The organism is Tateyamaria sp. 7Alg 36 (genome assembly GCF_059882455.1).
The window spans coordinates 3,496,450-3,543,278 of sequence record NZ_CM187613.1 but is presented as its reverse complement, the minus strand read 5'-3'; the positions used below and the strand labels follow the sequence as shown (position 1 = coordinate 3,543,278).

At 58.6% G+C, this 46,829-nt stretch carries 44 protein-coding genes and 1 tRNA gene (1 of these 45 running past the window's edge); 21 read left to right on the top strand and 24 right to left on the bottom strand.

Going from position 1 to position 46,829, the window contains the following annotated elements:
* Nucleotides 1-629 precede the first annotated feature (629 nt).
* Together AC6GQJ_RS17235 and AC6GQJ_RS17230 are read right to left on the bottom strand one after the other, a co-directional pair.
* The gene (locus AC6GQJ_RS17235; protein WP_500770504.1) at nucleotides 630-3,053 is read right to left on the bottom strand and encodes an ATP-dependent helicase; all 2,424 of its coding nucleotides are present in this window, start codon (nucleotides 3,051-3,053) and stop codon (nucleotides 630-632) included.
* Between the two features lie 85 nt (nucleotides 3,054-3,138).
* Nucleotides 3,139-3,597, bottom strand: coding sequence for a hypothetical protein (locus AC6GQJ_RS17230; protein ID WP_500770502.1), 459 nt, complete (start codon nucleotides 3,595-3,597; stop codon nucleotides 3,139-3,141).
* A gap of 129 nt (nucleotides 3,598-3,726) precedes the next feature.
* Between AC6GQJ_RS17230 and AC6GQJ_RS17225 the strand changes: the two genes are divergently transcribed.
* On the top strand, nucleotides 3,727-4,866 hold the full coding sequence (locus AC6GQJ_RS17225; RefSeq protein ID WP_500770500.1) for an alpha-hydroxy acid oxidase: 1,140 nt from the start codon (nucleotides 3,727-3,729) through the stop codon (nucleotides 4,864-4,866).
* Here AC6GQJ_RS17225 and hisH read toward each other — a convergent pair.
* Both hisH and hisB read right to left on the bottom strand, forming a co-directional pair.
* Nucleotides 4,863-5,504 carry an imidazole glycerol phosphate synthase subunit HisH gene (gene hisH, locus AC6GQJ_RS17220; protein WP_500770498.1) on the bottom strand — a complete coding sequence of 214 codons (642 nt, stop codon included), beginning with the start codon at nucleotides 5,502-5,504 and terminating at the stop codon, nucleotides 4,863-4,865. The two genes, AC6GQJ_RS17225 and hisH, sit on opposite strands and share 4 nt — an antisense overlap.
* Entirely contained in the window at nucleotides 5,501-6,088 is a 588-nt protein-coding gene (gene hisB, locus AC6GQJ_RS17215) for an imidazoleglycerol-phosphate dehydratase HisB (protein ID WP_500770496.1), read from the bottom strand. The genes hisH and hisB overlap by 4 nt, the downstream gene beginning before the upstream one ends.
* 190 nt (nucleotides 6,089-6,278) lie before the next feature.
* Between hisB and AC6GQJ_RS17210 the strand changes: the two genes are divergently transcribed.
* The gene (locus AC6GQJ_RS17210) at nucleotides 6,279-7,271 is read left to right on the top strand and encodes an aldo/keto reductase (RefSeq protein ID WP_500770494.1); all 993 of its coding nucleotides are present in this window, start codon (nucleotides 6,279-6,281) and stop codon (nucleotides 7,269-7,271) included.
* Between the two features lie 24 nt (nucleotides 7,272-7,295).
* Here the strand turns inward: AC6GQJ_RS17210 and AC6GQJ_RS17205 are convergent, their stop codons facing one another.
* The 3 genes from AC6GQJ_RS17205 to AC6GQJ_RS17195 form a co-directional block, all read right to left on the bottom strand.
* The gene (locus tag AC6GQJ_RS17205) at nucleotides 7,296-9,578 is read right to left on the bottom strand and encodes a TRAP transporter permease (protein WP_500770492.1); all 2,283 of its coding nucleotides are present in this window, start codon (nucleotides 9,576-9,578) and stop codon (nucleotides 7,296-7,298) included.
* A gap of 136 nt (nucleotides 9,579-9,714) precedes the next feature.
* The gene (locus AC6GQJ_RS17200; protein WP_500770490.1) at nucleotides 9,715-10,710 is read right to left on the bottom strand and encodes a TAXI family TRAP transporter solute-binding subunit; all 996 of its coding nucleotides are present in this window, start codon (nucleotides 10,708-10,710) and stop codon (nucleotides 9,715-9,717) included.
* Between the two features lie 169 nt (nucleotides 10,711-10,879).
* Nucleotides 10,880-11,794 (bottom strand): LysR family transcriptional regulator, encoded by a 915-nt coding sequence (locus AC6GQJ_RS17195; protein WP_500770488.1) that lies wholly within the window; start codon nucleotides 11,792-11,794, stop codon nucleotides 10,880-10,882.
* A 141-nt stretch (nucleotides 11,795-11,935) separates the two neighbouring features.
* Here AC6GQJ_RS17195 and AC6GQJ_RS17190 point away from each other — a divergent pair, with 141 nt between their 5' ends.
* Complete coding sequence (locus AC6GQJ_RS17190; RefSeq protein WP_500770486.1) at nucleotides 11,936-13,015, top strand: tartrate dehydrogenase; 1,080 nt, start codon at nucleotides 11,936-11,938, stop codon at nucleotides 13,013-13,015.
* 65 nt (nucleotides 13,016-13,080) lie between these two features.
* Here the strand turns inward: AC6GQJ_RS17190 and AC6GQJ_RS17185 are convergent, their stop codons facing one another.
* Entirely contained in the window at nucleotides 13,081-13,929 is an 849-nt protein-coding gene (locus tag AC6GQJ_RS17185; RefSeq protein WP_500770484.1) for a LysR family transcriptional regulator, read from the bottom strand.
* A 337-nt stretch (nucleotides 13,930-14,266) separates the two neighbouring features.
* Between AC6GQJ_RS17185 and AC6GQJ_RS17180 the strand changes: the two genes are divergently transcribed.
* From AC6GQJ_RS17180 to AC6GQJ_RS17165, 4 genes are all read left to right on the top strand, one after another.
* Nucleotides 14,267-15,325, top strand: coding sequence for an efflux RND transporter periplasmic adaptor subunit (locus tag AC6GQJ_RS17180; RefSeq protein ID WP_500770482.1), 1,059 nt, complete (start codon nucleotides 14,267-14,269; stop codon nucleotides 15,323-15,325).
* A 12-nt stretch (nucleotides 15,326-15,337) separates the two neighbouring features.
* Nucleotides 15,338-18,379, top strand: coding sequence for an efflux RND transporter permease subunit (locus AC6GQJ_RS17175; RefSeq protein WP_500770480.1), 3,042 nt, complete (start codon nucleotides 15,338-15,340; stop codon nucleotides 18,377-18,379).
* A gap of 552 nt (nucleotides 18,380-18,931) precedes the next feature.
* Complete coding sequence (locus AC6GQJ_RS17170) at nucleotides 18,932-19,315, top strand: thermonuclease family protein (RefSeq protein ID WP_500770478.1); 384 nt, start codon at nucleotides 18,932-18,934, stop codon at nucleotides 19,313-19,315.
* A gap of 368 nt (nucleotides 19,316-19,683) precedes the next feature.
* On the top strand, nucleotides 19,684-20,304 hold the full coding sequence (locus tag AC6GQJ_RS17165) for an HNH endonuclease signature motif containing protein (protein WP_500770476.1): 621 nt from the start codon (nucleotides 19,684-19,686) through the stop codon (nucleotides 20,302-20,304).
* A 23-nt stretch (nucleotides 20,305-20,327) separates the two neighbouring features.
* Here AC6GQJ_RS17165 and AC6GQJ_RS17160 read toward each other — a convergent pair whose 3' ends face one another.
* The 3 genes from AC6GQJ_RS17160 to AC6GQJ_RS17150 all read right to left on the bottom strand — a co-directional run bounded on the left by AC6GQJ_RS17160 (nucleotide 20,328) and on the right by AC6GQJ_RS17150 (nucleotide 22,907).
* Entirely contained in the window at nucleotides 20,328-20,657 is a 330-nt protein-coding gene (locus AC6GQJ_RS17160) for a helix-turn-helix domain-containing protein (protein WP_500773970.1), read from the bottom strand.
* A 1,200-nt stretch (nucleotides 20,658-21,857) separates the two neighbouring features.
* Nucleotides 21,858-22,430 carry a tyrosine-type recombinase/integrase gene (locus tag AC6GQJ_RS17155; RefSeq protein ID WP_500770474.1) on the bottom strand — a complete coding sequence of 191 codons (573 nt, stop codon included), beginning with the start codon at nucleotides 22,428-22,430 and terminating at the stop codon, nucleotides 21,858-21,860.
* 135 nt (nucleotides 22,431-22,565) lie between these two features.
* Nucleotides 22,566-22,907 (bottom strand): DUF6626 family protein, encoded by a 342-nt coding sequence (locus AC6GQJ_RS17150; protein WP_500770472.1) that lies wholly within the window; start codon nucleotides 22,905-22,907, stop codon nucleotides 22,566-22,568.
* A gap of 434 nt (nucleotides 22,908-23,341) precedes the next feature.
* On the opposite strand from AC6GQJ_RS17150, the gene AC6GQJ_RS17145 reads away from it, so the two are divergent.
* Both AC6GQJ_RS17145 and AC6GQJ_RS17140 read left to right on the top strand, forming a co-directional pair.
* Nucleotides 23,342-24,403, top strand: coding sequence for a dsDNA nuclease domain-containing protein (locus tag AC6GQJ_RS17145; RefSeq protein WP_500770470.1), 1,062 nt, complete (start codon nucleotides 23,342-23,344; stop codon nucleotides 24,401-24,403).
* Nucleotides 24,404-24,450: 47 nt separating this feature from the next.
* Nucleotides 24,451-26,145, top strand: coding sequence for a hypothetical protein (locus AC6GQJ_RS17140; protein ID WP_500770468.1), 1,695 nt, complete (start codon nucleotides 24,451-24,453; stop codon nucleotides 26,143-26,145).
* A 73-nt stretch (nucleotides 26,146-26,218) separates the two neighbouring features.
* On the opposite strand, the gene AC6GQJ_RS17135 is transcribed toward AC6GQJ_RS17140, so the two are convergent.
* A complete protein-coding gene (locus tag AC6GQJ_RS17135; RefSeq protein ID WP_500770466.1) occupies nucleotides 26,219-26,899 on the bottom strand; it encodes an AAA family ATPase in 681 nt (226 codons plus the stop codon).
* A 12-nt stretch (nucleotides 26,900-26,911) separates the two neighbouring features.
* The gene (locus AC6GQJ_RS17130; protein ID WP_500770464.1) at nucleotides 26,912-27,718 is read right to left on the bottom strand and encodes a hypothetical protein; all 807 of its coding nucleotides are present in this window, start codon (nucleotides 27,716-27,718) and stop codon (nucleotides 26,912-26,914) included.
* Nucleotides 27,719-27,828: 110 nt separating this feature from the next.
* On the opposite strand from AC6GQJ_RS17130, the gene AC6GQJ_RS17125 reads away from it, so the two are divergent.
* The gene (locus AC6GQJ_RS17125; RefSeq protein WP_500770462.1) at nucleotides 27,829-28,593 is read left to right on the top strand and encodes a hypothetical protein; all 765 of its coding nucleotides are present in this window, start codon (nucleotides 27,829-27,831) and stop codon (nucleotides 28,591-28,593) included.
* Between the two features lie 2 nt (nucleotides 28,594-28,595).
* On the opposite strand, the gene AC6GQJ_RS17120 is transcribed toward AC6GQJ_RS17125, so the two are convergent.
* Nucleotides 28,596-29,195 carry a hypothetical protein gene (locus tag AC6GQJ_RS17120; protein ID WP_500770460.1) on the bottom strand — a complete coding sequence of 200 codons (600 nt, stop codon included), beginning with the start codon at nucleotides 29,193-29,195 and terminating at the stop codon, nucleotides 28,596-28,598.
* A gap of 99 nt (nucleotides 29,196-29,294) precedes the next feature.
* On the opposite strand from AC6GQJ_RS17120, the gene AC6GQJ_RS17115 reads away from it, so the two are divergent.
* Complete coding sequence (locus tag AC6GQJ_RS17115; RefSeq protein WP_500770458.1) at nucleotides 29,295-29,717, top strand: hypothetical protein; 423 nt, start codon at nucleotides 29,295-29,297, stop codon at nucleotides 29,715-29,717.
* A gap of 40 nt (nucleotides 29,718-29,757) precedes the next feature.
* Here AC6GQJ_RS17115 and AC6GQJ_RS17110 read toward each other — a convergent pair whose 3' ends face one another.
* The 3 genes from AC6GQJ_RS17110 to AC6GQJ_RS17100 all read right to left on the bottom strand — a co-directional run bounded on the left by AC6GQJ_RS17110 (nucleotide 29,758) and on the right by AC6GQJ_RS17100 (nucleotide 32,079).
* Nucleotides 29,758-30,408 carry a hypothetical protein gene (locus tag AC6GQJ_RS17110; RefSeq protein WP_500770456.1) on the bottom strand — a complete coding sequence of 217 codons (651 nt, stop codon included), beginning with the start codon at nucleotides 30,406-30,408 and terminating at the stop codon, nucleotides 29,758-29,760.
* Between the two features lie 6 nt (nucleotides 30,409-30,414).
* Nucleotides 30,415-31,830 (bottom strand): tyrosine-type recombinase/integrase, encoded by a 1,416-nt coding sequence (locus tag AC6GQJ_RS17105; RefSeq protein ID WP_500770454.1) that lies wholly within the window; start codon nucleotides 31,828-31,830, stop codon nucleotides 30,415-30,417.
* 175 nt (nucleotides 31,831-32,005) lie between these two features.
* Nucleotides 32,006-32,079, bottom strand: a tRNA-Cys gene (locus tag AC6GQJ_RS17100).
* A gap of 155 nt (nucleotides 32,080-32,234) precedes the next feature.
* Here AC6GQJ_RS17100 and AC6GQJ_RS17095 point away from each other — a divergent pair.
* The 3 genes from AC6GQJ_RS17095 to AC6GQJ_RS17085 all read left to right on the top strand — a co-directional run bounded on the left by AC6GQJ_RS17095 (nucleotide 32,235) and on the right by AC6GQJ_RS17085 (nucleotide 35,481).
* Nucleotides 32,235-32,888 carry a protein-L-isoaspartate O-methyltransferase family protein gene (locus AC6GQJ_RS17095; RefSeq protein ID WP_500770452.1) on the top strand — a complete coding sequence of 218 codons (654 nt, stop codon included), beginning with the start codon at nucleotides 32,235-32,237 and terminating at the stop codon, nucleotides 32,886-32,888.
* A 49-nt stretch (nucleotides 32,889-32,937) separates the two neighbouring features.
* Nucleotides 32,938-34,350: a TolC family outer membrane protein gene (locus AC6GQJ_RS17090; RefSeq protein WP_500770450.1), complete on the top strand. Its 1,413-nt coding sequence runs from the start codon at nucleotides 32,938-32,940 to the stop codon at nucleotides 34,348-34,350.
* Between the two features lie 75 nt (nucleotides 34,351-34,425).
* Nucleotides 34,426-35,481: a hypothetical protein gene (locus AC6GQJ_RS17085; RefSeq protein ID WP_500770448.1), complete on the top strand. Its 1,056-nt coding sequence runs from the start codon at nucleotides 34,426-34,428 to the stop codon at nucleotides 35,479-35,481.
* Between the two features lie 104 nt (nucleotides 35,482-35,585).
* On the opposite strand, the gene thyX is transcribed toward AC6GQJ_RS17085, so the two are convergent.
* Entirely contained in the window at nucleotides 35,586-36,500 is a 915-nt protein-coding gene (gene thyX, locus AC6GQJ_RS17080; RefSeq protein WP_500770446.1) for an FAD-dependent thymidylate synthase, read from the bottom strand.
* A 208-nt stretch (nucleotides 36,501-36,708) separates the two neighbouring features.
* Here thyX and AC6GQJ_RS17075 point away from each other — a divergent pair, with 208 nt between their 5' ends.
* The 5 genes from AC6GQJ_RS17075 to AC6GQJ_RS17055 all read left to right on the top strand — a co-directional run bounded on the left by AC6GQJ_RS17075 (nucleotide 36,709) and on the right by AC6GQJ_RS17055 (nucleotide 41,040).
* A complete protein-coding gene (locus AC6GQJ_RS17075; protein ID WP_500770444.1) occupies nucleotides 36,709-37,692 on the top strand; it encodes a hypothetical protein in 984 nt (327 codons plus the stop codon).
* Between the two features lie 4 nt (nucleotides 37,693-37,696).
* Nucleotides 37,697-39,079 (top strand): tetratricopeptide repeat protein, encoded by a 1,383-nt coding sequence (locus AC6GQJ_RS17070; protein WP_500770442.1) that lies wholly within the window; start codon nucleotides 37,697-37,699, stop codon nucleotides 39,077-39,079.
* A gap of 91 nt (nucleotides 39,080-39,170) precedes the next feature.
* On the top strand, nucleotides 39,171-39,599 hold the full coding sequence (locus tag AC6GQJ_RS17065) for a VOC family protein (RefSeq protein WP_500770440.1): 429 nt from the start codon (nucleotides 39,171-39,173) through the stop codon (nucleotides 39,597-39,599).
* Nucleotides 39,593-40,294 carry a DUF1194 domain-containing protein gene (locus tag AC6GQJ_RS17060; RefSeq protein WP_500770438.1) on the top strand — a complete coding sequence of 234 codons (702 nt, stop codon included), beginning with the start codon at nucleotides 39,593-39,595 and terminating at the stop codon, nucleotides 40,292-40,294. The genes AC6GQJ_RS17065 and AC6GQJ_RS17060 overlap by 7 nt, the downstream gene beginning before the upstream one ends.
* Entirely contained in the window at nucleotides 40,291-41,040 is a 750-nt protein-coding gene (locus tag AC6GQJ_RS17055; RefSeq protein WP_500770436.1) for a DUF1194 domain-containing protein, read from the top strand. The genes AC6GQJ_RS17060 and AC6GQJ_RS17055 overlap by 4 nt, the downstream gene beginning before the upstream one ends.
* A 9-nt stretch (nucleotides 41,041-41,049) precedes the next feature.
* On the opposite strand, the gene AC6GQJ_RS17050 is transcribed toward AC6GQJ_RS17055, so the two are convergent.
* From AC6GQJ_RS17050 to AC6GQJ_RS17040, 3 genes are all read right to left on the bottom strand, one after another.
* Nucleotides 41,050-41,571 carry a MarR family winged helix-turn-helix transcriptional regulator gene (locus AC6GQJ_RS17050; protein ID WP_500770434.1) on the bottom strand — a complete coding sequence of 174 codons (522 nt, stop codon included), beginning with the start codon at nucleotides 41,569-41,571 and terminating at the stop codon, nucleotides 41,050-41,052.
* Between the two features lie 61 nt (nucleotides 41,572-41,632).
* Nucleotides 41,633-41,917 (bottom strand): succinate dehydrogenase assembly factor 2, encoded by a 285-nt coding sequence (locus tag AC6GQJ_RS17045; protein ID WP_500770432.1) that lies wholly within the window; start codon nucleotides 41,915-41,917, stop codon nucleotides 41,633-41,635.
* Nucleotides 41,910-42,308: a helix-turn-helix domain-containing protein gene (locus AC6GQJ_RS17040; RefSeq protein ID WP_500770430.1), complete on the bottom strand. Its 399-nt coding sequence runs from the start codon at nucleotides 42,306-42,308 to the stop codon at nucleotides 41,910-41,912. Before AC6GQJ_RS17040 ends, AC6GQJ_RS17045 begins: the two co-directional genes overlap by 8 nt.
* Nucleotides 42,309-42,416: 108 nt before the next feature.
* Between AC6GQJ_RS17040 and AC6GQJ_RS17035 the strand changes: the two genes are divergently transcribed.
* Both AC6GQJ_RS17035 and AC6GQJ_RS17030 read left to right on the top strand, forming a co-directional pair.
* Nucleotides 42,417-43,619: a pyridoxal phosphate-dependent aminotransferase gene (locus AC6GQJ_RS17035; RefSeq protein WP_500770428.1), complete on the top strand. Its 1,203-nt coding sequence runs from the start codon at nucleotides 42,417-42,419 to the stop codon at nucleotides 43,617-43,619.
* 10 nt (nucleotides 43,620-43,629) lie between these two features.
* Entirely contained in the window at nucleotides 43,630-44,034 is a 405-nt protein-coding gene (locus AC6GQJ_RS17030; RefSeq protein WP_500770426.1) for a hypothetical protein, read from the top strand.
* 60 nt (nucleotides 44,035-44,094) lie between these two features.
* On the opposite strand, the gene AC6GQJ_RS17025 is transcribed toward AC6GQJ_RS17030, so the two are convergent.
* From AC6GQJ_RS17025 to AC6GQJ_RS17015, 3 genes are all read right to left on the bottom strand, one after another.
* Nucleotides 44,095-45,480, bottom strand: a complete 1,386-nt coding sequence (locus AC6GQJ_RS17025; protein ID WP_500770424.1) for an MATE family efflux transporter — start codon at nucleotides 45,478-45,480, stop codon at nucleotides 44,095-44,097.
* Between the two features lie 84 nt (nucleotides 45,481-45,564).
* Nucleotides 45,565-46,449 carry a nickel/cobalt transporter gene (locus tag AC6GQJ_RS17020; RefSeq protein ID WP_500770422.1) on the bottom strand — a complete coding sequence of 295 codons (885 nt, stop codon included), beginning with the start codon at nucleotides 46,447-46,449 and terminating at the stop codon, nucleotides 45,565-45,567.
* Nucleotides 46,437-46,829: the 3' portion of a DUF1007 family protein gene (locus AC6GQJ_RS17015; protein WP_500770420.1), read on the bottom strand. It continues 234 nt past the right edge of the window; only the last 393 of its 627 coding nucleotides appear in the window; the start codon falls outside the window, past its right edge; its stop codon occupies nucleotides 46,437-46,439. The genes AC6GQJ_RS17020 and AC6GQJ_RS17015 overlap by 13 nt, the downstream gene beginning before the upstream one ends.

Below are 46,829 nucleotides of genomic sequence, written 5' to 3'. Positions count from 1 at the left end.
TCCCAGGGGTCGCCGTACACAAATTCCGCACCGAATGGTGCAACGCGATACATCGCCACGGTCTTCCTCCTCCCTGACCTGTCGATGTTGTAAGCACGGCGGCCCCTACCTCCTCCCAGGGGTCGCCGTACACAAATTCCGCACCGAACGGTGCAACGCGATACATCGCCAAGGTCTTCCTCCTCCCTGACCTGTCGATGTTGTAAGCGCGGCGGCCCCTACCTCCTCCCAGGGGTCGCCGTACCCAAATTCCGCACCGAATGGTGCAGCGACATACATCGCCAAGGTCTTCCTCCTCCCTGACCTGTCGATGTTGTAAGCACGGCGGCCCCTACCTCCTCCCAGGGGTCGCCGTACCCAAATTCCGCACCGAATGGTGCAACGCGATACACCGGTTGGCGGGTCTTCCTCCTCCCTGACCTGACAAGCGGTGAAGCAGAAGCGGCGGCCCCTCCTCCCAGGGGTCGCCGTTTTCGATTCTTGGGGGTTTGAGGGGCGTAGGGCGAAGGTGCCGCGCGGATCACCCTCGTGATCGGGGGCCGTTGTTCTCTATGGATCGGCTGTGTGGCTGACCGCTTCTTTCAGAAGCTATCCTTGCCACCAGTTGCGATCACTTTCGTGATCGTAACTTAAAACGGAATGTCGTCGCTGCTTGAGATGAAACGGGACACGACCTTTTTCACGCCGGCCTTTTCAAAGTCGATTTCAAGCTTGTCGCCCTCGATCCCCACCACCGCGCCATAGCCGAACTTCTGGTGAAACACCCGTTCGCCCATGGTAAAGCTCGACACAGCCGTCAGGTCGATCACGCTGTTGCGGCTTTCGGCGGGTTGCGACACGGGGCGCGTGCCGGACCGTTCCTGCAAACGCCGCCAACCAGGCGAGTTGTAAACATTCGCGTCCGCCGCCGCCTTGTGCAGATTGGACTCCGTCGACGGTGCCGCCGCGCCGTATCCGCCCCCGTAAAGCCCCGGAGGGGTCAGGACATCCACGTGCTCTGCGGGCAATTCGTCAATGAACCGCGAGGGCAGCGATGACTGCCACTGCCCGAATACCCGACGGTTGGCCGCGAAAGAGATGGTACAGACCTCTTCGGCGCGCGTGATACCCACATAGGCAAGGCGGCGCTCCTCTTCGAGGCCCTTCAGCCCGCTTTCATCCATGCTGCGCTGCGACGGGAACAACCCGTCTTCCCACCCCGGCAGGAACACCATCGGGAACTCAAGCCCCTTGGCCGCGTGCAGGGTCATAATCGACACTTTGGCCCCTGCATCGTCCTGTTCGTTGTCCATGATCAGCGACACGTGTTCCAGAAACCCTTGCAGGTTCTCGAAACTTTCCAAGGCCTTGACCAGTTCCTTGAGGTTCTCTAGCCGCCCCGGCGCTTCGGGCGTTTTGTCGTTCTGCCAATGGGCGGTATAGCCGCTTTCGTCCAGAATCACCTCGGCCAGTTCCACATGGCTGATCGGGGGCGGGCCGTATTCGCTGCGCAAGGGCGCAAGGCCTTCGTCGATAACACTGTCATCCTGCACCACTTCGATCCGCGGGCCGCGCAGCTTGCTGTTCCAGCGCGCGATTCCGTCCACGAGCGTGCGCAATTCGGTGCCGCCCTTGCCCTTGATCAGACCCTGATCAACCGCAATCCGCGCCCCTTCGACCAGCGACACACCATTGCTGCGCGCCGCGATCTGGATCGTTTGTTGCGCCTTGTCGCCAAGGCCGCGCTTGGGCGTGTTCACGATCCGCTCGAAGGCCAGATCATCCTCGGGGCTGACCACCACGCGGAAATAGGCCATCGCGTCGCGAATCTCCAACCGCTCGTAAAAACGCGGCCCGCCAATCACGCGATAGGGCAGTCCGATGGTCAGGAACCGGTCCTCAAACGCGCGCATCTGGTGCGACGCACGGACCAGAATTGCCATGTTATCAAGGCTGACCGGATCCATGCCGCGGGTGCCACGCTGGGCCGACTCAATCTCGTCCCCGATCCAGCGGGCCTCTTCCTCTCCGTCCCAATGGCCGATCAGACGCACCTTTTCGCCGTCATCTTTGTCGGTCCACAGCGTCTTGCCCAGCCGGTCCTGATTGCCCGCAATCACGCCTGAAGCCGCGCCCAGAATATGCGGGGTGGAGCGGTAGTTCTGTTCCAGCCGGACAACATGCGCGCCCGGAAAGTCCTTTTCAAACCGCAGGATGTTGCCCACCTCGGCCCCGCGCCAGCCATAAATCGACTGGTCGTCATCGCCCACGCAGCAGATGTTCTTGTGGCTTTGGGCCAACAGGCGCAGCCACAGATACTGGGCGACGTTGGTATCCTGATACTCGTCCACGAGGATGTATTTGAACCAGCGCTGGTACTGCGCCAGTACGTCCGGATGGTCCTGAAAGATCGTAACCATGTGCAACAGCAGGTCGCCGAAATCACAGGCGTTCAACTCTTTCAGCCGCGCCTGATATTGCGCGTAAAGTTCCACACCCTTGTGGTTGTAGGCCCCGCCATCGCTGGCAGGCACCTTGTCCGGCGTCAGGGCGCGGTTTTTCCAGCCGTCAATGATCCCCGCCAACTGGCGCGCAGGCCAGCGTTTGTCGTCGATATTTGCGGCGCGGATCAACTGTTTGAGCAGCCGGATCTGGTCATCCGTGTCCAGAATGGTGAAGTTGCTTTTCAATCCCGCCAGTTCCGCATGCCGCCGCAGCAGCTTGACGCAGATCGAGTGGAACGTGCCAAGCCATGGGACCCCTTCGATCTGACCACCCAGCATCGCGCCGACGCGGTTTTTCATCTCGCGCGCGGCCTTGTTGGTAAAGGTCACGGCAAGGATCTCGTTCGGGCGCGCCCGCCCCGTGTTCAGCAGATGCACGATCCGCGCCGTCAGCGCACGCGTCTTGCCCGTACCGGCGCCCGCCAGCATCAGAACAGGCCCATCGGCCTTTTCCACTGCTTCGCGTTGCGCAGGGTTCAACCCGTCAAGATAGGGCTGGGGCCGCGCTGCCATGGCGCGCGCGGACAGGGATGCGCCCTCAAAGGCGTCAAATTCGTCAAAACTGCTCATGGGCGGGGTTATAGCGCGCGCCCAAGAAAAGAGAAAGCTGTTCCGGCTATGTTCTTTGCCGCTGTCGCGGGGTTTCGCGCGCCGCCTAGTGCACGCCAGCAAGGGCGGGCAGCGCCTCTGCCCCCTGTGCGGGCAACGACTCAGGAACAGGGCGCGCCCGCCACATCAGCGGCGCAGGGCCAAGCTGCGCGCGCAAGGATGCAACCCCCAGCTTGACCGCCATGGCACTTGGCACATCCGTGCCGACAACACAGTGCAGCGATGGAAAATGCGGCGACAGATCATCCTGATCGACGGTCACATCCGGCGTGCGCAGGATCGACACGACAAAGGGATTGCGTTCTTCGGCCATGCCAAGGATGTCGCCCAACGCATCCCCCACCGTCGCCTTGTCCACCACCAGCAGATCGACCCCCAGCCGCAGGATACAGGTTTCGGCCACGGCGACATTGCCGGTGCCGGTCACATGAACACCGGCCTCCATCAGCTTGATAAGGCTGTGATCCCTGCGCGATGTCATGGTGTCGACAATAAGTGCCTGCATGGAAAATCCCCTTTGCTGCGGCGCGATGCGTGCATCATCATTGGCCCATGGTCCCTTAAAAAATGATTTAAATCTCTGGCAAATCTGAAGGGGCTGGACAGTGCCCGCCGCCCTGCGTCACATGGCGCCATGACACGCGACACCTCATATCCCGCCCTTGCCGATCTGCGCCGACGCGCACAATCGCGCATCCCCAAATTTGTCTGGGAATACCTCGACAGCGGCACGGGGGTCGAGGCAACGCGCGCGCGCAACCGGATGGCGCTGGATCGGGTCGGGCTGATGCCGTCGATCCTGCATGGCGAATTTGCCCCCGATCTGTCGGTCAACCTGATGGGGGAGACCCTGCCCCTGCCCTTCGGCATTGCGCCTGTGGGCATGTCCGGCCTGATGTGGCCCGATGCGGAACGCCTGCTGGCACGGGCGGCGGCGCAGTTGGATATTCCCTATACGATCTCGACCGTCGCGACCCAAGCGCCCGAGGATGTGGCGGACGATCTGGGCGCGCATGGCTGGTTCCAGATGTACCCGCCCCGCGATGAAACCATCCGCCGCGACATGCTGGACCGCGCCCGCGCATCGGGGTTCAAGACACTGGTGCTGACGGTGGATGTGCCTGTCGCCTCGCGGCGGGAACGCCAGACACGGTCCGGCCTGACCAACCCGCCGCGCCTGACGCCGCGTTTGCTGGCGCAGGTCGCACGACGCCCCGCATGGGCGATGGGCATGGCCAAGCGCGGGATGCCGCATATGCGGATGCTTGACGCCTATACCACCCCTGCGGCGGAAAACCTGCCGGTCACCGCGCATGTGGGATATCTGCTGCGCACAGCACCGGACTGGGACTATGTGAAATGGCTGCGCGATGCGTGGGACGGTCCCTTTGTGGTCAAGGGCGTGCTGCGCGCCGATGATGCCGCCCAGCTTGAGACATTGGGCGTCGATGCGATCTGGGTGTCGAACCACGCAGGCCGCCAGTTCGACGCCGCCCCCGCCAGTATCGAGGTGCTGCCCGATATCCGCAGCGCCACCACCTGCCCGATCATCTTTGACAGTGGCGTGGAAGGTGGTCTCGATATCCTGCGCGCACTGGCCTCGGGTGCGGATTTCGTGATGCTCGGGCGGGCGTGGCACTATGCGCTCGGCGCGCTCGGGGCCGAAGGGCCTGCGCATCTTGCCCATATCCTAAAGGCTGATCTGATATCCTGCATGGGGCAGTTGGGGGCGCGCAACCTGCGCGACCTGCCCGAACCGTTCCGTCTGGATTAAGGTTTCCACGTCAGGAAGTTACGGATCATCCGCAAGCCGATATCCTGACTTTTCTCGGGGTGGAACTGCATGCCCAGCATCGTGCCTGTCCCGATCACCGCCGTGACATCGCCGCCATAATCCACATGAGCGAGACGTTGTGCGGGATCGGCCACCTCGAAATGGTAGGAGTGCACGAAATAGGTGTGATCGCCATCCTTCACCCCGTCAAAGACAGGGTGCGGCGCGTCCAGAACCAGATCGTTCCAGCCCATATGCGGCACTTTCAACGCAGCGTCTGCGGGCGTGATCGGCACGACTTCACCGCCGACCCAATCCAGCCCTTCGGTGTCGCTATATTCGCGGCCCCATGTGGCCATCAACTGCATCCCGACACAGATGCCAAGGAAGGGGCGACCGCGCGTCTCGACCGCCTCCACCAGCGCATCGTACAAACCGCCAGTCCCGCGCAGTGCTGCGGCGCAAGCCGGAAATGCCCCGTCACCGGGCAGCACGATGCGGTCGGCCCGCGCCACCACATCCGCGTCCGAGGTCACGACAACCGTGCCCTCGCCGATATCCTGCGCCATGCGCTGGAACGCCTTTTCCGCCGAGTGCAGGTTGCCGCTTTCGTAGTCAATCAGGGCCGTCAGGCTCATAGCGCGCCCTTGGTCGAGGGGATGGCATCAGCCATACGTTGATCCACTTCCAGCGCGATCCGCAGCGCACGCGCCACCGATTTGAACGCCGCCTCGGCAATGTGGTGGCTGTTCAGCCCGTGCAGCATGTCCACATGCAGGGTGATGCCGCCATGGGTCGAAAACGCCTGAAAGAACTCGCGCACCAGTTCAGTGTCGAAAGTGCCGATCTTGGAGGTTGGCAGATCGACGTTCCACACCAGATAGGGGCGACCCGACAGGTCCAGCGCCGTGCGGACCAGCGCGTCATCCATGGGCAACAGGCAAGAGCCGTAACGCTGGATGCCCTTCTTGTCGCCAAGCGCAGCCGTCAGCGCCTGTCCGATGGCAATGCCCACGTCTTCCACCGTGTGGTGGTCATCAATGTGCAGATCCCCCGTGCAACGCACGGTCAGGTCGATCAACGCGTGGCGTGCCAACTGGTCCAGCATGTGATCAAAGAACCCGACCCCCGTCTGGTTGTCATAGATTCCGGTGCCATCAAGGTTCAACTTAACGGAAATATCGGTCTCGGCCGTGGTTCGGGTCTGGGTGGCGCGGCGCATGGTGCATGCCTTTCGAATGGTCTGTGTGGCATCTCTATAGGGGGATGCGCCAGTATCGCCAAGGGCTTGCACCACCCCTGCTGCGTGATAGCGTCAGCGCGGGCATCCGCGTGTCCCCGCGCGGTTTTGTTTCCGGCGCGATTTCGCGCTACACCCGCACGCAACACCGCGCATATTAAAAGGATCCGCCATGAAACGCCGTACCCTGCTCCGCTCTGGCAAGAGTGTTTCCGAAATCGGTCTGGGCTGCATGAGCTTTGCCGGATTTTACGGCCCCTCAAGCGAGGCCCAAGCGCATGAGACACTGGCCTGCGCCCGCGATCTGGGCATCGATTTCCTTGATACGGCGAATGTCTACGGGCTGGGTCTGTCAGAAGAGATCATTGGGTCTTTCCTGAAGGGCGACGCGGGCGACTTTACCATCGCGACCAAGGCGGGCATCTGGCGCGACAAGGAACATGGCAATCGCGGTTTCAACAACAAGGCGGACTATCTGCGCAGCGAACTTGAAGGGTCACTGCGGCGTCTAGGGATCGACCATGTCGATCTGTTCTATGTCCACCGCCGCGACCCCGAGGTCGAGGTGGAAGACGTGATGCACACCCTTCTGGCCCTGAAGCAGGAAGGCAAGATCGGCGGCATCGGCTTTTCCGAAATCGCGCCCACCACACTCCGCCGCGCCGTGGCAGTTGGCCCCGTGGATGCGGTACAAAGTGAATATTCCCTGTGGACGCGCCAGCCCGACCTTGGCCTGCGCCGCGCGTGCGAAGAGTTGGACGTGGCGCTTGTGCCCTATGCGCCGCTGGGACGCGGGATTTTCGGCAATGTCGATCTGGACCCGAGCGGATTTGGCGAGATGGATTTCCGCGCCAAGAACCCGCGTTTTACCGCGCCGAATTTCGCGATGAACATGGCCTATGTCACCAAGTTCCGCGCCCTTGCCGCGGATTGTGGCACGACGCCCGCCGCGCTGGCGCTGGCATGGTGCCTAGCCCGTGGGCCACGGGTGATCCCGATCCCGGGAACGCGCACAGCCGAACACCTGACCCAATGTGCAGCCGCCAGTGCGTTCAAGATGACGGATGAGGTGATGGATGCGCTCGACACCATAATGCCCTCGGGCTGGGCGCATGGTGATCGCTATTCCCAAGGTCAGTGGAACGGGCCCGAGGGCTATTGCTAGCCGCTCGGGATCGTTTAACGCTGTTTAGTCGAGGCCTTTGACCGCAATCTGCGCGTCCGGTGCGGGCGCGATGACCTTTTGAACAAAGAACAGCGCGGCAAACATCGCGACCCCGATCAGGTCCGTGACCAACCCGCCCGATATCATGAACAACGCGGCCACAACGATGCCGATCCGCATGAACCATGCCGCGCGCGCGCCAAAGAACCAGCCTTGCACCCCAGCCGACAACAGGAACACGCCGAAGGTCGCAGTCACGGCCGCTTTCAGCACGATGAACCAGTCGCCCTCCATCAGGATGGCCGAGCTGTAGAAGAACATGAACGGCACAATGAACGCGGCGATCCCGATCTTGAAGCTGGCCATCGACGTCTCCATCGGGTTGGACCCCGAAATGCCCGCCGCCGCATAGCTGGCCAGCGCCACGGGCGGCGTGATGGCCGACAGGACGGCAAAGTAGAATACAAAGAAGTGTGCGGTCAGCGTGGGAATGCCCAATTGCACCAGACCGGGTGCGACGACTGAAGCCGCCACCGCATAAGCCGCCGTGGTCGGCATACCCATTCCCAGCAGGATCGCGATACACATGGCAAAGAACAGCGCCAACAACTGGCTGACCCCCGCCAGATCCAGCAGCAGCGCCGAGAACCGCGCGCCCACACCGGTCAGGGAAATCACCCCGACGATGATGCCCGCACAGGCACAGACTGCGATGATCTGGATCGACATGATACCGGCCAGCTCGAACGCCTTGAGGATCGACCGCAGCCCCATCCGGTGCGGTGTCAGCCACGACACAACCGCCGCCGCAACCGTGGCCAGCGTACCGGCACGGATCACGGAATAGCCCATGAACAGCGCCACGATCAGGATCACAATCGGGATGAACAGATAGACCTGCCGCACCAGCTTGTTGAACTTTGGCAACTCGTCCTCGCGCATGCCGCGCATGCCCAGCTTGGCCGCTTCGAAATCCACCATGAAGTAGATCGACACGAAATACAGAACCGCCGGAATGATCGCCGCGATGGCGATGTCGGTATAGGGAATGCCCGTGATCTCGGCCATGATAAAGGCCCCTGCCCCCATGATCGGCGGCATGATCTGCCCACCTGTGGAAGCTGCGGCCTCAATCGCGCCGGCTGTCTTGCGATGATAGCCGACCTTTTTCATCAGCGGGATGGTCAGCGATCCTGTCGCCACCACGTTGCCTGCCGAGGTGCCGTTGATCATGCCCATCAAACCGGACGCAAAGATCGCCACCTTGGCCGGACCGCCACGCGCACGCCCCGCGGCGGCGAAGGCGAAGTTCACGAAATAGTCGCCAACCTTGGACGCCTGCAGGAAGGCCGCAAAGATGATGAACAGAATGATATAGGTCGACGACACCGCCGTGGTTGGCCCCAAGATACCCGCGTCGGAATAGACATGGCCAAAGAAGCGCTGCCATGAATAGGCGTTGGTGACTGCCAGAATGCCCGGCATCAGGTGCGCGGTGAATGTGTACAGCAGGAAGACACCGGTGATGATCACGAGGGCAAGGCCCGCCACACGGCGCGTCAGCTCCATGATCATCGCGGCCCCTGCGGTGGCAGCAAATGCAACCCCGATGGGCACAAAGGCCGTTCCAACCGAATTGCGCGCCGCCGTGCCGTAGATCGCCACGAAATAGACCGCGACCACGATCGCACAGATCGCCAGCGCGATATCCCCCACGACAAAGGCGCTGCGGTTGCTACGTTCGACCCAGCCCAGAACGATGGCGCCAAAGGTCGCCACCAGCAGCGGAATGCCGAACCAGCGCACTTCGGAGGCGTAAATGTCTGTACCCGGGAAGGCCGCCCACGTGGTCAGCCCGCCCATTTCAGGCAACGTGCCCGAATTGATCAGCCCGACAAAGCCGATGGCCGTGATACCCGCCACACAGGCGCAAACTGCCAAGGCTGCACCGATGGCCGATAGCACCATCGACCGGCCCCGAGCCGCGTCCGTTTCGGAAAACGTGTGCGAGGCAAAGACCAGAAACCCGAGCGCCAGTGCGCCCGCGATGTGGATGATGCGGAAATTCCAAGTCTCAAGCGGGAATTGCGGCAGAAACCCGATGTCGATCCCCGTCATCGACGACAGCGACACACCGTTCAACGCGATCATGTGGAACGCCGCGTAGACGGTCGCAAAGGCCGCGATCAACATGGCAGAGGTGCCACTGAACATTCGGCGGTTCTGCTCTACCGGTTCTTCGTCGACGCCTTCGGCAAGAACAATATCGTCCGTCACGCTGTGTTGAGAATTGGATTGATCAGTCACGAAAGCATCCCCCGCTTATATCGCCACCCCGTCGCCTTTGCGGTTCACAGGTCTTATACAAGAATGCCTGCGCCCATGGTGAAAAGGCGCAGGCAGTTTGCGTGTTACAAGGCCGGTTGCGGCCCTTGCGCGGGTGTTATCCGCCGTGGATCATGCCTGCGTCAATGGAGGCACCGGCGTTATCGGTGAACCATTTTGCCGCACCGGGGTGCCATTTCATGACAGTGTTCTTGTCCCAGAACTCAGGCAGGGACGAACGCGCCGCACGGTGTGTTGCCACCATCCGCTCATTGTCGGACATAACCGCATCGACCACCGCGTAGACAAAGCTTTCTGGCAGGTCGCAGTTGGCAATGGCGAAGTTCCACATAGACACGGAACGCGCTGGCGCTTCGAGTGTGGTGTAGCTGTCGGCAGCGATTTCGAAGGCCGCGACAGGGAAGGCTTCGATGATCTGGGCCTGCTCTTCTTCGGTGAACTCGAGGATGTTGATCTCGGTCTGGACCTCAAGCTGGGACACCGCTGGCACCGGCACACCGGCAGCAAAGGCGATCACGTCCAGCAGACCATCCTGAAGCTGACCACCAAGGTCGGCCCAGCCGCCATTGCGGCGGTCAAATTCGACGCCCAGTTCTTCCATCATGCGGGGGAAGTAGGTGTCGGATGTGGAACCCGCGGGGCCGAAACCGATGGCTGCGCCTGCCGGAATGTCAGAGACCGAGTTGATGCCCGAGGATTTCAGAACCGTGATCGAGAACGGTGTCTGGTACATCGGGAACATCGCGCACGCGCCTGTCATTTGCAGACCGGGTGCGATCGGGTTGGTCCCGTTGATGGATTCCGCTGCAGGGCCCATCGTGGTCATGCCAAAGGCAAGGTCGTTGGAGTGCACAAGCGCCATGTTCTGCATCGGGCCGCCGGTCACTTCCGCGCCGCCGTTCACGCCCAGCACTTCGGACACGATCCCTGCCCAGCCGGAGCCGTAGCCGAAATATGTGCCGCCTTGCGAGCCGGTGCCGACGGTAAAGCTTTCGGGCCAGCCTGTGCGGTCTTCGTGGCCGTCCGCATAGACGGCTGTCGCGCTGATCGCAGCCGTGGCCGCCAGCGCAGTGATTTTTGTCAACAGTGTCATCAGGTTCAATCCTCCCAGAAACCTTTTTTCCGCAGCAAGCGGCAACTGGCCCTCTTCCTGAAAGGCCCGCCGCGCTGCGTCAGTACTTGAATGTGGGCGATGGACCTGTGTGTGTAAACCCGATTCCCGATGCGAAGTTATTTATACAATTAAGTTGCACAATCTATCATCACGCTGTTTGCGCAAGCATTTCGCGGCTGTCCTGCAAGACCTGCAGGAACACGTCGCGGGTCGCATGGCGCGTGTCGCGCATCCACACGGCGGACAGGCGCAACTCTTTTGACGCGCCATCGTCCGGCAATGCAAGCGGGGTGAACTTTACCCCGCGAATGCCCAGCCGCGACACCCATTTGGGCACAATCGCCAGCCCCACGCCCGTGCTGACCAGACTGACGATGGTCTGCTTTTCCTCGGCGATCTGCGCCACCCGCGCGCTTAACCCCGCCTCAAGAAACAGTTTCATGGTCAGGTCATGGCTGTGCGGGCGCGAGCGGCGGTCCGGCACGATCAGCGGTTCGTCCACCATATCCTGCACCCGCAGCACGGGTTTATCCGCAAGGGCGTGATCCTCGGGCATGGCCACCACAAGGCTTTCGCTGAACAGATGGCGGAATTCTAGCCGCGCATCGGGCACATCCGGCGGGCGCACGATGGCCACGTCCAGACTGCCCGTCAGAATACGCGGTAGCAGGCGGATGGTCTTTTGCTCTTTCATCTCGAAGGCCATATCGGGCAGCGCCTCTTTTAGCCGCGGCAAAAGCTGCGGCATCAGGCCCGCCGCCGCGCTGTCGATCACCCCGATGCGCAGTACCGCGCCCTGCTGTTGGGTGCGCTCGCGAAAGGTCGCCTCAAGCCGGTCGGCCCGCGCGACGATCTCGCGCGCGGCGATGACAAATTCCTGCCCCGCCTCGGTCAGGGCCACATTGCGCGTGGTGCGCACCAGCAACCGCCCGCCAAGATGTTCCTCAAGGTTTTTGATGTGCCGCCCCAAAGACGCCGGAAGCATCTTCATGTTCTGCGCCGCACGGCCAAAGTGCAGCGTGTCGGCCACGGCCAGAAGGCATCGCAATTGCCGCAGTTCCATCGCCGCTCCCATTATTCACCGATTATATATAATAATATTTGATTGCGCTGACCGGATCAAGACGCGGATAAGGGCGCGACCCGCCAGCCTGCACAGCGCCAGCGCCCTACCCCCTTTCAGACCCATAAGGCAGATTTCCAGATGACGACCTACAAGATTGCCGCGATCCCCGCCGACGGTATCGGCCCCGAAGTGATTGACGCGGGCAAAGAGGTGCTGACAGCCCTTGCCGACCACCTTGGCACCATGTCCTTTGACATCACGACCTTTGACTGGGGATCGGATTACTACAAACGCAACGGCGTGATGATGCCCGAGGATGGTCTGGCGCAGCTGAAACCCTTCGACGCGATCTATTTTGGCGCGGTCGGTGCGCCCGATGTGCCCGACCACATCACCTTGTGGGGGCTGCGCCTGCCGATCTGTCAGGGCTTTGATCAATATGCCAACGTGCGGCCTACGCGGATCATGCCGGGGGTCAAGGCACCGCTGCGCGATGTCGGTCCCGGTGATCTGGACTGGGTCATCGTGCGCGAAAACTCCGAAGGGGAATATTCCGGCAATGGCGGGCGCACCCACAAAGGCCTGCCCGAAGAAGTTGCAACCGAAGTGTCTATCTTTACCCGCGTCGGCGTCACCCGCATCATGCGCTATGCATTCTCGCTGGCGCAGTCGCGTCCGCGCAAGCTGCTGACCGTGGTCACCAAATCCAATGCGCAACGCTATGGTATGGTGCTGTGGGACGAAATCGCTGCCGAGGTGGCGCAGGAATTCCCCGATGTCACATGGGACCGGATGCTGGTCGATGCGATGACCGTGCGCATGACCCTCAACCCGCAAAGCATCGACACCATCGTCGCCACCAACCTGCACGCCGATATTCTATCCGATCTGGCGGGCGCGCTGGCAGGCAGCCTTGGCGTGGCGCCCACCGCAAACATTGACCCCGAACGACGTTTTCCGTCAATGTTCGAACCGATCCACGGCTCGGCCTTTGACATCGCGGGCAAAGGGATTGCGAACCCTGTGGCGACCTTCTGGACTGCCGCGCAAATGCTCGACCATTTGGGCGAGGCCAAGGCGAGCACGCATTTGATGAACGCCGTCGATCGCGTCTGCGCCGCCGGTATCTTGACCCCTGATGTGGGCGGCACCGCCACAACCAAGGACGTGACTGCCGCCGTGATCGAAGCGATCCGCGGGCGCAACGATCTGGGTTGATAGTGTAACAACCACCGGCCCTGCACGATGTGGCGGGGCTGGTGGTTACGCGCCCACCTTCGGCGTCAAATACACTTGAGGAAGGCCTGCACTTTTTCCGTTCTGTGCAGGTCCATATGCGTCACCACCCAGATCGAGGCGGCGCGTTCCTGCGTCGGGGGCAGGATCTCGACCAGCTCCGGTTTGTCCACCGCGTCATGTTCCGCCAGAAACCCGACGCCGATTCCTTCCAACACCGCACTATTCACCGCCTGCTGGTCACTGGTGAACAGCGCGAATTCGTCCGCCTCGACCGCGCGGCCAAGCCAGTTGTGATAAGGCAGACGCGTCACGCCTTCGCGCGCGCCGATGAACGTGCGCGAAGAAAAGCGGTCAGGCGTCACGGGGCCGCTATGGGCAATGAAGTCGCGGCTGGCATAAAGGCCAAAGCGCACCTCGCGGAACAGCTTGACCACGTAATCCGGCGTGTCCGGCTTGGTCCCTGCGCGAAAGGCGACATGCGCCTCGCCATATTCAAGGCGGGCAAGGCTGGCACCGGCGGCGAACTCGATCTCGATCTGCGGGTGGGCGCGGCGGAAACTGCGGATCGCGGGCATGACCAGCGGTGCCACACCCGCAAGGGCCGTCACCACCAGATCGCCCGATAGCTGCCCTGCCCGCCCGCGGCTGCGGCCTGACAGGTCGGTAAACATCTCGTCCGCGCGCCCGACGATTTCCAGCATCTCCTTGCCCGTATCGGTCAGCGTATAGCCCCGCGCGTGGCGCGAAAACAGCGGGGCCTGAAACTCGGCCTCTAGCGTGTCCACATGGCGGTTCACCGTGGCGCGGTGCACGCCAAGTGCCTCGGCCGCTGCACTCACCGTGCCAAGACGGGCAAGGACAAGGGCGGTTCTGAGTTCGGTCCAATGCTGCATATGCCTGCGGTAGCAGGTTCGACTTGTCGCATCAACGCGCATCTAATGCGCGTTTGGGCATCTGGTGCGCGATAGCCTTGCGTATCATCTGATCCTCAACGAGTCGTCCGCCCTGCGAACGGCATTCGAACCCATGTCCCTGTCGCTGTACTTGGCCCGTCGGTGCGGCGTTGGGAGGGCTGTTTTTTTAGGCAGCCAGATGCGCAGAGACAGGGCAATTGCCGGACTGTTTACCGGCGCGTTCGATCAAGGTTGATGACATATGATGCAAGCAGTACCAGACCGCAAACCAGACCTATTTCAGATATGCCGCAGTGGCGGCAAGGAAGTGAACACGATGTTGCGCACTGCGATACTCACGCTTTTCATGTCCGCCGTGGCGGGCGCCTCTTTGGCTCAGGACGCGGTGGATGCCGCCGCGGTGAAACCCGTCAAACTGACGACCGTTTCCTCTGAATCGCGCGGCATGTCCCGCCAGTTCTTTGGTCAGGTGGTCGCGCGCCAGACGGTGGATATGTCGTTTCAGGTCGGTGGCCAGATCGTCGAATTCCCCGCCATCGAAGGTCAGGTAACCCCGAAAGGCGGCGTGATTGCCCGCCTCGATCTGACCGATTTCGAACTGGCGGTCGAACAGGCCCGCTTGCAACAGCAACAGGCAGAACGTCAGGTCGACCGGTATGAAAAGCTGAAAGGCAGCGCGGTTAGCGAGGTTGCCCTCGAAGACGCGATTACTGATGCCGCCCTTGCCCGCGTCGCCGCCCGCAAAGCCGAAGTGGACCTAGAGCACGCGACGATCCACGCCCCCTATGACGCGCTGGTCGCCGAACGCTTTGTCGAGAATTTCACCACGATCAGCGCGGGCACCACAGTCATCCGCCTGCATGACATGTCCGAGTTGCGCATCGAAATCGCGGTGCCCGAAGTAATGTTCCAGCAGGTCGGCTCCGACGCGGACGTAACTGTCACTGCACGCTTTCCCGGCAGTGACACGACCTACCCGCTTGAGCTGCGCGAATTCAACGCAGAGACCTCGGTTGTAGGGCAGACGTTCCAGTTGACCTTTGGCATGACGCCGCCCGAAGGCATGGTCGTCCTGCCCGGATCGTCGGTGACAGTGATGGCGACGCTGAACGATGGCGGCGCGTCCCTGACCCTGCCTGCCACAGCGCTTGTCGCGAACCCCGAGGGCGATCTTTCCGCCTTTGTGTTCGAGGCCGATAGCGACGGCGCCGACATCGGCGTGGTGCGCCGCGTTGATCTGGAGGTCGAGCCGCTGCCCTCGGGCGAAATGAAGGTGATCGAAGGGCTTGAGGACGGCGCGCAAGTCGTCGCCATGGGCGCGGATCTGCTGGAAGACGGCCAACGCGTGCGCCGCTTTCGCACCTTCGGCCAGTAAGGAGCGAGTAAAATGAACATCGCCCGCCTGTCCATCGACAAGCAAATCCTGACATGGATGATCATCCTCGCCTGCCTGTTCGGCGGCATCTGGGGCTTTCTGTCGATTGGTCGCCTCGAAGACCCGAGCTTTACCATCAAACAGGCGGTTATCGTCACCCAATATCCGGGTGCGACCGCTGCCGAAGTGGCCGAGGAAGTCACCGAGCCACTTGAATCCGCCATCCAGAAAATGGGCGAACTCGACACGATCAAATCCATCAACTCCCCCGGGGCGTCGGTGATCGAGGTTGAAATCCTGTCCACCTTTGGCGGTGACGAATTGCCAGCTATCTGGACCGACCTGCGCGCCAAAGTGAGTGATGCGGCCAAATCTCTGCCCCAAGGCGTCGGCACGCCTGTGGTCGATGATGGTTTCGGTGATGTGTTCGGCATCTACTACGCCGTGACCAGCGACGGGTTAAGCGATGCGGAAACCCACGATCTGGCGACCTTCCTGCGCCGTGAAATCCTGACCGTGACAGGGGTGGCCGATGTGCAGGTCTCGGGCCTGCCCGAAGAGGTCATCTATGTCGACACCGACCTCGCGCTGACCGCGAACCAGAACCTCGCCCCCGGCGTGATTGTGAACGCCATTGCGAACGCCAACGCGGTAACGCCAGCGGGTTCGCTGGGATCGACACGGCTGGTGCGCCCCGAAGGGTCCAATAGCATCGACCAGATCGAAGGGCTGACCATCGGCGCGCAAGGCGAAGTGGTGAATGTCGCGGACATCGCCAATGTCTATCGCGGGCTAAGCGAAGACCCTCAAGTGCTGGTGCGCCATGACGGGGACAAGGCCTTCACCCTTGGGGTGGCGGGCCTGTCCACGGAAAACATCGTGGACGTGGGCAAACGGGTGGACGCCAAACTGGCCGAACTCGACAGCGAAATTCCGGTCGGTGTTCAATTGCACCCGATCTACCAGCAGCACATCGTGGTGGACGAAGCCTCGCAAGGGTTCATCCTGAACGTGCTGCTGTCGGTGGCCATCGTGATCGCGGTTCTGGCCGTGGCCATGGGCTGGCGGTCGGCTGTGGTGGTCGGGGTCACGCTGTTCCTGATCGTTCTGGGCACCGTGTTGTTCATGTTCCAGTTCGGCATCTCGCTTGAGCGGATTTCGCTGGGCGCGCTGATCATTGCGATGGGCATGCTGGTCGACAACGCGCTGGTGATTGCCGAAGGCATGCAGATTTCGATGCAGCGCGGTAAATCCTCACGCGAGGCGGCGGATGAAGTGGCGGGCAAGACGTCGATCCCCCTGCTGGGCGCGACCGTGATCGGCATCATGGCCTTTGCAGGCATTGGCCTGAGTAACGATGCGACGGGCGAATTCCTGTTCTCGCTTTTTGCGGTCATCGGCATCTCGCTGCTGCTGTCTTGGGTACTGGCGCTGACGGTCACGCCGTTGCTGGGCCACTATCTGTTCAAACGTGGCGCGGATGATGGTGCGGACCCCTATGCCGGTTTCTTCTTCCGCGGCTATGCGGGGCTGGTGCGTACCGCCCTGACAGCGCGCTGGATCGTGATCCCCGCGCTGGTGGGCGTTACCGTCACCTGCTTCGCCATGTTCGGGTCGATCAAGCAACAGTTCTTTCCGGACTCGAGCACGCCGATCTTCCTTGTGCATTACCAACTGCCCCAAGGCACCGAGATTTCGACCACGTCGGATGACATGAAAATCCTTGAGGCGTGGTTGGCCGAGCGCGACGAAGTGTCTGCTGTCACCACCTATGTCGGTCAAGGCGCGGGTCGCTTCGTGCTGACCTATGCGGCGGAAAAGGCCAACCCAAGCTATGCGCACATGCTGATCCGCACGCATAACCTTGATGACATCCCTGCCCTCGCTGCCGAGATCGAGGAATTCGGCAAGGCCGAACTGCCCGCAGGCGTACTGCGCACGCGGCGGCTTGTCTTTGGCCCAGGTGGTGGCGATCCGATCGAGGTCCGCTTCTCCGGCAACGATCCGGTCGTCCTGCGCCAGCTCGGTGACGAGGCGATGGAACGGATCGCGGAGGCGACGGACACGCTGCAATATGTGCGCAACGACTGGCTGGAGCAGGAAATCGTTATCCGCCCCGTCTATGCCACCAACCGCGCGCAAACCGCTGGCATTACCCGCGAAGACGTGGCGTCCTCGCTGCTGTTCGCGACCGACGGTATCAACGCGGGGGTGTTCCGCGAGGATGACCGCCAGATACCGATCATCGTGCGCGCCAGCCGCGATGCGGACTATTCGATCTCGGATCAGGTGGTGTTTTCCGAAAGCGCGGGCGGATATGTGCCGCTTGAACAAGTGATCGACGGCTACACTTACGAAGTGCAAAACACCCGTATCTACCGCCGCGACCGCCTGTTGACCCTGACGGTCAAGGCCAATCTGCCCGCCGGTGCCAGCGCAACCAAGGCACGCCTTGAAATCGTCGACACCATCGAGGCGATGAAACTCCCCATCGGCTATCGCATGGAATGGGGCGGCGAATTCGAAAGTTCGGGCAAGGCGCAGGCCGCATTGGGGGGTGCCCTGCCCTCCAGCTTCCTGATCATGTTCGTCATCACCATCCTGCTGTTCATGTCCATGCGTCAGGCGCTGATCATCTGGCTGCTGGTGCCGATGTCGGTGAACGGCGTTGTGATCGGCCTGCTCGCAACGGGCTATCCGTTCAGCTTTACCGCGCTGCTGGGATTGCTGAGCCTGTCGGGCATGTTGATCAAGAACGGCATCGTGCTGGTCGAAGAAATCGACATCGTCCGGCGCGAAGGCGTGCCCCTGCGCGAAGCCATCGTCACCGCCTCAACCTCGCGTCTGCGTCCGGTTGTTCTGGCGGCTGCGACGACCATTCTGGGCATGGTGCCACTGATCAACGACGCGTTCTTCAAGTCGATGGCCGTGACCATCATGGGCGGCCTTGCCTTCGCAACGGTCCTGACCATGATCGCCGCGCCAGTGTTCTACTACGTGTTCTTTGCACGCAGCGAAAAGGCGGCAGTTGCCGCGAAGGCCGCAACGGCCTGATACCTGCCCTTCCCCACCCGATGGAAAACGGTTCTGTCGGGTGGGTCTTAAACGGGCTCGGGCATCTTATCCTCGGACAATTCGAATACGGCACCTGCGCCATGCCTCGGAACGCAGGGCAACGCATATATCGCGTTCATGTTGTTTCCAGCGGTTTGGGAAACCGCACAATCGACCCGAAACGCCTGTTAAATGCGCCAGCACCTTTCCCAAATTCTAGCCATACGTGAACTTTCGAAAATCACGTTGTTAAAGGTGGCAAATACCCGAAAACTATGAGTTTATTACCCATTATGCGGTCCAAATATTATGAGGCCTTAAATGGAAATTGCTTTAATCGTCTTGGGTATTGCCGGCGTCTCCGCGCTTGCCTTCGTCAAATGGTCGTCCGCCAACCGGTTCGCGGATACAGCAGGCTACGCCGCGCGCACCCACTCCCCCCAATCGCCCACGCAAACGTCGACCGCCGCGCATGCGCCGTCGCAGTCTTTTGACGCAGCCAGCGCCGAACACCTGCCCAGCCCGCACATCATGCAAGGATCGGCCTATGCTGTGGACGGCCACACAATTGTCATCGACAAAGTTCAGATTCGCCTGTTCGGCATAGACGCGCCAGAGCTGAACCACCCCGAAGGACAAAAAGCCAAATGGGCGCTGGCCCAACTGTGCAAAGGCCAGAAGATCAAAGCGGAAGTCACGGATATAGACGCCTTTGGCCGCGTGGTCGCTAAGTGCGTTTTACCCGACGGCCGCGACCTTTCCGCCGAAATGGTCGGAAATGGCATAGCACTCGACCGGTCCGAATTCTCGGGCGGCCTTTACCGTGATCGCGAAACTGCAGACGCCCGCAAAAGGCTCTGGCTCGTTGCGGCAAAACAGGACGGGAAATTGCACGTTAAGGTGAAATCGGACGCGCGCAAAACGACGAAGAAGTAGCTTTTGTTTGGCCGTCGACATGGTGTCGCGCTTTGCATGAAAACGGCAATATCGGCGGCGTCAGCCCAACAAGGTAAACCGGCCAGTCAAGAGCGGTATGTAGGGAACAATCAGTCCCTAGAATAATAGGAAAAGCACTTGGAGGCGAGTACCGGAATCGAACCGGTGTACACGGATTTGCAAGATCAAAACAGTTTTAATATCTGTTTTTCAGCAATGGGTTATACGCAAAAAATCGCGATGTGTACAAATTTATGTACGCTGTTAGTTCCGACTTTTCCAAGCGGATAAACAGCGTCGCCTTGTTTCCAGTTAGTCCCGTTCTTACCTACTACATATTGATCTGCAAGTTGCTTGGAACAAGAAATATGGAAGATGTTGAATACGTTAAAGAAGTTCTGGCTCAGGATTATCGCACCGAACATCAGCACGAGATAAGCTATCCAGACTTAGAGCGCGTGATCGACGAAACTAAGTTCGATTTTCTCACTGGTCGTGTTGAAGGCGAAGCAGCTAACGGTAGTAAGAGCCGTGAAGGACAAGATTACCTTTGGTTCAAGTGCGGTGATAAATCGATCCTTTCGCATCGCTTCATCGTCGCTGTCACATTGAACAAATGGGCACCACGGGACTTTGACGTTGACCATATAAATCATGATCCATCAGACAACAGACCGGCTAACCTGAGGATCGTCACGCGACGCGACAACGCAGGCAATCGTCGCTCGGCGCTGTTGTCTGAACTCGCAGATTTCGACGAAGTCGTAGCTTCTTTGGCAAAGCGCGCACCAAAGGTGGAAGTTACACCGATTGTCGAATCCCAGGCTGAGAGCGCGTTAGATGCTCTGAGACCCAGCAGTAGCGGAATTCCCTCAGTTACCTACACTGGCGAGACCAAGCCTGCTGAGCACAGCAACGGCATTTGGCGAAAAACCGATCTTGGGTCATGGCACTTGCACTTTGATGAAACGCCCAGACTGAAGGGTTGAGCATTTTCTGGTTAAAGCTCCCGTTAGCGCTGAGCCACAACCTTAGCCAAGTCCGCGATAAGCGCCAGCTTGTCGTCATCGACTTCCAGCGTTGTTGCGCTTAGCTCGCTGATAAGACGGCTGCGCAGCTTTGACGTGTTGTTGGGTTCGTAGTCGAAAAAGAACTTGAGTTCGACATTGAGCGCAGTTGCGATGTCACTTAGCGTGTTGAAGTTCGGGGCTGTTTTGCCGCGCTCCAAGTTCGACACCGTTTCAAAGCTCATGTCGATAGCTTCTGCCAGCACTGCTTGTGTCATGCCACGCATCTTGCGCGCTGCCTTAACGCGCGATCCAATTTCCTGTTTCAAATCCATAGCCATACACGGCTTGTAAATCGAAACTTTGGACTTGAGATCGAAGTGGAATGACCGTTGCTTCAAAGAAACGTATTTTGAAGCCGTTTTTTGTGCGGTGTGGGAGGGAAAATTGGATCGACGCTTATTTTTAATTGGAGCGCTTGCACTTAGCGCATGTCAAACAACTACAAACCCGCATCTGAGTGCGGGTGCTGAGCAACGATTTGTGCCAGTTGAGAACGCGGCAGCGCTGATGGCAATCGTTGGCGGACGCACGGTTGAATACACAGAGCAGAGCAACACTGGCGCGGGTATTAGACAAACGTTCAACAGGAACGGCACGACAGTCTACGGGGATCAACGGCGCGTGTGGACCGTGCAAAATGGTCGGTATTGTTCAAGCGCTGATCTGCAATCGGACCCAAGCACGTGGTCGTGCTTCCAGCTTGATGTGAACGAAGCCGGGACAATCATTCGCTGGATCGACGTCGAGGGCACGCCACGAAACCCAGAACTTGGACCTGACACTTGGTATGGCAGGATTCTTTGATGCTACTGCTGTTTAATGATGTCAGTTGGTAATGTTGCGTCACTGCGTTGCAGTTCCACAAGCGCCATACGTTTCTTTTCTTCTTTGCTTCGCAAAGCTTCAAAGTCACTTTGGCGCATTTTCTTTGCCAGAGCATGTCATTCGAATACGGATTATGATTGCTTGGCTTTACCTAGAGCAAATAGATCAAGCCCTATTTCGGGCTTGATCTAAAGGCATAGGCGTTACCCGTCGCATTTTTTGGCTACGCTCCCCAAACCATAAAGGAAGAGCAGGTTTTCCTATCATCTCTATTACTGGGACATCATACGCACATGGTGGGCTGGCGTAGCAAAGCTTGTTCCACCACGTTGACGGGTACCGCACAGCGGCTTGTCATCCGTCTCACTCAATTCACGCATCTCTGCGCTACAACCATTCCGACAACAGTAAGCACAGTTCTGCAATGTCAGCGTGCTTTAGGCATCCTGCGCACGATGGCAGGGTAGACTATTGAAGCGCATAACTGACGAATGCGTTTGCTTACCGTCTCACATCAGAACGGGTTTGCGGCACAATGATAACTGGCGTGCTAACCGTAGGGTCAGTTTGTCGTGCAGCCTTAGCTGTCTAATGTATTTAGTAACTAGCGGCGAATGCACTGTGAAACGGCGGAATTCTCGCCGTTTTCAGATCAACTCAATTGCATTGCGCATCTTGTTCTCGTTTAGTTCGATGTAGCGCATCGTCGTGTTCAGGTGCTTGTGCCGTGCAAGCGCTTGGATCACACGCGCGTTGATGCCCTTGTCTGCTAGCTCGGTCAAAAACTGCCGACGCCCGCTGTGCGAGCTTGCGCCTTTAACGCCTGCCAGTTTGTAGAAGCGCGCAAACAGATTGACGATTGTTTGCGCGCTGAACCCGTCACCCTTTGCGCTAAAGAAGAGCGAAGCATCTTGCTTTGCGATGTGCCGGGGGTGCTGCGCGGCATATGCCGCCAGCGCCTTTGTCAGTCGTTTGCTGACCAGCACTGTCGCGCTGTCGTCGCCCTTTGTTTGTGCCGCTGCCAAGTAAATCGTGTCACGCACTTTGCCGCTGTCTTCAAACACATCGCCCACCCTCAGCCCAGCGATCTCGCACGCGCGCAGCCCTGCAAAGAAGCTGAGCGCGAAGATAGCGTGGTTGCGGACGGGATAACGATGGGCGTTGATGACTGCGGACACGCGCTTGCGTTCTGCGTCGGTTAAGAGCTTTGCTTGTTTCATGCATCACCTCAAAATATGTGGTTTCGTTGTAATGCACTGTAAACTCTAACATTTTGGCGGACGACCGAATTTGGCGCTACGCCTAAGTCGTTGAAATCGAATACGGTTTGGCGAAGATGTTATACACTACTGTTTCTATAACATTTTGCGCTGTGGCGCGGCGTCCAGCGCAACTTCTGTGATGCGATGCTGCTCAGCCAGAAAAGCTCTAAGCGCATTGTTCACCTCGTCCAGCCCGCGTATTTCAGCTTCGAGTAATCCGCCCATGCGCCTGTTGCTCAATCTCAGTGTGGCAAGCTTTAGCTGGACACTGCGCATACAGTCGATTGCGGCGGTGACGCTGAAATCGCGTCCGCTGTGCTTGCGCTCGCCAAACCAGCTTTTGCTCCTGCCGCACCAGTTCATGCTGAACTCTTCGCCGTTCTGTACGAGATCATGCTCAACCAGTCGTTCATATACCTGCTCCACGAGTGTCATGTGCTGCTCCCTCATAGCCCGCTGTACTTTGGCTTACGCGGTTTGCTGGGTTCAGCGACGCGCACGGGTTTTACGGGTGGCTTTGGATCAACCTCTGTCTCGCGTCGTTTCGCTTTGCGTCGTCGTGATGCTGCGTCGTCTTCCTGAACGGACTGCTTGAGTTCGTTGATTAGCTGATGGGTCAAAGTGATCATTGCTCTAGTTATGGCAAGCTGCCCAGATTGCTTTTGATGTGAAAAGCTTTGCAAAATCTGCGCGCTCGCTGTGCGTACCTGCCGTGTCGTCATGTGGCTCTCCTTCAAGTTTATTTATCCTTAGCAGGCTAAATGTGGGGGGGTGCCCTGACTTTACTCCAATATCGGGTGTTTCTCTTGCCTGAGTTGTGAATTTCGGCGATGGTTCACCCAATGAGTTCAAGTTCGCGGGGATAATTTTTGTCCGATCTCAAACAAAAACTAGCCAATACCAAGCCGAGGGAGGATAGCGGCGCGCACACCAACGCCCGCTATCATTTTCAAGCCCTTTGCGGTCTTGTGTTGGTTTTGGAACGACACAAGCTAGACGGTGATTACGCCCTGGTTTTTGAGTTTCACGATGACATTGCGTTGTTTGATAATTCTGTAGATCCGCAGAACGTCAAGTTTTACCAAGTAAAGTCAAAGAAGAGTGGGCATTGGACCCACGCCGCTTTGACAAAGCGAGATACCAAGAAAGCGGATGCAGTCTCGTCGTTTCTAGGAAAAATGTATCAAAATGTCGTCGCATTCGATGGCAACGTTAGTTCGACCACGTTTCTCAGCAACGCTCCAACTAACTTTGCCCCAACCGATAAGCAGAAGTTTTGCCTGACTGAATGCGATCAAGACGACTTATCGAAGATCGTTGCGAAACTGGAAAAAGAGTTTTCAGGTGAAGACAGCATCAAGACTGAACTTCTATGGATTGAAAAGTGTGATTTGAGCCTTGATGACGCCGACAATCACGCGAAAGGAAAGCTTGAAGCGTTCGTGGTCGATAGCCTTGGTGAAGTTGAGTTTTCTCTGTCGGCTCTCTTCAAGGCAGTATCAGATGAGTGCACAACGAAAGCCCGCGGGACCAAAATCGATCTGACCGATTATGATAGTGCCGTCAGCGAACGCGGCATTACCCGCAATGATACAGAGGGCTGGCTGCAAACTGTATCTGCAACGGTTGCTTGTCCGAAGTGGGAAGAGATAGCACCTGACATCAATCTACCCGCCGCTCAAAAGCTACGTTTGAGACGTGAGTGGAACAGCTATCGTGTCGCAGTGTTAAACCCAAATGAAGCTGTCCGGAAGGTAAGACGGATGATAGCAACCCATCTCAGCGACATCGGCGACGAACATCAAAATTTAGATGCTTTGCTCGACGCTGCATTTGAAGCATTGAAAACGATGGTGAGGTCCGAACTGCAATTGGCATCAGATGAACACATCAAGGCGATGATCTTATATGAAGCGTATTCAATCCAATAAGTTAGAGAACTACAAATCTTTGATTAGGAACCTAAGGACTAAGCAGCATGAAAAAGCTGAAATTCAAAAAACTTTGGCTGCTATCAAATCAAGAAAAGAAAGCAAGGGTTGAGGACTTCAGCAATCCTGCAACGGCTGTTGTTGCAGACAACGATTTCGGCAAATCAAGCCTGATCAAGTCGCTTTATTCATCGCTTGGCGCTGATCCATCACGCACACCAGAAGCTTGGAAAAACGCCAAGGTTGAAACACTCTTAGAGTTTGAGATCGATGGTTTAGTTTTCTTCATGTTGCGACAAAGCAGTCGCTTTGCTCTGTTTGATGTTGAAGGCGAACTAGTTTGGAACGGAACCTCAATAGTCAAAGAGTTGGGTCCAAAAATCGGAGAACTGTTGGACTTTGAGATCATTGCGAAATTGAAAGGTGGGAAGAGCTCTGTGCCTCCACCGTCCTTTTGCTTTCTGCCATTCTATCTAGATCAAGAAAAAGGCTGGGTCGATACGTGGGCATCTTTTTCAGGCTTGGAAATGGTGAGTAGCTACAAGGATGATATTGCTCGCTATCACACTGGCATTCGCCCTAAGGAGTATTATCGCGCGAAAGCTATTCGCGATGACACGATGTTACAACGAAACGAACTAGCGCAAGAACGTTCTGCTCTCAGCAAAGCAAAGAAGCGCTTTAGTGAAAAGCGAAAAAAGATTGGCATCGCTTTGGATGTCCGTGCGTTTGAGGACCGAATAAAGGCTCTCTTGAAAGAACAAAATGCACTGCAAAGAAGCTATGACGAAGTGCGCAGCCATATCGGGCAATTGCAATCGCAAAGGACTTCTTCACAAGAGGAAGTCGAGATAGCGGCAAAGGTCCTGTCCGAACTTGAGGCGGATATCAAGTTTTCTCAGAAGCTGAGCGAAGCCGAAATCGTATGTCCAACATGCAGCACTGTGCACGAAAACGACTTCGCTAACAGGTTCGGTTTGCATAACGATGCGGAAGCTTGCCGAATGGTTTTTGTCGAAGCGAAAGCAAAAGTCGAAAGGCTCGACAAAGACATCGATGCAAAGCTCAAGGCGGTGCCAGCGTTACAAAACCGTATTGCGCGGATACAGGAGATACTCGAAGAGACCAGAGGCGACATCAAGCTTGGTGATATGCTGCGAGACGAGAGTGAGAGGATTGTAGACGATACCTTTGAGCAAGAAGAACGTTCGATTGACGGTGACATTGGTGCATTGAATGACAAGATTGTAGCCGCGAAAAAGGAAATGAGCTCTTTTGATAAGAAAGAGCACAAGGATCGGATAATAAAATTCTACGCTGCCAAGTTGCGAGCCTTTTGTACGAAACTCGGCATTGAAAATGTGCCTGCGAACATGTGGGACAACATTCGCCCGACGATCAAAGAAACGGGAAACCGAGCGCCTCGGTTGTTACTGGCATACAACTACGCAATCTTGCACACGATACATGAATTCTCGACATCATGCTTCTGTCCGATTGTCGTTGACACGCCCTTGCAGCAAGATCCCGACCCTGTAAACGCTGAGAAGATGATAAGGTTTGCCATAGATGATCGTCCCGAGGGAAGCCAATTGGTCTTGGCAACCGGCAGCTTGCATGGTGTTGAGTTTTTAGGGCGCGAGATAACCCCGGAGAACAAAGAGCAGCTTCTAAGAGCAGACCAATATGAAGCCGTTCGCACGCACATGTTGCCGTTTTTGAATGCTGTGCTAGAAAGCTGATAGCGAGACCGAAGCGTGTTAACACGTTTCTTGCTGCCAAAAGAAAAGCCCCAGCAATGCTGAGGCTTTTGGGTCATTTGATAAGGCGCAGATGGGTTGGACGCGGCGGTGGAGAGATAGGTTGTGCAAGCATCATTGCGTTTGGCACGATGTCGCGCCAACTGCCGTCGCTGTTTCTCACAATCTCGTCGATCTCGTCCGCGCTGAGCCAACGCTGTTGATCGCGCAAAATTTGCTCGACACGCGCGCGAATAGAAGTGGGATCAGCAGCATTGAAGTTGATTGTCACGCAGCGGTTCAACATGCCTTTGTCGAGCTGCTCTAAGTAGTTGGTGGTTAAAACACTGACTGTGTTGGGCGTGTTGAGGAACGCTTTGAGTGCGCGCTGTGCTTCGCTGGTCAAGTTGTCCACTTCGTCGAAGATGAAGTAATGAAGCGAGCTTTCGTTGAACGAAAGGGTGCTGGCGATGGCGGAACAGCGTTGCAGGATCGACGTGATTTTCTCGGCTTTTTGGCAGGACACAAAATGCGGCTCGATATTAATAGCCTTTCCACTCCGCGCACGTTCAAACTCATTACAAAAAATACGCGCATAAGTCGTCTTTCCAGTGCCATATGTCCCGTAAAAGCACAGGGCGGATTTGCCACTTGCTGGGAAGGGGAAACTGCCATGCATAAGCGCGGAGATTTGGTTTTGTGCCGTGCTGTTTGCAAAAACCATGTCGGCAGTTGATTGGGGTGCAGTATTTGTCATTAGTCTCGCTCCTTATGCTGCCAGTTTTTGGGCGTCGCCCGTTGCGTCGTTCTGCTGCTTGTTGAATGCGTCGTTCTTTTTGTCCGCAGCGCTTTCAGCGTCAGCGCGCCCCTTGGCTTTTTTCTTTGCCTTTTCGGCGTTGCTGTAGAGGTTTGACAGCGCGCCAGAGACGACCGTTTTGCCTGCAATGCGCTCGCCGACGTTTTCTTCAAAAACCACGTGCTTTACTTCGACGTTGCCACGTGCGTTGAGCTTGCCAACCAGCACGACATACTGACCAATGTTGTCAGTCGCGCATTGTGCAATTTCTTCACATGCAATCTCAGTGATGTTTGGGGTGTTGTCAGCAAGCTCACGTCCCTCCGCAGCACGCTGCTTTGGCGTCTTTGTGTTCTTTGCAAGCGCAGCACGGATTTCTTCGATGCCGCCACGGTCTTCGATGTAGCCAGCAATTGCATTGCCAGTGCCAACGCCTTCCTGTGCTGCGCAGCTCAAAACGCGCGCATATGAGTTAACACGGCGGCTGTCAGTGTCGCTGTCGCTGAACACGTACTTGGTGACAAGCTGGATGAACGTGGGGGTTTTGGCGGTTGGGATATTGCGGCTTTTGACTTCTTTCAGCAGCCAGTCGTACTTCTCAGCGCTTACGTCATTGCCGTCCTTCGCTTCCAAGTAAACAGAGTAGATGTCACCCAGCAATTCATACAGGCGCTGGTTTGCGGTTGCATAAAGCGTCGTCTGCCACTCTTCGCGTTCTGCAAAAAGCGTGTTAACATGTTTTTGGAATGCTGCGAGTGTCGTGGTTTTGATATCTTTCATCTTAGTCATTGCTTTTCCTTCCATTTTTGCAATCAAGCTCTTTATCAAGCTATGACATCTTTATAACTCAGGACTGCTATGCTAGATACGAACAGGCATTGGAGACTTCGATGGTTGTTAACGCAAGGAGATATTTTTTATCGCAGCACCCAACTTTTGGCAGGACGCCTGTCCCAGCAGCATTCAAGGTCGAAGCTTCGCCATATTACTGGTGGTGGTATGCGTTGACGCTGAATGCGGACTACGCGGAAGCCTGCGCGAACGGCGGGCTTGGATGCGAGCGCGTCTTCGAGGATTTTGGCGATGTGCGCTATGACGGTAATCGCCACGCCGCATTCAAAGCTTGGTGGAACGAACGTGTTAACACGCTTGAACAGCGCGGCGCTTATCTGTTTGCCGAACCTGTGTTGCGTGGCAAATCAGTTTCCATTGTGACGGACTTGGACACTGCGGCTGAGGCGATAGAAGCCGAAGAACGCATATTGGTGAACATTCCTTTAGACGCGCAGCGCAAGCACATTGAATGGCGGCTGAACAACATTTTGAAAAAGCACTTGAAGCCAGAAGCAGCGCGGCTTGTGAAATCAGTTCGAAAGAGCAAGGCAAGATATAGCTTGGAAAAGCCCATCGTGCCAGATGCGCTGAAAAAGTGCTTCGATCTTTACGATGCGAAGCAGGCAGCGGCGGCGCAGGGAGAGAAAGTGAGTAACTTTGACTTGGCAAAGCGCGCACGGATCAAAGTGCAAGAACGTGACAAGTTTGACGAGGCAAGCTCGCCTGAAAGCCACCGCCGTACAGTGTCAGCCACCGTTTCCCGCTACATCAGGCAGGCAGAACGGATGATTGCACACGCGGCACATGGGCAGTTTCCGTAGTGCTAGTCGCCCTGCCAAGCAGCGATCATTTCTCTGAACGGGGAATAATCGCCACGCTCCGTGCACTTTCCAACCAGTAGCTGAACGCGCACAACGGCATCGTTCAATGCTTCATTGAGTTTTGCTTCATCAATCGTATCGCCTCTTGGCTTGCCCCATGCGTTCGTTAACAAGCCATACGCCAAGAGCGTTATTGCACCTTCGTCAATCCCTTCTGATTGCCTATCAAATCCCAGGCAAATGTCCCAATTTGTAGCGAGAGCAGAGCAGATTGCGGGACCAAATAGGTTTGTTGGGCGCATAGTGCACGTAAAGCTAACTTTGTCGTCGTGCGATCCATTGTCTTGTGCAGGGCTTAGATCAAAACCAAGCATCCGTTGCACGTCTTCGTTCAGGCTTCGATCCATGCCAAAAATGCGCTCTCCTGTCGGCGCAACCAAAGTCTCAAATCCAAAGCCGCTCATTTCTATCTCGTCTGCAACACTTGGATCAATGTCGTCCATGTTCGCAGTGCCAACAAATCCTAGGTCCGCTTCGATTGCTGCATCTGAGGCGATTGCAAGTTGCGCGATCCATAGCAGCTTTTCTTCTGTCGTTTGCATTGGGCATCTGCTCCTTATGTGTCTGGAAACGCTTAAATTTCGGTCGTTCTCTGAAGTATTTGAGCACATACTTGCGATATGAACGCAAGGAGAAATGGCATGACACAACTGGCGAAACTGACGGTAAAGATGGTGAAGCGGGCAAATGCGAAAGACCCAACGCAACAGCGCCGCGCAAAGCTGATCGCAGCCATCGAAGAGCAAGCAAAGGTATTCGCTGCAAAGCTGAAAGGCGACGTGCATCAGGTGCGCGCAAAGGGGTGGGCGACAAACGAGCACGGCGAAAAAGTTGCTACAGAGAAAATGCGGCAGGTGCGCGCGTGGTTCTTTGAGCAAGACGGAGGTTGGTATGTGCAATGCAGATACGGCAGCAAAGTGCTAGACTTGGGCAAAGGCAACGCAGTGTTTGTGAAGGAGCTGAAAGATGTGGAAGGCGCGCTCGAAGCGTTTTTGGTTGCAACGCAACAAGGCGAACTGGACGCTGCAATTGAGGCGGCACTGAGTAAGCGCAAAGCTGCTTGATCGACACTGGCGCGGGCGCGTATTTAAGCGCCCGCTCGCATCACTTTAACAAGCTGAGATACGGACCATAATCTTTGGTCATTCGGCACATAGCGTCGAGTTGCTCAAGCTTTTTGCCCAATTCCCTCAACATCTCAGCCGTTTCAATCTGCGCTTGGCAGTCAGGATCGTTTTGACAAACAAACACGCGCTCGTAGCTCATCGTAGCACCCATAACGCCTGCATACTCAGCGCCAAGTTCCACGGGTATAGCGAAGCTGCATTGAACTTGGTGTGTTTGAGAAAAAGCTTTGAGCAAGTTTGGACCGTTTAGGTCAGTGGGCACTAAACATAGCTGGCAACGTGCAGTCGCCATTTTTCCGCCGTCCCAATTCTCCAATCCCAGTACTTGCGGCGCAGTTGAAAATTTCACGCCAAACAAGCGTTGAGTTGTTTCGTTTAAGTTGTTGAGCAGACCACCGACAACGCTGTTTCTGTCCAGTGTGTTCAGGACAATTTGTACGCTGTCCTCTTCAATCTCAAACACATCGTCGTCGTCACGGTCAAAGCGCAACTGGTATTGTTCAGGACTTACGAAGCTACCTTTTGCGGCGAGAGCATCAAAAAAGATCACTTCGCGCGTAACGCGAGACACAATTTGAAAGATTGTTTCTGTTGCTTCGAAATAGTCGTCCTGTGCCTGTGCCTGCATTTCGTTCTACCCGTTCAAAATCAGCATTAGCGTGCTAGCGTTTATCTTTTCAGCCCGCTTTGCATCCAGCGCTTTCATCGCAATCTCTTCCGTCACAACATATCCGTCGCGCCCAACGCCAAGCGCAGCCAAAAGTGCCTCGTCTTCAAGCAGCCCGTCCGCGTGCATCGTAAAAGCGGCGTCAACGACGCTTTGTGCGCCCGCTACAGCGCCCTTAGCTTTGTCCGCGCGCATGTTCCGCCCGCTGTGCAGTTCGGCGTTTAGCAGAGGGCTATATTTGCTGTAGTGCTTGTCGATCATCGCCGTGCTGTTGCCCAACTGCTTGCTGAGCGCGTGCGTTGTGATCCCGCGCTTCAAATCCCGCGTCGCGTAGTAGTGCCGCAAACTGTACAACGTGCGCTCTTTGCCGTCTGCGCCCGTTTTCAAATCCATCACGTCCAGCAGAGCATTAAATGCGCGGTTTAAGCTTGCAATGTTGGCTACGTCGCCAAGCCGCGTCGTAAACACAAACTCGTCGCTGCGTGCTGCGATCAACTCGTCAAATGTCCCGTCACGTAGCTTTGGGTTCAGCTTGCGCTGCCGATCCAAATACCCTTCAACAGTGTCCCTCGCCACAGCGCTGCGTTTGCGCGTTTTGCCATCAACGTTCACCACCAAGTAGCGTTCGTCGCCTTTGTCCTGCCACTCAACGTTACGCCATCGCAGCCCAAGCGCTTCCGTGCCGTGCCGCACGCCCGTGTTCGCCAAAAACAAGACGTAGTTGCGCAGCACTTCCCGTGTTGCCGCCGCTTTGGTGTTCTTTGACTTTTTGTGCCAGGTGCGCAGTGCGGTGTAGATCTTCTTGTATTCTGCGTCTGTAAAGCTGCCCCTGCTTTCGCTTTTGACGCCCTTGTTTAGCAGAGTGGGGCGCATTGCTTTAACGAGCCAGCTTTGTAGCTCAGCTTCATCTAGCACCCTGTTCAGCGCAGCATTGTGGTTGTTGATGCCGCTTTGTGAAAATGGCTTTTTGTTCTGCTGCGTGCGCCAAGCGTCAAATTCGACCAAGCCCTTGTAGTCAATTTTGTCTACGTCCGTGTCACCAAAAAACGGTATCAGCCAGAGACGCAGCGCTGAGATGTAGTCCTTGTACGCCTGCTTACCTGTGCCGCTCTCCAAAGCGTCCTGCATCCGCTTGATCGCGTATTCTGCAACATGCTTGAACTTGCGTGTTTGGGCGGGGAGGTTATTTTTGATGCGGGCTTGTGTGTCGTAGTAAAGCTCAAGCGCACGTTCTCGCGCTTCTTCCAAGTCGACCGTCTTTGTACTTTTCACGATGCGCTTGCCGTTATCCAACGTCAGCCGCGCATACCAGTTTTCGCTGTTCGCTCGCTTATCCAGCTTCAGTTTCTTGTGCACATTTATCGTCGTTGTGCCGTAGCTCATTTTGCCGTTCTGCTCGTATCTGTCTGTTAAACATACAGTATGTGAAAACGAACGGAATTTGTAGCAGAAAACTGGGTGCGGACTGTGTACGATTTGTGTACAGACGTGAAAAGCAAAAAAACCGGCTTAATATGCCGGTTTTTATATGCTTAACCACTAAATGTTGTGGAAAATTTGGAGGCGAGTACCGGAATCGAACCGGTGTACACGGATTTGCAATCCGCTGCGTAACCACTCCGCCAACTCGCCATCCGTGGTGCGAGGGCTGCGATAGCCCATCTATTGGACACGTGCAAGACGACATCTGCGCGAAACTCGTAAATACACGCGCAAGCGCGTTGCTCATGGGGCGTGGATGTGGCACATCTAGGTATAGGATTCTGAACGAACGAGTTTAGTAAAATATGACGAACTTCACTGCACGCCGTACAATGATGGTCGACACGCAAGTGCGCCCTTCCGATGTGACGAAATTTCCCATCATCGACGCCATGTTGTCGGTCAAGCGCGAAGATTTCGTGCCCTCCGCCAAACGCGAGGCGGCCTATATGGGCGAGAATATCGGCCTCGGCGATGGCCGCGTCGTGCTTGAGCCGCGCACGCTGGCCAAGATGCTGGATGCGCTGGACATCCAGCAGGATGAACTGGTCCTCGATATCGGGGCGGCGCTTGGCTATTCCTCGGCGGTGATCGGACATATGGCGCAGGCGGTTGTCGCGTTGGAAGAAGACGCCGACATGGCGCATGAGGCCGAAGAAGGCCTTGTCGCGGCCGGCATGGACAACGTGATCGTGCACACCGGCCCGCTGAACGAAGGCGCCAGCGCGCACGGCCCCTATGACGTGATCCTCGCGCAAGGCGGTGTCAGTCACGTGCCCGACGCGATCCTTGCACAGTTGAAAGACGGCGGGCGCATGGCCTGCATCTTCATGGACGGGGCCTTGGGCGAAGTGCGCATCGGCTACAAGCTGGACGGACGCATGAACTGGCGTCGGTCCTTCAACGCAGGCGCGCCGATCCTTGTCGGCTTTGAAAAACACGACGCATTCCAACTCTAGCAGACGAATAATGCGCGGCAAAACGCGCAGACACGAAAAGGGCGACATCATGAGCAGATCAGGACGCAGTCGTAATTGGCGATTCAGTGCGGCGGCTTTGTCGTTGCTGGTTACCTTCAGCGCGCCGATGGCATCGGCGGACACGTTGGCAGACGCCCTTGTCGGCGCCTATACCCATAGCGGATTGCTGGACCAGAACCGCGCTCTGCTGCGCGCCGCCGACGAAGACGTCGCGATTGCGGGGGCCAACCTGCGCCCGATCATCGCGTGGTCTGCGGGCGTGACGCGCACGTTTGGCGACACCACCACCCTGACCCGTCAGGACGCCGGATCGACTGTTGCGAACCTTGGGTTGAACGCGACGCTGCAACTCTTTGACGGCGGTGCCGATGCGGCACGGATCGAGGCGAGCAAGGAAGCGGTTCTTGCCACCCGCGCCAACCTGCTGGCGGTTGAACAGGCGATCCTGCTGCGCGCTGCCGTGGCCTATTTCAACGTGGGCCGCCAACAGGAATTCGTTTCCCTGCGCCGCAATAACCTGCGCCTGCTGCAACAGGAATTCCGCGCCGCACAGGACCGTTTCGAAGTGGGCGAAGTGACCCGCACCGATGTGGCACTGGCCGAGGCCGCCGTGGCGCAAGCCCGCAGCAACCTTGCCGATGCGCAGCGTGATCTGGCTCAAGCTCAGGCGGAATATACCAACGCCGCAGGGCGCAAACCCGGCCCGCTGGCTGGCCTGCCCCGCCTGCCCCAGACCACAACGGACGTGAACAGCGCCCAAGCCGTGGCCGTGCGCAACCACCCCGAGATGGACGAGGCCCGCCGTCAGGTCGCCGCAAACGAATTGCTGGTAACCGCTGCTGCCGCCGATACCTCCCCCGTTGTGCAACTGACCGGATCGCTTGGCCTGCGCGAGAATCTGGGATCGCGCACCGACTCGCAGACCGGCACGGTCGGGGTCGAAGTCTCCGGCCCGATCTATCAGGGCGGACGGTTGAGCGCGAACGAACGCCGCGCCATGGCTGTGCGCGACGCCTCGCGCGGGAACCTGCACAATGTGCGCCATAACGTGCAACAGGATGTGGTGACCGCGATTTCCAACCTTGTCGCCGCCCGCGCCAGCCTTGCCGCCTCGGATCGCCAGATCCGTGCGGCCCGCGTCGCCTTCCAAGGTGTCCGCGAAGAGGCGACATTGGGTGCGCGCACCACACTGGATGTGCTGGATGCCGAACAGAACCTGCTGGACGCGGAAACCAACCGCATTTCCGCGCAGGCCGACCAGTATATCGCGTCCTACCAAGTGCTCGAATCCATGGGGATGCTGACGGCGCAACGCCTCGGCCTGCCTGTGCAAATCTATGACCCAGCGGCCTATTACAATCTGGTCAAGGACAGCCCTGCAAAGCGGTCCAAGCAAGGCAAGCAACTCGATAAAGTCCTGCGCGCCCTGCAAGCCGATTAAGGGTTTCACCACAGTGTTGTGCGACTCTGCGCAGCGGGGTAGACTATGTGGTGAGGCTGAGAGTGGTAAAAGTTTATGTCTGATCCGATGACCAACACCGAGGTGGAGGACGTTCTCGCGTCGATCCGTCGCCTTGTCTCTGATGACACGCGCGCGGTGCCTGCGGCAGCGGCCAAGCCGAAAAGCGACCGTTTGGTGCTGACCCCTGCCCTGCGGGTGGATGATGAGGCTGTGAAAGCCGATGAGGTGAAGGTCGAGGAGGAAGCGCCCGAGGCTGAGGTAGAAGCCGAGGCTGCTGACGACGATTTTGAAGCAGATGCGTTTGATGACGGGGATGACGCCGAAGGTGCCGATTCCCTGACCGCCTTTGCCACCGTCGCTTTTTCGAAAAAGCCCACCGAAGCGCCACAGGTCGACAGCGATGAGGTCGAAGCGGAAGCCGAGGATGACGACGCAGAAGCGGATGACATCGAGGCCGAAGACGAATCCGACGACCACGACGAGGCACCATTCGATGACGCGGAAGAGGAAGACAGCTCTGCCTCCGTCCTCGTTCTGCATCCCGAGCCCAGCGACGCTGTACGCGAAAGCCTTGCAGAGGTTCTGAATGACGAGGCGCAGACCTTTGAGTTCGCCGAGGCGCAGGACTCCCCTGCCCCCGAAGATGACGAAGACACCGAGCAGGATGCGCCAGCGGCTGAATACGCGCCCGAACCGCCCATGCCCGGAAGTGACGAACGTATCCTCCCGACCCTCAGCCTGAGCGAGAAGATCGCGACGCTGGAAACGCTGGTTGGTAAACGGCGCGACAACTTCGAACCCGATGACGCGGGCGAGGATCCCTATGCCGGTACCCGCGCCCCCGCGATGGAATGGGAAGACGCCGACGACGCGCCGGAATACAGCGCCTATGCCGACGCGAACACCGACGATGACGAGCGCACTGCGCAAAAGCCCCAGATTTTCGCAACGGACGAGGATGTGCTGGACGAAGAAGCCCTGCGCGAACTGGTCAGCGATATCGTGCGCGAAGAGCTACAGGGTGCCTTGGGCGAACGCATCACGCGCAATGTCCGCAAACTGGTGCGCCGTGAAATCCACCGCGCTTTGGCCGCGCAGGAACTGGAATAAGAAAATCGCGCGTACCCTTCGGCGCGCGCGATCTGTTTTCTCTTAAACACTCCCTAAGCAATCGCAGGCACGGCGGCATATGGCCCCCGTGCCTTTTTTGATGCTCAAGCGGTGCGGCCCAATGTGCCCATGAACTCGCGCCATTCGCCCTTGCTCATCCCCGAAGATTCTTGCGTTACATCCTCGCCCTTCAACATGCGCTGGATGCACTCTAGCGCCGTGGCGGACAGGGTCGCGCCGCCCATGCGGTAATCCTCGAAGGCGCCATAGGCGGCGGGCACCCAATCCTTGACCATCTCGGCAATCGCATCCGCATAGACGCGGATTTCGTACTGCGCATGGGCATCGGCCCGCAGGCGCAGGAAGTGGAACAGGTTGTGCAGATCGACCTTCCAGTACCACTGGGTATAGATGTTGGTGGGCAGGTTCATACGCGCCAGCTCCCGCGCCAGCCCCTGCTGCCCCTCGTCCGAGATCATCGATTCATAGTTGTCATAGGCACGGTTGGCATCGGTCTTGAGGATCTCGAGAACGCGCTCCGCCTCGGCCCCTTCCAGAACCGCGCCGCGCCCTTGGTTGTTCACCACCGACTGCGCGTTCAGCGCATCAGGCTGCGGGATATAGAACTCGCGATCAAGGATCGAATAGCGCGCCGAATATTCGTTCACATTGGCGGTGCGGTGACGGATCCACTGGCGCGCCACAAACACCGGCAGCTTCACGTGCAGCTTGATCTCGCACATCTCGAACGGGGTCGAATGCCAGTGCCGCATCAGATAGCGGATCAAACCCGCATCGTTCTGCACCGACTTGGTGCCCTTGCCATAGCTGACCCGCGCCGCCTGACAGATCGCGGAATCGTCGCCCATATAGTCGATGACCCGCACGAACCCGTGATCCAGAACGGGGCGCGCATGATACAGATGCGCTTCCATCGCCGGAACCGTGGCACGCAGCGTCGGCTGAGGGGTCGCCCGCAGGTTTTCGATTTCGGCAAGCTGTTCGGGCTCAAGCGGCATAGCGGCGTCCTTTATCCACAGAATCTATCAAGCCCTGACTTTATCTTGTGGATCGTGATCCGTGAACCGCAATATAGGGGTTGGCTTTGTGCAACGCGCCGCATGCATCGTCACACTATCCCAAGGATTTCGTTGACTTTTGGCCCCCGTAGGCAGAGTTTTGGCTGCAACGAGGCAGTAAAAATAAACCGCAAAAGGTTTTTCAGGCATGAAACGGACAGCAGCAGTATGCGCGCTCGCCCTTGGGCTTGTGGCGTGTGGGGATGGGAATCCATTCACAACTCCGGTCACGGACGGGGACACCACCACAGGGGGCGGCACAGAAGACACCAATGTGCCCGAAAGCATCCTTAACGATATCGACCGGATCAGCTTTGACGCCGACAGCAACACGCTGACGGTCGAGGGTCTGACGCAGGACGGCGTGCCGCTGGTGAACGCCTATCGGCCCATCGCGAACACTTTTGCCCCCGGTTACACGACCTTTACTGGCCAGAATGACCCGCTGGGCCGACACGCCACCGCATTTGTCGCCAGCCGCGAGGGCATTCAGGGCGGCGTTGTGATGACCGGCAGCCAGTTCAACCGCTTTTTCGGCGGATCCTTTTTCGAACGCACCGGTACCTATACTGCCCCAACCTCGCCTGACAGCCGTTTTGACGTTACCTATTACGGCAACTACGCAGGCGGTCTGAACCTGCCCGGACCGGCGACCGACATTCTGACCCCACAACCCGGCCTTGATCCCGATGTCGATTTACCAACACAGACCGCCTATGTGCGCGGGCTGATGTTTGTGAACGTCGATTTGAACGATATGTCGGTCGAGGGACAGATTTATAACCGTACGGGCGTGTTCTCGGCCAATCCCGACGGCTCTCTGGCCAGTTCCAGCCTGCCGGATGAAGGGTTCCTGGACCTGCCCGACATCATTCTGATCGCGGGCGAGTTGACCAATGACGGCACGTTCTCGGGCGACCTCGAAGTGGCTGGCAATGTCGGACAGGACATCGGCGATTTCGCAGGTGTCATCGGCGGACCGGATGGCAGCGCAATGGCGGGCGGCACCACGCTGTCCGAATTTGATGACCGTATCGAGAACGAGATCGAATACGGCGTCTTCGTGCTGGACCTGTGCGTGGCCGGAAATACCGATCCGATCTGTACCAACGCAACCCAACCCCAACCCTAAGCCGATGAAACGCGCGCTTCTGGCTGCTGCGCTGGCCCTGTCTGCGACAATGGCGACACCGCAGGACCAACCGGATGTCCCGACAGCGACCCTGACGCTGGACGAGGCACGCGGGGTGGCGCGGCGCGCGCTTTATGCGGGTGAATTCGAACTCGCGCGTCAGTTGGCCATGGGCCTGCTGGACGCCGACGAAACCGACCCCTTTGCCTATGGGGTGCTGGCCGCTGCGCACAGCCGCATGAACGATCCCCGCCTTGCCCGTGCGGCGGCGCGCCTGTCCTATAAATACGCCAAATCCCCGCCGCAGAAATTCGGCGCCGCCCGTACCGCTGCCAGCATCGCCTTCCAGCAAGAGCGCCCTACCCGTTCCCAAGCATGGCTGCGCCTTGCCGCGACCCATGCGGATACGGAACAACAGGAAAAGCTTCTGTCGCGCGATTACGCACGGGTGCGCGCCGCCAATCCGCTGCGGTTCAACATCAACGCCTCGCTTGCGCCGTCCGACAATGTGAACAACGGCACCGATAACGTGCTTGAGGTAATCAATGGCGTGCCGACCCTCGGCTTTTATCGGGGTGGGTCGCGGGCGCTGTCTGGCACGGTTGGCACCTTTGACATCCAGGCGCGCTATCGCCTGAACCAGACCGCCACGTCCCACACGCAGGCCCATGCGCGGCTTTATACGCGGCGCGTCGCGCTGTCTTCCTCTGCCCGTGCCATCGCGCCCGGCCTACGCAACAGCGACTTTGCCTCGACCTATGCCGAGGTCGGCCTGCGCCACCAGTTTGCTTTGGGCGCGCAAGGCAACTCCCTGTCCCTCGGCGGGGCGGTCGGGGCCAGTTGGTCGGGCGGCGAGGCGAGCTATGACTTTGCCAAGATGAACGTGGCGCGTGGCATGCGTATCGCCCCTGCAACGCAACTGACCCTGAACGCCGGTGTAGAACGGCGCATGTCGACCCAGTCCAACATCCGCGACACCGATGTTGTGACCCTTGGCGCGCAGATCGGGCACAAGTTGCAGCGCGGCGACCGCATCAATCTGGGCGTCACGATGCAGACCGTGTCGGGCGCGTTCATCAATGCGGACTACCAAACCGCCAGCCTGCGAGCGAGCTATGCGTTCGGCAAGAAGCTTGGCCCCGCCCATATCACCACTGGGTTGACCGTGGGCTATACCGACTATGACACCTATCTGCTGGTCAATCCGGTTGCAGGCGGGCGGCAGGACATGTCCGTTTACGGCGATGTGTCCCTGTTCTTTGCCGATTACGACTTTGCCGGTTTCGCCCCGACGGTCCAGCTGCGCAGCGGGCAACGGTCTTCCAACGTTAACCGCTTTGATATCAGCGAAACGACGATCAGCCTTGGCATCCAGTCCAAATTCTAGATCAAGGATTTTAGATCGCGACGGCTCTGGCCCTGCCCGCGCGGCGTGATAGGTTGCACCCCGAACAGTGCAACAAAAAGGAAGTCACGCCATGCCTCTCAAATACCTCCACACCATGGTTCGGGTCAAAGACCTCGATGCCTCGATGGCGTTCTACAAGCTGCTCGGGCTGGAAGAGACCCGCCGCATGGACAGCGAACAGGGCCGGTTTTCCCTGATTTTCCTCGCCCCTCCCGGACAGCCGGAATGCCCTGTCGAACTGACCTATAACTGGGACGGCGACGAAGGTCTGCCGGATGACAGCCGCCATTTCGGCCATCTGGCCTATAGCGTCGACAACATTTACGAGACGTGCCAGCACCTGATGGACAACGGCGTTACCATCAACCGCCCCCCGCGCGACGGCCACATGGCCTTTGTCCGCTCGCCCGACAATGTCTCGATCGAGCTTTTGCAGGCCGGTGACAGCCTCGCCCCTGCCGAGCCTTGGGCCAGCATGGAAAACACAGGTCATTGGTAAGGCTCGCGGCCCTTCTGACGCTCTGTGCGGTGGCCTCTCCGGCCTCCGCATGCCGTCTGGCGCTGTTACTGGCGCTGGATGTGTCCTCTTCGGTGGATGCGACAGAAGACCAACTGCAACGGGGCGGGCTTGTGTCCGCCCTCACAGCGCCGTCGGTTCAGGCGGCGTTTTTTGCCACGGATGCGCCCGTTGCGCTCGCGGCATATGAATGGTCGGGGCGCTATAACCAGCAGATCATTCTGGACTGGATCCTGATCGACAGCCCTGCGGCGCTCCTCTCTGCTGCCGAGGTGATCGCGGCAAGCAAGCGCAGCCATAACGAATTCCCCACCGCCATGGGCTATGCTTTGGGCTTTGGCGCGGACATGCTGGCCCGCGCGCCCGACTGCCTGCACCGCACACTCGACATGGCCGGAGACGGGCAGAACAACGAAGGGTTCGGCCCCCGCCTTGCCTATCGCGAGTTCGACTTTGCCGATGTGACCGTGAACGGGTTGGTCGTGAATGCGGCCGAGTTCGCCTCGGAAACGCAACTGATTGAATTCTACCGCGATCAGGTGCTGTGGGGGCCAGGTGCCTTTATGGAAGTGGCGCAAGGGTTCGAGGATTACGAACGCGCCATGCAGCGCAAGCTGGAACGGGAACTGACCCCGCCCGTTCTGGGGGCGCGGCCCATGCCGCGATCCGCCGGATGAGGCGGCTGGGGGCGATACTGCTGACCCTCGGGCTGGGCCTGCATGCCGGCCTGTCCCACGCGGCCTGCCGTCAGGCGCTGGCCCTTGGTCTTGATGTTTCGGGGTCGGTGGATGCGCGCGAATACCGGTTGCAGATGGATGGCCTCGCCGCAGCGCTGGACAGTGGCAAGGTGCGTCAGGCCCTGATGATCATGCCCGACACGCCGGTGCATCTGCTGGTTTACGAGTGGAGCGGACCGGAAGACCCCACTGTGATCTTGCCATGGACGGCCGTTACCGGCCCGCTGGTTCTGGATGCGATCATCGCGCAATTGCGCGGGGTCGAGCGGCGGCAATCCACCCCCGGTACGGCGCTTGGGCTGGCCATGCGCACAGGGGTCGCCCATCTGAAAGAACGCTCAGACTGTTGGAAGCTGACGCTGGATCTGTCGGGCGACGGTAAATCGAACCTTGGCCCCCGCCCTGTCGATGTGAAGCCCGAAATCGAACCCACCGGCATCACCATCAACGCGCTGGTGATCGGGTCGGACACGCAGGGCCAAGGCGAACAAGCCCAGCCCGAAATTCCCGCCATCGCCGCCTACTATCAGGCCAATGTCATCGTGGGGCAAAACAGCTTTGTGGAGACCGCGATTGGCTTTGGCGATTACGCCGCCGCGATGGAACGCAAACTGGAGCGGGAGTTGGAAACTCTGATCCTTGGAGATGTACAGGACCGCACGGGATCGCACCGCGTGTCGCCCTGACCGCCTGCCTTAGTAAATATACCTGATCTGGTCGCTCCAGTACCGCTCCATCCGTTTCAGCGATGCGGTAATCTCGACGATGCCTTCGGGGCCAAGCACCCCTTTGGCCTGCAATCCGTCCGCATGGCGCAGGAACAGTTCGGCCACCACGTCGCGGATATGCCGCCCCTGTTCGGTCAGTTTGACGCGGACCGACCGGCGGTCGATCTCGCAGCGCTGGTGGTGCATATAGCCCATTTCGACCAGCTTTTTCAGGTTATAGCTGACATTCGAACCCTGATAATACCCACGGCTTTTCAACTCGCCCGCCGTCACCTCGTTGTCGCCGATATTGAACAGCAGCAATGCCTGCACCGCGTTAATCTCGAGCACGCCAACGCGTTCGAATTCATCCTTGATCACATCCAGCAGCAACCGGTGCAACCGTTCGACCAGCGACAAAGCCTCAAGATAACCCAGCATAAAGCTGGCATCATTACGGGTTTTGTTCGCCAAGCCGGACGGCTGGCCGATTGGATCCTGTATGCTCATCCGCTCTCTCCGGCTCATTACGTTCGCCGACACAAGATGCGGTTGATTCGGAAATATTAGGTTAAGCGCCAAAATCGCTGGGCTTCTTGCCCTGAAACGTCTTGGAAATATCTGAAATCAAATCGGAAAATGCCGCTGGTGCGGCTTCCTGCCCCGTCACCCAGCGGATCAGGTCCTGATCGTTCTCATTCAGCAGCGCGTCATAGGTATCCAGTTGACCGCCATCCATGGCCGACAGGTTCTGCCCCGCATAGGCGGTCAGGATCAAATCCATCTCCTTGATCCCGCGCCGCATGGACCGCATTTGCAGGCGTTTCAGACGGTGCTCGCGCAACTCCTCACTCATCGGCAGGCCCTTCCAGCGTTGCGCGCATCCGTTTCTCAAGACGCGCCACCTGTTCGGCCCGCGCCAGAAGATCCCCGCGCAGATCGCGCAATTCGGTCAGGATTGCACGGGTTTCGTCTGTCAAAGGTGTGGTGTCGATGGGCACGCTCAGCCCCTCGCCTTCGCCGTTGATCAACCACATCATCGAAACGTTCAGCAATCCGGCCATCATCGACAGGCGGTTGGCGCGCGGCTCGCTCAGGTCGTTTTCCCATGCGCGCAGCGTCGCAACCCGCACGCCCAGCCGTTTAGCGAGCTGTTTTTGCGTCATTCCTGCGGCTTCACGGGCGGCAGCAACGCGGTCGCCAAAGGTGGCTGCATCTGCGCCGTACCAGTCTTGGGTGTCGTCCATTGTCGGTCTCCTGACTGCTTTTCATGGTTGAAGCGTCAAATACTTGCCCGCGAAGGGCGTGACGCCTATGACAGATCGCGAACCCCTTTTAGCGAGGCCATGGCCAAGATGACATTCCTTTCCGCGACGCTTGACCGCGTCAAACCGTCCCCGACCATCGCTGTAACCACAAAAGCGGCCGAATTGAAGGCCGCAGGGCGCGATGTGATCGGCCTTGGCGCGGGCGAGCCGGACTTTGACACGCCGCAGACAATCAAGGATGCCGCCGTTGTTGCCATCGCTTTGGGCAAAACGAAATATACCGCCGTCGACGGCATTCCGGAACTGAAACAGGCCATCGTGGACAAGTTCAAGCGCGACAACAGCCTTGATTACACCACCGCGCAGGTCACTGTCGGAACGGGCGGCAAGCAGGTGCTTTACAACGCCTTCATGGCCACCCTGAACCCCGGTGACGAGGTGATCGTGCCCGCGCCCTATTGGGTCAGCTATCCCGACATGGTGCTGCTATCCGGTGGCACGCCGGTTACGGTCGCATGCGGTATTGAAACCGCCTTCAAGATGACACCCGAACAGCTTGAGGCCGCGATCACCCCCAAGACTAAGTGGCTGATCTTTAACTCTCCTTCCAACCCAACCGGCGCCGGTTACAGCCGTGACGAGTTGAAGGCCCTGACCGACGTGCTGGTGCGCCATCCACATGTCTGGGTGATGTCGGATGATATGTACGAACACCTTGCCTATGACGGGTTCAAATTCTGCACCCCTGCCGAGGTTGAACCCAAGCTGTATGACCGCACCCTGACCGTGAACGGCGTCAGCAAGGCCTATGCGATGACCGGCTGGCGCATCGGCTATGCCGCAGGCCCGGAGCCGCTGATCCGCGCCATCCGCAAGGTCCAGTCGCAATCCACCTCGAACCCCTGTTCGATCAGCCAGTGGGCAGCGGTAGAGGCGCTGAACGGGCCGCAGGATTTCCTTGCCCCCAATAACGAGATGTTCGTGCGCCGCCGCAATCTGGTGGTCGAGATGCTGAACGCGATTGACGGCATGGAATGCCCCGTCCCCGAAGGCGCGTTCTATGTCTATCCGTCGATTAAGGGCCTGATCGGCAAGACCAGCGCGGCAGGCACCAAGATCACCGATGATGAGGTCTTTGCCACCGCCCTGCTTGAGGAAACCGGCGTTGCGGTCGTCTTTGGCGCGGCCTTTGGCGTCTCGCCGAACTTCCGCGTCAGCTATGCGACCTCGGATGCGGCGCTAAAAGAGGCGTGCACGCGTATCCAGACCTTCTGCGCCAACCTCACATAACGGAAACAAGATGAGCACCGAACTGCCCGAATATTATTTTCGTGTGCGCGAAAACGGGGCCGCTGTGTTCCGCGTGGACACGGAAAACCGCCAGCGCCGGATCGAGATGGACCAGATCGCCATGGTCAACATCCGCAACGGAGAGATCAAACCCCATGGCGATCGCGCCCTGAGCGAGGCGGACCTGAACCGGATCCGCGCATGGATGGAAGAACGCGCCGAGGTGCTGGCGCATCGCGACATCGACGACATCCACCGTGCGGTGGACTACCTCAACCTCACCACGCAGTGGGCGCAATCGCGCGCCACGGATGAACAGCTTGACCTTGTGACGGATGCGTTGCTGCTGGCCATGCATGATCTGCGTTCGGTTCTGGTGCGCAAAAAGGCCGACCGCATTCTGGGCAAGAAATAAGCGCGCATTCCGCATGCAAGGGACGGCGGGCGGGGCGCATTTGCGGCCCCGCAAGGGGCCTTACACAGCGTGCCCGTTGGCCTCGGCCCGCTTTTCAAGACGTGGCAGGCACACGCGCCAGAACCTGTGCATCAACAGTACGCTCGCCACGGCCAGACCGACCACAAGGCCCAGCCACACGCCAACCCCGCCCCAGCCAAAAACAAAGCCGAGAACATAGGACACCGGTATCCCGATGCCCCAATAGGACACGCCCGCCAGCACCATCGGCATCCGCGCATCCTGAAGCCCGCGCAGCAGCCCAAGCGCCACAACCTGCGCCCCGTCCACAAGCTGGAACAGCGCGGCAAGGGCCAGCAGCACAACACCGATGGCGACCACATCGTCGCTCGCCTCTTGTGCGGAATCCATAAAGACCCAGATCAGCGTTTCGGGCACCGTGACGAACAGCACGATGGTCGCAAGGGCCATCAGCAGGCTCATCACCAGCACGGTGTGCGCGCCAAGCCGCATGTTGACCAGATCGCGCCGCCCATAGGCATTGCCCGCACGGATCGTCGCCACATTGCCCAGCCCCAGATGCACCATGAACGTGATCGAGGCGAGTTGGATCGCGATCCCGTGCGCCGCCAGCGGCACCGTGCCAAGCCAGCCCATCATCACCGCCGTGGCGGCAAACAGCCCCACCTCGCTGAGCGTGGTCAGGCCAATGGGCCAGCCAAGGCGGAACACCCGCCCCATCATTTCGAAATCGGGACGCCAGAGGCGCACCAGAATGGCATGTTCGGGCAGCACGATCAGCGCATAGGCGACGCTGCCCACAAGCATGACGACATGCGTAGACACCGAGGCGACAGCCGCCCCCGCGATCCCCATTTCGGGCGCGCCCCAGTTGCCGAAGATAAACGCATAGTTGGCCAGCCCGTTCACCAGCGCCGCTGCCAGCGTGATCCACAGCACCACCTGCGTGCGCTCCAGCGCGGCGAGATAGCTTTTGAAGGTCATGACGATCAGCGCAGGCAGAATTCCCCAGCCCGCAATCTGCAAATAGGCGGCACCGTCGCGCGCGACCTGTTCGCTTTGCCCAAGCGCCAGCAAGATCGCTTCCGACCAGATCATCAGCGGCATCGCAAGAATGCCAAAACCAAGGCTTAGCCATAGCCCCATACGGGTGGCGCGGCGCAGGGCGATTTCGTCCCCTTCGGCGTGGTACGACGCGACCATGGGCATCACCGCCCAGGCAAAGCCCGATCCCATCAGGAACAGCACGAAAAAGAACGAGCCAGCCACGGTCATGGCGGCCAGTTCCTCGACCCCGTAGCGGCCCAGCATCACCGTGTCGGTGACACCAATCGCAACAGACCCAAGGTGCCCGCCAATAAGAGGCAGACCCAGAACAAGCGTCGCGCGGGCATGGGCGGGATATGGCATAGGTGGTGTGGACATATCAGTCCCTTACGCCTGAGGGCGCGGGTTGGAAAGACCTTCTGTCGCACCCTGCCCCGCACCACCTTGCGCGGTAGTAGCGCGTTAAAGCAGCGGCAGGGCCAGCGCCACCGCGACCAGTGCCACCAGCGCGCCTGCGACCACCTCGATCAACGCCATGGCGCGCACTGCGCCTGCGCCGCTTAAGCCCGACAAGACGGACTGGCGCGTGCCCACGACGGCCAAGGCGACCAGTATGGTGACACTCGCCGTGCCCAGCCCCATGACAAAAGCCCCCGCGATGCCCGCGAACGGAATGCCAAGGGCGAAACACAGGATCAGCAGGAACACCGCGCCCGTACAGGGCCGTATGGCAACCGACAGGATAATCGCCGCCGCATCGCGCCACGAGGAAACCGACGCGGCCTGATCAACCGTTGGCCCGTGCGCGTGCCCGCAGGTGGAACAATGCCCATGCTCATCCACCGGATGGGCCGCAGCAGACCACGTGCGCCGCAACCCGCGCACCAGTAGCCAGACGCCGACGCCCGCGATGGCAAGGTAGCTCGCAGGGGCCAACATCCGGTCTGCGGTGTCGGTCATCTGCTCTCGGCTGAGGTCGAACAGGAACGCGCCTGCACTGACCAGCACCACCGCCGCCAAGGCCTGTGCCAGCGACGACGCCAATGCGAGACCCGACAGGCGCAGCGCGGTGACCCGTGCCGCCACGCCATAGCCGCCGATCACCAGCTTGCCATGTCCCGGCCCCGCCGCGTGGAAAAAGCCATACGCGGCGCAAAGTCCCAGCAGGGTCGCCCACGCGCCCGCCTCGCCCGCGCGCACGGCGCGCAGCCCTTGGGCCAGCGCATTCTGCGCCTCGCGTTGCTGCGCCGCAGCCCAGACAGACACGTCGGACATGCCGCCGAACCCGAACAGCCACACAAGCACCGCCGCCGCCGCGACGAGAACGCCAATCCTCAAAGCTGGCATGACAGCATTACCGTATCGGCAAAGCGGTCACCCACTTCGGGAAATTCATCCTGCGCCTGTGATTCCGGCGTCGCGTACAGCAACTCCTCGACATAGGAATAGGCCGCGTCCAGATCCGCAGGCTCGATCGACGTTGTGCAGGGGCCATCGACCTCCACCTGCCCGACCAGCGCATAGGCCGTGTAGAATGTTGGATCATAGGCCTTGATCTGAAGCCCCGCGGCCGGCGCATCCGCCGCGCGGAAATGCCGTGAGGTGATCCGCCCGTCCTTCACGCTCAGCCCGCGCGACTGGGGCGGGCCCAGTTCCACCGGTGCGTCGCCCTTGGTGACATAAGTATCGCCCTCGTACCCCTCGACCCATTTCAGGTCGAACCCTTC

Coding starts and splice junctions, on each gene's coding strand:
- AC6GQJ_RS17235 (WP_500770504.1), bottom strand. CDS start 3,053: ATGAGCAGTTTTGACGAATTTGACGCCTTTGAGGGCGCATCCCTGTCC.
- AC6GQJ_RS17120 (WP_500770460.1), bottom strand. CDS start 29,195: ATGCAAACGACAGAAGAAAAGCTGCTATGGATCGCGCAACTTGCAATC.
- AC6GQJ_RS17165 (WP_500770476.1), top strand. CDS start 19,684: ATGGAAGATGTTGAATACGTTAAAGAAGTTCTGGCTCAGGATTATCGC.
- AC6GQJ_RS17135 (WP_500770466.1), bottom strand. CDS start 26,899: ATGACAAATACTGCACCCCAATCAACTGCCGACATGGTTTTTGCAAAC.
- AC6GQJ_RS17095 (WP_500770452.1), top strand. CDS start 32,235: ATGACGAACTTCACTGCACGCCGTACAATGATGGTCGACACGCAAGTG.
- AC6GQJ_RS17070 (WP_500770442.1), top strand. CDS start 37,697: ATGAAACGCGCGCTTCTGGCTGCTGCGCTGGCCCTGTCTGCGACAATG.
- AC6GQJ_RS17090 (WP_500770450.1), top strand. CDS start 32,938: ATGAGCAGATCAGGACGCAGTCGTAATTGGCGATTCAGTGCGGCGGCT.
- AC6GQJ_RS17075 (WP_500770444.1), top strand. CDS start 36,709: ATGAAACGGACAGCAGCAGTATGCGCGCTCGCCCTTGGGCTTGTGGCG.
- AC6GQJ_RS17160 (WP_500773970.1), bottom strand. CDS start 20,657: ATGGATTTGAAACAGGAAATTGGATCGCGCGTTAAGGCAGCGCGCAAG.
- hisH (WP_500770498.1), bottom strand. CDS start 5,504: ATGAGCCTGACGGCCCTGATTGACTACGAAAGCGGCAACCTGCACTCG.
- AC6GQJ_RS17150 (WP_500770472.1), bottom strand. CDS start 22,907: ATGACACTCGTGGAGCAGGTATATGAACGACTGGTTGAGCATGATCTC.
- AC6GQJ_RS17125 (WP_500770462.1), top strand. CDS start 27,829: ATGGTTGTTAACGCAAGGAGATATTTTTTATCGCAGCACCCAACTTTT.
- AC6GQJ_RS17225 (WP_500770500.1), top strand. CDS start 3,727: ATGACACGCGACACCTCATATCCCGCCCTTGCCGATCTGCGCCGACGC.
- AC6GQJ_RS17065 (WP_500770440.1), top strand. CDS start 39,171: ATGCCTCTCAAATACCTCCACACCATGGTTCGGGTCAAAGACCTCGAT.
- AC6GQJ_RS17230 (WP_500770502.1), bottom strand. CDS start 3,597: ATGCAGGCACTTATTGTCGACACCATGACATCGCGCAGGGATCACAGC.
- AC6GQJ_RS17020 (WP_500770422.1), bottom strand. CDS start 46,449: ATGCCAGCTTTGAGGATTGGCGTTCTCGTCGCGGCGGCGGCGGTGCTT.
- AC6GQJ_RS17055 (WP_500770436.1), top strand. CDS start 40,291: ATGAGGCGGCTGGGGGCGATACTGCTGACCCTCGGGCTGGGCCTGCAT.
- AC6GQJ_RS17175 (WP_500770480.1), top strand. CDS start 15,338: ATGAACATCGCCCGCCTGTCCATCGACAAGCAAATCCTGACATGGATG.
- AC6GQJ_RS17085 (WP_500770448.1), top strand. CDS start 34,426: ATGTCTGATCCGATGACCAACACCGAGGTGGAGGACGTTCTCGCGTCG.
- AC6GQJ_RS17195 (WP_500770488.1), bottom strand. CDS start 11,794: ATGGAACTGCGGCAATTGCGATGCCTTCTGGCCGTGGCCGACACGCTG.
- AC6GQJ_RS17105 (WP_500770454.1), bottom strand. CDS start 31,830: ATGAGCTACGGCACAACGACGATAAATGTGCACAAGAAACTGAAGCTG.
- AC6GQJ_RS17200 (WP_500770490.1), bottom strand. CDS start 10,710: ATGACACTGTTGACAAAAATCACTGCGCTGGCGGCCACGGCTGCGATC.
- AC6GQJ_RS17115 (WP_500770458.1), top strand. CDS start 29,295: ATGACACAACTGGCGAAACTGACGGTAAAGATGGTGAAGCGGGCAAAT.
- hisB (WP_500770496.1), bottom strand. CDS start 6,088: ATGCGCCGCGCCACCCAGACCCGAACCACGGCCGAGACCGATATTTCC.
- AC6GQJ_RS17155 (WP_500770474.1), bottom strand. CDS start 22,430: ATGAAACAAGCAAAGCTCTTAACCGACGCAGAACGCAAGCGCGTGTCC.
- AC6GQJ_RS17185 (WP_500770484.1), bottom strand. CDS start 13,929: ATGCAGCATTGGACCGAACTCAGAACCGCCCTTGTCCTTGCCCGTCTT.
- AC6GQJ_RS17210 (WP_500770494.1), top strand. CDS start 6,279: ATGAAACGCCGTACCCTGCTCCGCTCTGGCAAGAGTGTTTCCGAAATC.
- AC6GQJ_RS17045 (WP_500770432.1), bottom strand. CDS start 41,917: ATGAGTGAGGAGTTGCGCGAGCACCGTCTGAAACGCCTGCAAATGCGG.
- AC6GQJ_RS17040 (WP_500770430.1), bottom strand. CDS start 42,308: ATGGACGACACCCAAGACTGGTACGGCGCAGATGCAGCCACCTTTGGC.
- AC6GQJ_RS17025 (WP_500770424.1), bottom strand. CDS start 45,480: ATGTCCACACCACCTATGCCATATCCCGCCCATGCCCGCGCGACGCTT.
- AC6GQJ_RS17110 (WP_500770456.1), bottom strand. CDS start 30,408: ATGCAGGCACAGGCACAGGACGACTATTTCGAAGCAACAGAAACAATC.
- AC6GQJ_RS17035 (WP_500770428.1), top strand. CDS start 42,417: ATGACATTCCTTTCCGCGACGCTTGACCGCGTCAAACCGTCCCCGACC.
- AC6GQJ_RS17180 (WP_500770482.1), top strand. CDS start 14,267: ATGTTGCGCACTGCGATACTCACGCTTTTCATGTCCGCCGTGGCGGGC.
- AC6GQJ_RS17190 (WP_500770486.1), top strand. CDS start 11,936: ATGACGACCTACAAGATTGCCGCGATCCCCGCCGACGGTATCGGCCCC.
- AC6GQJ_RS17140 (WP_500770468.1), top strand. CDS start 24,451: ATGAAAAAGCTGAAATTCAAAAAACTTTGGCTGCTATCAAATCAAGAA.
- AC6GQJ_RS17050 (WP_500770434.1), bottom strand. CDS start 41,571: ATGAGCATACAGGATCCAATCGGCCAGCCGTCCGGCTTGGCGAACAAA.
- AC6GQJ_RS17130 (WP_500770464.1), bottom strand. CDS start 27,718: ATGAAAGATATCAAAACCACGACACTCGCAGCATTCCAAAAACATGTT.
- thyX (WP_500770446.1), bottom strand. CDS start 36,500: ATGCCGCTTGAGCCCGAACAGCTTGCCGAAATCGAAAACCTGCGGGCG.
- AC6GQJ_RS17030 (WP_500770426.1), top strand. CDS start 43,630: ATGAGCACCGAACTGCCCGAATATTATTTTCGTGTGCGCGAAAACGGG.